Origin of the sequence: Streptomyces venezuelae (assembly GCF_008642375.1) — a bacterium.
Classification (GTDB): Bacteria; Actinomycetota; Actinomycetes; order Streptomycetales; family Streptomycetaceae; genus Streptomyces; species Streptomyces venezuelae_G.
This window is the reverse complement of sequence record NZ_CP029194.1, coordinates 4,301,906-4,359,356: the sequence shown is the minus strand read 5'-3', so window position 1 is coordinate 4,359,356 and position 57,451 is coordinate 4,301,906. Positions and strand designations below refer to the sequence as shown.

The 57,451-nt window shown below is 69.0% G+C and carries 52 protein-coding genes, 1 tRNA gene and 1 pseudogene (2 of these 54 cut by a window edge); 25 read left to right on the top strand and 29 right to left on the bottom strand.

Annotation, left to right across the window (positions count from 1 at the left end; all coding sequences use genetic code 11):
* Window positions 1-683: the 3' end of a serine/threonine-protein kinase gene (locus tag DEJ46_RS19895; protein ID WP_150268274.1), read on the top strand. The gene continues 688 nt to the left of window position 1, outside the view; only the last 683 of its 1,371 coding nucleotides appear in the window; the start codon falls outside the window, past its left edge; the stop codon is at window positions 681-683.
* Between the two features lie 15 nt (window positions 684-698).
* Here DEJ46_RS19895 and DEJ46_RS19890 read toward each other — a convergent pair whose 3' ends face one another.
* The 11 genes from DEJ46_RS19890 to dnaA all read right to left on the bottom strand — a co-directional run bounded on the left by DEJ46_RS19890 (window position 699) and on the right by dnaA (window position 14,852).
* Window positions 699-2,021 carry a hypothetical protein gene (locus DEJ46_RS19890; RefSeq protein WP_317852185.1) on the bottom strand — a complete coding sequence of 441 codons (1,323 nt, stop codon included), beginning with the start codon at window positions 2,019-2,021 and terminating at the stop codon, window positions 699-701.
* 83 nt (window positions 2,022-2,104) lie between these two features.
* Window positions 2,105-2,239: a DLW-39 family protein gene (locus tag DEJ46_RS19885; protein ID WP_003958712.1), complete on the bottom strand. Its 135-nt coding sequence runs from the start codon at window positions 2,237-2,239 to the stop codon at window positions 2,105-2,107.
* Between the two features lie 168 nt (window positions 2,240-2,407).
* Window positions 2,408-2,481 (bottom strand) — tRNA-Ile (locus DEJ46_RS19880).
* Between the two features lie 156 nt (window positions 2,482-2,637).
* Window positions 2,638-3,222 carry a DUF3566 domain-containing protein gene (locus tag DEJ46_RS19875; protein WP_150268272.1) on the bottom strand — a complete coding sequence of 195 codons (585 nt, stop codon included), beginning with the start codon at window positions 3,220-3,222 and terminating at the stop codon, window positions 2,638-2,640.
* A 106-nt stretch (window positions 3,223-3,328) separates the two neighbouring features.
* On the bottom strand, window positions 3,329-5,968 hold the full coding sequence (gyrA, locus tag DEJ46_RS19870; RefSeq protein ID WP_150268271.1) for a DNA gyrase subunit A: 2,640 nt from the start codon (window positions 5,966-5,968) through the stop codon (window positions 3,329-3,331).
* Window positions 5,969-6,009: 41 nt separating this feature from the next.
* Complete coding sequence (gene gyrB, locus DEJ46_RS19865; RefSeq protein ID WP_150268270.1) at window positions 6,010-8,040, bottom strand: DNA topoisomerase (ATP-hydrolyzing) subunit B; 2,031 nt, start codon at window positions 8,038-8,040, stop codon at window positions 6,010-6,012.
* A gap of 312 nt (window positions 8,041-8,352) precedes the next feature.
* Window positions 8,353-8,922 carry a DUF721 domain-containing protein gene (locus DEJ46_RS19860; protein ID WP_150268268.1) on the bottom strand — a complete coding sequence of 190 codons (570 nt, stop codon included), beginning with the start codon at window positions 8,920-8,922 and terminating at the stop codon, window positions 8,353-8,355.
* A complete protein-coding gene (gene recF, locus DEJ46_RS19855) occupies window positions 8,919-10,040 on the bottom strand; it encodes a DNA replication/repair protein RecF (protein ID WP_150268266.1) in 1,122 nt (373 codons plus the stop codon). Before recF ends, DEJ46_RS19860 begins: the two co-directional genes overlap by 4 nt.
* Window positions 10,041-10,099: 59 nt before the next feature.
* On the bottom strand, window positions 10,100-10,978 hold the full coding sequence (gene gnd / locus DEJ46_RS19850) for a phosphogluconate dehydrogenase (NAD(+)-dependent, decarboxylating) (protein WP_150268264.1): 879 nt from the start codon (window positions 10,976-10,978) through the stop codon (window positions 10,100-10,102).
* A 110-nt stretch (window positions 10,979-11,088) separates the two neighbouring features.
* On the bottom strand, window positions 11,089-12,219 hold the full coding sequence (gene dnaN, locus DEJ46_RS19845; RefSeq protein WP_015034855.1) for a DNA polymerase III subunit beta: 1,131 nt from the start codon (window positions 12,217-12,219) through the stop codon (window positions 11,089-11,091).
* Between the two features lie 875 nt (window positions 12,220-13,094).
* Complete coding sequence (dnaA, locus tag DEJ46_RS19835) at window positions 13,095-14,852, bottom strand: chromosomal replication initiator protein DnaA (RefSeq protein WP_150268262.1); 1,758 nt, start codon at window positions 14,850-14,852, stop codon at window positions 13,095-13,097.
* A 340-nt stretch (window positions 14,853-15,192) separates the two neighbouring features.
* On the opposite strand from dnaA, the gene rpmH reads away from it, so the two are divergent.
* From rpmH to DEJ46_RS19790, 9 genes are all read left to right on the top strand, one after another.
* Entirely contained in the window at window positions 15,193-15,330 is a 138-nt protein-coding gene (gene rpmH / locus DEJ46_RS19830; protein WP_006381191.1) for a 50S ribosomal protein L34, read from the top strand.
* Window positions 15,331-15,351: 21 nt separating this feature from the next.
* Window positions 15,352-15,723: a ribonuclease P protein component gene (gene rnpA, locus DEJ46_RS19825; protein ID WP_150268260.1), complete on the top strand. Its 372-nt coding sequence runs from the start codon at window positions 15,352-15,354 to the stop codon at window positions 15,721-15,723.
* The gene (yidD, locus tag DEJ46_RS19820) at window positions 15,720-16,046 is read left to right on the top strand and encodes a membrane protein insertion efficiency factor YidD (RefSeq protein WP_150268258.1); all 327 of its coding nucleotides are present in this window, start codon (window positions 15,720-15,722) and stop codon (window positions 16,044-16,046) included. Before rnpA ends, yidD begins: the two co-directional genes overlap by 4 nt.
* Window positions 16,047-16,049: 3 nt before the next feature.
* Window positions 16,050-17,378: a membrane protein insertase YidC gene (gene yidC / locus DEJ46_RS19815; protein ID WP_150268256.1), complete on the top strand. Its 1,329-nt coding sequence runs from the start codon at window positions 16,050-16,052 to the stop codon at window positions 17,376-17,378.
* A gap of 14 nt (window positions 17,379-17,392) precedes the next feature.
* Window positions 17,393-17,905, top strand: a complete 513-nt coding sequence (locus DEJ46_RS19810; protein WP_150268254.1) for a protein jag — start codon at window positions 17,393-17,395, stop codon at window positions 17,903-17,905.
* Between the two features lie 118 nt (window positions 17,906-18,023).
* Complete coding sequence (gene rsmG / locus DEJ46_RS19805) at window positions 18,024-18,740, top strand: 16S rRNA (guanine(527)-N(7))-methyltransferase RsmG (RefSeq protein WP_150268252.1); 717 nt, start codon at window positions 18,024-18,026, stop codon at window positions 18,738-18,740.
* Between the two features lie 237 nt (window positions 18,741-18,977).
* The gene (locus DEJ46_RS19800; RefSeq protein WP_150274577.1) at window positions 18,978-20,054 is read left to right on the top strand and encodes a ParA family protein; all 1,077 of its coding nucleotides are present in this window, start codon (window positions 18,978-18,980) and stop codon (window positions 20,052-20,054) included.
* A complete protein-coding gene (locus DEJ46_RS19795) occupies window positions 20,051-21,142 on the top strand; it encodes a ParB/RepB/Spo0J family partition protein (RefSeq protein WP_150268251.1) in 1,092 nt (363 codons plus the stop codon). Before DEJ46_RS19800 ends, DEJ46_RS19795 begins: the two co-directional genes overlap by 4 nt.
* A 161-nt stretch (window positions 21,143-21,303) precedes the next feature.
* Window positions 21,304-21,921, top strand: a complete 618-nt coding sequence (locus DEJ46_RS19790; protein ID WP_150268249.1) for a GNAT family N-acetyltransferase — start codon at window positions 21,304-21,306, stop codon at window positions 21,919-21,921.
* A 79-nt stretch (window positions 21,922-22,000) separates the two neighbouring features.
* On the opposite strand, the gene trxA is transcribed toward DEJ46_RS19790, so the two are convergent.
* From trxA to DEJ46_RS19755, 7 genes are all read right to left on the bottom strand, one after another.
* A complete protein-coding gene (trxA, locus tag DEJ46_RS19785) occupies window positions 22,001-22,333 on the bottom strand; it encodes a thioredoxin (protein WP_150268247.1) in 333 nt (110 codons plus the stop codon).
* Window positions 22,334-22,380: 47 nt separating this feature from the next.
* On the bottom strand, window positions 22,381-23,346 hold the full coding sequence (trxB, locus tag DEJ46_RS19780) for a thioredoxin-disulfide reductase (RefSeq protein ID WP_150268245.1): 966 nt from the start codon (window positions 23,344-23,346) through the stop codon (window positions 22,381-22,383).
* Between the two features lie 139 nt (window positions 23,347-23,485).
* Complete coding sequence (locus DEJ46_RS19775) at window positions 23,486-24,424, bottom strand: hypothetical protein (protein WP_150268243.1); 939 nt, start codon at window positions 24,422-24,424, stop codon at window positions 23,486-23,488.
* Window positions 24,421-25,125, bottom strand: coding sequence for an RNA polymerase sigma factor SigM (gene sigM / locus DEJ46_RS19770; RefSeq protein WP_190622760.1), 705 nt, complete (start codon window positions 25,123-25,125; stop codon window positions 24,421-24,423). The genes DEJ46_RS19775 and sigM overlap by 4 nt, the downstream gene beginning before the upstream one ends.
* 25 nt (window positions 25,126-25,150) lie before the next feature.
* The gene (locus DEJ46_RS19765) at window positions 25,151-26,842 is read right to left on the bottom strand and encodes a protein kinase family protein (protein WP_150268241.1); all 1,692 of its coding nucleotides are present in this window, start codon (window positions 26,840-26,842) and stop codon (window positions 25,151-25,153) included.
* 116 nt (window positions 26,843-26,958) lie between these two features.
* On the bottom strand, window positions 26,959-29,190 hold the full coding sequence (murJ, locus tag DEJ46_RS19760) for a murein biosynthesis integral membrane protein MurJ (protein WP_150268239.1): 2,232 nt from the start codon (window positions 29,188-29,190) through the stop codon (window positions 26,959-26,961).
* A gap of 45 nt (window positions 29,191-29,235) precedes the next feature.
* Complete coding sequence (locus tag DEJ46_RS19755) at window positions 29,236-31,620, bottom strand: DUF6049 family protein (RefSeq protein ID WP_150268237.1); 2,385 nt, start codon at window positions 31,618-31,620, stop codon at window positions 29,236-29,238.
* A 190-nt stretch (window positions 31,621-31,810) separates the two neighbouring features.
* Between DEJ46_RS19755 and DEJ46_RS19750 the strand changes: the two genes are divergently transcribed.
* Complete coding sequence (locus tag DEJ46_RS19750; protein ID WP_190622758.1) at window positions 31,811-33,253, top strand: CCA tRNA nucleotidyltransferase; 1,443 nt, start codon at window positions 31,811-31,813, stop codon at window positions 33,251-33,253.
* Window positions 33,254-33,370: 117 nt separating this feature from the next.
* Here the strand turns inward: DEJ46_RS19750 and DEJ46_RS19745 are convergent, their stop codons facing one another.
* The 3 genes from DEJ46_RS19745 to DEJ46_RS19735 form a co-directional block, all read right to left on the bottom strand.
* Window positions 33,371-34,630, bottom strand: a complete 1,260-nt coding sequence (locus tag DEJ46_RS19745) for an MFS transporter (RefSeq protein WP_150268233.1) — start codon at window positions 34,628-34,630, stop codon at window positions 33,371-33,373.
* A gap of 73 nt (window positions 34,631-34,703) precedes the next feature.
* A complete protein-coding gene (locus tag DEJ46_RS19740; protein WP_150268231.1) occupies window positions 34,704-35,786 on the bottom strand; it encodes an inositol-3-phosphate synthase in 1,083 nt (360 codons plus the stop codon).
* Window positions 35,787-35,836: 50 nt separating this feature from the next.
* On the bottom strand, window positions 35,837-36,517 hold the full coding sequence (locus tag DEJ46_RS19735; protein WP_024760413.1) for a PadR family transcriptional regulator: 681 nt from the start codon (window positions 36,515-36,517) through the stop codon (window positions 35,837-35,839).
* Between the two features lie 370 nt (window positions 36,518-36,887).
* On the opposite strand from DEJ46_RS19735, the gene DEJ46_RS19730 reads away from it, so the two are divergent.
* Entirely contained in the window at window positions 36,888-39,704 is a 2,817-nt protein-coding gene (locus tag DEJ46_RS19730; RefSeq protein ID WP_223834829.1) for a transglycosylase domain-containing protein, read from the top strand.
* A gap of 121 nt (window positions 39,705-39,825) precedes the next feature.
* Window positions 39,826-41,352: a glycosyltransferase family 87 protein gene (locus DEJ46_RS19725; RefSeq protein WP_150268227.1), complete on the top strand. Its 1,527-nt coding sequence runs from the start codon at window positions 39,826-39,828 to the stop codon at window positions 41,350-41,352.
* Between the two features lie 15 nt (window positions 41,353-41,367).
* Here DEJ46_RS19725 and DEJ46_RS19720 read toward each other — a convergent pair whose 3' ends face one another.
* The 3 genes from DEJ46_RS19720 to DEJ46_RS19710 all read right to left on the bottom strand — a co-directional run bounded on the left by DEJ46_RS19720 (window position 41,368) and on the right by DEJ46_RS19710 (window position 44,034).
* A complete protein-coding gene (locus DEJ46_RS19720; RefSeq protein ID WP_150268225.1) occupies window positions 41,368-42,399 on the bottom strand; it encodes an alanine racemase in 1,032 nt (343 codons plus the stop codon).
* Window positions 42,400-42,481: 82 nt separating this feature from the next.
* Complete coding sequence (locus DEJ46_RS19715) at window positions 42,482-43,600, bottom strand: lipid II:glycine glycyltransferase FemX (protein ID WP_055642437.1); 1,119 nt, start codon at window positions 43,598-43,600, stop codon at window positions 42,482-42,484.
* Between the two features lie 119 nt (window positions 43,601-43,719).
* Window positions 43,720-44,034: a hypothetical protein gene (locus DEJ46_RS19710; protein WP_150268224.1), complete on the bottom strand. Its 315-nt coding sequence runs from the start codon at window positions 44,032-44,034 to the stop codon at window positions 43,720-43,722.
* 282 nt (window positions 44,035-44,316) lie between these two features.
* Here DEJ46_RS19710 and rpsF point away from each other — a divergent pair, with 282 nt between their 5' ends.
* The 4 genes from rpsF (at window position 44,317) to rplI (ending at window position 46,031) form a co-directional block, all read left to right on the top strand.
* The gene (rpsF, locus tag DEJ46_RS19705) at window positions 44,317-44,607 is read left to right on the top strand and encodes a 30S ribosomal protein S6 (protein ID WP_005482942.1); all 291 of its coding nucleotides are present in this window, start codon (window positions 44,317-44,319) and stop codon (window positions 44,605-44,607) included.
* Between the two features lie 73 nt (window positions 44,608-44,680).
* Entirely contained in the window at window positions 44,681-45,271 is a 591-nt protein-coding gene (locus tag DEJ46_RS19700) for a single-stranded DNA-binding protein (RefSeq protein ID WP_150268223.1), read from the top strand.
* A 58-nt stretch (window positions 45,272-45,329) separates the two neighbouring features.
* Entirely contained in the window at window positions 45,330-45,566 is a 237-nt protein-coding gene (gene rpsR, locus DEJ46_RS19695; protein WP_005315025.1) for a 30S ribosomal protein S18, read from the top strand.
* 18 nt (window positions 45,567-45,584) lie between these two features.
* Window positions 45,585-46,031: a 50S ribosomal protein L9 gene (gene rplI / locus DEJ46_RS19690; protein WP_056653714.1), complete on the top strand. Its 447-nt coding sequence runs from the start codon at window positions 45,585-45,587 to the stop codon at window positions 46,029-46,031.
* A gap of 85 nt (window positions 46,032-46,116) precedes the next feature.
* On the opposite strand, the gene DEJ46_RS19685 is transcribed toward rplI, so the two are convergent.
* Window positions 46,117-47,454, bottom strand: a complete 1,338-nt coding sequence (locus DEJ46_RS19685; RefSeq protein ID WP_150268221.1) for an MATE family efflux transporter — start codon at window positions 47,452-47,454, stop codon at window positions 46,117-46,119.
* 424 nt (window positions 47,455-47,878) lie between these two features.
* Here DEJ46_RS19685 and dnaB point away from each other — a divergent pair, with 424 nt between their 5' ends.
* The 5 genes and pseudogenes from dnaB to DEJ46_RS39980 all read left to right on the top strand — a co-directional run bounded on the left by dnaB (window position 47,879) and on the right by DEJ46_RS39980 (window position 52,399).
* Window positions 47,879-49,360, top strand: a complete 1,482-nt coding sequence (gene dnaB / locus DEJ46_RS19675; protein WP_079039525.1) for a replicative DNA helicase — start codon at window positions 47,879-47,881, stop codon at window positions 49,358-49,360.
* A gap of 50 nt (window positions 49,361-49,410) precedes the next feature.
* Window positions 49,411-49,923, top strand: a complete 513-nt coding sequence (locus DEJ46_RS19670; protein ID WP_150268220.1) for a TnsA-like heteromeric transposase endonuclease subunit — start codon at window positions 49,411-49,413, stop codon at window positions 49,921-49,923.
* A gap of 71 nt (window positions 49,924-49,994) precedes the next feature.
* A complete protein-coding gene (locus tag DEJ46_RS39990) occupies window positions 49,995-50,186 on the top strand; it encodes a hypothetical protein (protein WP_223834827.1) in 192 nt (63 codons plus the stop codon).
* Between the two features lie 204 nt (window positions 50,187-50,390).
* Window positions 50,391-50,525 (top strand): annotated as a pseudogene (locus tag DEJ46_RS39985) (hypothetical protein); the annotation flags it as partial.
* Between the two features lie 602 nt (window positions 50,526-51,127).
* A complete protein-coding gene (locus DEJ46_RS39980; protein ID WP_223834825.1) occupies window positions 51,128-52,399 on the top strand; it encodes a LysR family transcriptional regulator in 1,272 nt (423 codons plus the stop codon).
* An 11-nt stretch (window positions 52,400-52,410) separates the two neighbouring features.
* Here the strand turns inward: DEJ46_RS39980 and DEJ46_RS19660 are convergent, their stop codons facing one another.
* Entirely contained in the window at window positions 52,411-52,779 is a 369-nt protein-coding gene (locus tag DEJ46_RS19660; protein WP_150268218.1) for a hypothetical protein, read from the bottom strand.
* 127 nt (window positions 52,780-52,906) lie between these two features.
* Between DEJ46_RS19660 and DEJ46_RS19655 the strand changes: the two genes are divergently transcribed.
* Together DEJ46_RS19655 and DEJ46_RS19650 are read left to right on the top strand one after the other, a co-directional pair.
* Window positions 52,907-53,515 (top strand): SMI1/KNR4 family protein, encoded by a 609-nt coding sequence (locus DEJ46_RS19655; RefSeq protein ID WP_150268216.1) that lies wholly within the window; start codon window positions 52,907-52,909, stop codon window positions 53,513-53,515.
* A gap of 216 nt (window positions 53,516-53,731) precedes the next feature.
* The gene (locus tag DEJ46_RS19650) at window positions 53,732-54,283 is read left to right on the top strand and encodes a hypothetical protein (protein WP_150268214.1); all 552 of its coding nucleotides are present in this window, start codon (window positions 53,732-53,734) and stop codon (window positions 54,281-54,283) included.
* On the opposite strand, the gene DEJ46_RS19645 is transcribed toward DEJ46_RS19650, so the two are convergent.
* Complete coding sequence (locus DEJ46_RS19645; RefSeq protein ID WP_150268212.1) at window positions 54,240-55,175, bottom strand: NAD-dependent epimerase/dehydratase family protein; 936 nt, start codon at window positions 55,173-55,175, stop codon at window positions 54,240-54,242. The two genes, DEJ46_RS19650 and DEJ46_RS19645, sit on opposite strands and share 44 nt — an antisense overlap.
* A gap of 86 nt (window positions 55,176-55,261) precedes the next feature.
* On the opposite strand from DEJ46_RS19645, the gene DEJ46_RS19640 reads away from it, so the two are divergent.
* Window positions 55,262-56,644: a serine hydrolase domain-containing protein gene (locus DEJ46_RS19640; RefSeq protein ID WP_150268210.1), complete on the top strand. Its 1,383-nt coding sequence runs from the start codon at window positions 55,262-55,264 to the stop codon at window positions 56,642-56,644.
* A 99-nt stretch (window positions 56,645-56,743) separates the two neighbouring features.
* Here DEJ46_RS19640 and DEJ46_RS19635 read toward each other — a convergent pair whose 3' ends face one another.
* Both DEJ46_RS19635 and DEJ46_RS19630 read right to left on the bottom strand, forming a co-directional pair.
* Window positions 56,744-57,196, bottom strand: a complete 453-nt coding sequence (locus DEJ46_RS19635) for a GNAT family N-acetyltransferase (RefSeq protein ID WP_150268208.1) — start codon at window positions 57,194-57,196, stop codon at window positions 56,744-56,746.
* Window positions 57,197-57,244: 48 nt separating this feature from the next.
* Window positions 57,245-57,451: the 3' portion of a MarR family winged helix-turn-helix transcriptional regulator gene (locus DEJ46_RS19630; protein WP_150268206.1), read on the bottom strand. Its footprint extends 252 nt past the window's final position; only the last 207 of its 459 coding nucleotides appear in the window; its start codon lies beyond the right edge, outside the window; it ends in the stop codon at window positions 57,245-57,247.

Sequence of the window (57,451 nt, the reverse complement as noted above, 5' to 3'; positions counted from 1 at the left end):
CGCTGTGGCAGGTGCTCGCCGGACTGCTCCAGCCCGATCCGCAGGCCCGCTTCCGGTCGGCCACGGGCGCGCGCAAGGCACTGGACGCCGCCGTCGAGATGCTGCCCGAGCCGCGTCCCGACGAGCCTCCGGTCGAGATCTTCGACCAGATCGGCCCCCTGCCCGCCGGTTTCGGCCCCACGGGCCCCACGGGCCCCGCTGGCACGCCCGCCCCCGGCGCGTACGGCGCCGTCCCGGGCCAGCTCGGCGCCGCCACCGTCACCGACGGCGTACCGACGCCGCCCAGCACGCCCGTACCACCCCAGCAGCACCCGGCACAGGCCCCGTACCAGCCCCAGCACCAGCCACCCGTGCCGGCGGCCGCCCCGGCCCACGCGCCGGTGCCGAACCCGTCCGAGACGGGCAGCTTCCACCTGACCCCGCCGGTCACGCATCCGACGCCCACCCCCTCCTTCGACCAGGCCCCCACGGCCGGGGCGCCGTACGGACAGGCCCCTACTCATCCATACACCGCCCGCCCCGTTCAGGTTCCCGATCAGCACACGGCACCGGCGCACATGGCGGGGACCGCGCCCCTGGCCCCCGTACGCCGACCGGGACCGCCCCCGAAGGTGACGGTCCCGGTCCTGCTGCTCGCCCTGGTGTGCCTCGCGGTCGGCTTCTGGGCCCTCGCCCAGACCTGACCCGCCGGACAGGCCCTAAGCCGCCCGCCGCCGTGCCATGAGCGTCCACGCTCCGAGGCCGAGCAGCAGCGCTGTGCCGGTGCCGATCCCGGCCACCGCGACGAGCTGCATGGCGCCGTCGCCCTCCGCCGCCTGCGAGCCGCTCGCGCCGTTCGCCGCCGCCTCCTTGTCGTCGGCGGTCACCGCGAACGGCCCCGGGTCCCCGTCGTACCCGGGCCCTGGCTTCGCGTTCCCCGTGACGTTCACCCGCAGCGTCAGCGGCACGGGCTTGTCCCCGTACTCCTTGGCGACCTCGGGGCTGAGCGTGGCCGACAGGTAGTACCAGCCGGCGAACCGCATGCCGTTCGCGGCGTCGTTGTACGAGGTGCGGTTCTCGTGCGCCACCGGCCGCTGCGGGTCGAGCGCGAGCGTCGCGGGCTTCCCGTCGTACGTCCCGGTGTTCTCGTCGACGTGACCGAGCGCCGGGTTGTCCAGGGAGAGCACCAGCGCGTAGCTGACGTACTCGTCCGAGGCGGAGCTGCTGCCCAGCTCCGCGGTGGCGAAGAGCTGCTGCCCCCAGTCGACGGGCACCCGGTAGAAGAGCGTCTGCCCGGGCCGGATGTCGGACCGCCACTCGCCCTGCGTCAGCGAGACGGCGTCATGGAAGCCGGCGCCGCCCTGCCGCTTCTGCGGGCCGCCCGTCGGCGGCGGGGGCGTGGCGGAGGACCAGGCCTCGGGGAGCTCGGTCGGGCCGGCCTTCTTCAGTCCCGGCTCGGACAGGTGCCGGATCTCCAGCTCCCAGTCGTCCGGGGCCGAGGTCGCCTTCGAGGTGCGCTCGACGAGCACGTAGAAGGCGCCCGCCTTCTGACAGCTGGAGCTGTCCGCGTCGATCATGCGGCGGGCGTACCCGGCGAGCGGGCGGGCGTACTCGGCGGAGGAGAACGACACCTGCTGGTGGCCGCAGTCGGTGCCGGAGCCGTCCTGCATGCTGACCTTGAAGCCGTCGCCGTACTCGACCTTGCCCCCGGGCTTGGGCACGGCGACGACGGAGACGTAGCTGTTGATCTTGTCGTCGAGGTCGACGCGGTAGTAGACCTTGCCGTCCTTCTTCAGCGTGTCCCGGTACGTCTGCCCGGGCTTCAGCTGCACGGCGTCCGAGCTCGAAGCGGCGCCCTTGACGCGCGTGGCCGCGCCGTCGAAGGCGTACGGCGGGAGCGCGCCTGCGTCGTCCGCCCGCGCCTGGCCCGGCAGCGCTGTCACCGCGCCCACTGCGGCGACCGCCGCGATCAGGGCCCCGGCCCCCCGCCCCATGCGTCCGATGCCGGCCTGCGTCTTCACGCCCTTCTCCCCTTCACTCAAGCAAGCACTTTATTCGCTCAGGCAAAGCAAAGCCCCGGCCCGCTCACGCGCGGCCGGGGCTTCACCCACAGACGGTTCTCGTCTCAGACACCCGAACCTGCGGGCACGGAGTCGGTCGCCTCCGTCCACAGATCCTGCTCGGCGCGATCCGCCTGGATCTGGCGGTACACGAGGAGCCCGCCGATGGCGGCCAGTGCGACCAGGAGAAGCTTCTTCACCGCGCGACCTCGTCTTTCGTTGACGTAGGAGACTTCTGACGCCCACTCTACACATCGACCGATACCGATCGGTGACCTGTACGAGTTTCAAACCCCCGAAGCGTCCTTGTCCTGCCCGGACAAACAAATCGACCCGGACGGAGGAACCGTCCGGGTCGATCGATACTGTGGGGCTAACAGGATTTGAACCTGTGGCCTCATCCTTATCAGGGATGCGCTCTAACCAACTGAGCTATAGCCCCGCCGCGCTTTGCGGTGTGTGTCCCGCGCGCTGACTCCTGAAGATTAGCGCACGTGGGGGCCAGTCCCAAAATCGGTTCCGGCCCGGCCCCCTCGCAGGTCACCCGGCGGCCTCCCGAAGATCGACCGGAAGGTCGACCGGAAGGCGGATCAGCAGGTCACTCGTCCTCGGCGAGCGTGAGCTCCACGCCACCGACGAAGCCGGCCGACAGGTTGTAGATGAACGCGCCCAGCGTCGCCAGAGCGGTCATCAGGACCACGTCGATCACGGCGATCACCGAGGTGAACATCAACACCCGCGGCAGTGACAGGAACGACTGCAGGTCAAAGCCGTTGGACTCGTTCGAGCCCGTGGCCTCGCTGATCGTGCCGCCGACCGTCGAGAAGACGCCCATGGCGTCCATGACCATCCACAGCACCGCCGCGGCGACGACCGTGCAGATGCCCAGCGCGATGGAGAGCAGGAAGCTCACCTTCATCACCGACCACGGATCGGCCTTCGCCACCCGCAGCCGCGCCTTGCGCGTACGAGGCGTGGTGCTCGCCCCCGTACGCGGCCTGCGCACCGCTCCGGCGCCCGTCTGGCCGCCCAGCGTGCCACCCGCCTGGCCGCCCGGCGCCGGAGCGCCGTACGCCTGCGGCGGGTGGTACGGGCCGCCCGGCTGCTGCGCACCCGCGCGCTCGCCGGGCAGCGGCCCGCTGTAGGTCTCGTACGAGGGCTGCTGCCCTCGGCTGTCCGTCACCGCAACCCCCTGGGAGTCCGTGGCGGAGCCACGGGCGCCGTTCGCTCCAGCACCAGCAGAAGCTCCGGCGGCCGCCGATCCGGCGCCCGTGGCTCCACTCACGCTCTTACTCCTCGTGCTCCCCTGCCGAGGGCTCCGTGCCCTCGACTGCCTCGGCCTCGACCACTGCGGTCTCGACCACCGCGGCCTCGGTCGCCTCGATGGCGCCCTCGGCATCGTCCACGCCGTCCACGCCGTCCACATCGTCGACGTCGCTGCCGGCCTCGGCGTTCCGTGCGATGCCGACGACGGCATCGCGCTTGCCCAGGTTGATCAGCTGGACGCCCATGGTGTCACGGCCGGTCTCCCTGACTTCGTTGACTCGCGTACGAATCACACCGCCGGACAGCGTGATGGCGAGGATCTCGTCGGTCTCCTCGACCACCAGCGCGCCCACGAGCGAGCCGCGGTCCTCCACGATCTTGGCGGCCTTGATTCCGAGGCCGCCACGGCCCTGGACGCGGTACTCGTCGACGGGGGTGCGCTTCGCGTACCCGCCGTCGGTCGCGGTGAAGACGAACGTACCGGGCCGGACGACATTCATCGAGAGCAGTTCGTCGTCAGCTCGGAAACTCATGCCCTTGACGCCCGAGGTGGCACGTCCCATCGGGCGGAGAGCGTCGTCCGTGGCCGTGAAGCGGATCGACTGCGCCTTCTTGCTCACCAGAAGCAGATCGTCCTCGGCGGAGACCAGCTCGGCCCCGATCAGCTCGTCGTCGCTGCCGTCCTCGCGCTCACGGAGGTTGATGGCGATGACACCGCCCGAGCGGGGCGAGTCATAGTCCTTCAGCGCGGTCTTCTTGACCAGGCCGGCCTTGGTGGCGAGCACCAGGTAGGGCGCGGCGTCGTAGTCGCGGATCGCCAGGATCTGCGCGATCTGCTCGTCCGGCTGGAAGGCCAGCAGGTTGGCCACGTGCTGCCCGCGGGCGTCCCGGCCGGCGTCCGGCAGCTCGTACGCCTTGGCCCGGTAGACCCGGCCCTTGTTGGTGAAGAAGAGCAGCCAGTGGTGGGTGGTGGAGACGAAGAAGTGGTCGACGATGTCGTCCTGCTTCAGCTTCGTCCCGCGGACACCCTTGCCGCCGCGCTTCTGCGAGCGGTAGTCCTCGGTCTTCGTCCGCTTCACATAGCCGCCGCGGGAGATCGTGACGACGATGTCCTCCTCGGCGATCAGGTCCTCGATGGACATGTCACCGTCGAAGGGCACGAGCTTGGACCGGCGGTCGTCGCCGAACCGCTCGACGAGCGCCGCGAGCTCCTCGCTGACGATGCCGCGCTGACGCTCCGGCGAGGCCAGGATCGCGTTGTACTCGTTGATCTTGGCCTGGAGCTCGTCGTGCTCGGCGACGATCTTCTGGCGCTCCAGGGCGGCGAGCCGGCGGAGCTGCATCTCCAGGATCGCGTTGGCCTGGATCTCGTCGATCTGGAGGAGGTCCATCAGACCCGCGCGCGCGACCTCGACCGTGTCGCTGCGGCGGATGAGCGCGATGACCTCGTCGATCGCGTCGAGCGCCTTGAGGAGGCCGCGCAGGATGTGGGCGCGCTCCTCGGCCTTGCGCAGCCGGAACTTCGTCCGGCGGACGATGACCTCGATCTGGTGCGTCACCCAGTGGCGGATGAACGCGTCGAGCGAGAGGGTGCGGGGCACGCCGTCGACGAGCGCCAGCATGTTCGCGCCGAAGTTCGTCTGCAGGTCGGTGTGCTTGTAGAGGTTGTTCAGCACGACCTTGGCGACGGCGTCGCGCTTGAGCACGATGACGAGGCGCTGGCCGGTCCGGGACGAGGTCTCGTCGCGGACGTCGGCGATGCCGCCGACCTTGCCGTCCTTCACCAGGTCGGCGATCTTCTGCGCGAGGTTGTCGGGGTTGGTCTGGTACGGCAGCTCCGTGACCACCAGGCACTGGCGGTTCTGGATCTCCTCGACCTCGACGACAGCGCGCATCGTGATCGAGCCACGGCCCGTGCGGTACGCCTCCTCGATGCCCTTGCGGCCGACGACGAGCGCGCCGGTCGGGAAGTCCGGGCCCTTGATCCGCTCGATCAGCGCGTCGAGGAGCTCCTCGTGCGTGGCCTCGGGGTGCTCCAGCGCCCACTGGGCACCGGCCGCGACCTCGCGGAGGTTGTGCGGCGGGATGTTGGTGGCCATACCGACGGCGATGCCGGCCGAGCCGTTGACCAGCAGGTTCGGGAAACGGGCCGGCAGGACCGTCGGCTCCTGGTTGCGGCCGTCGTAGTTGTCCTGGAAGTCGACGGTCTCCTCGTCGATGTCCCGGAGCATCTCCATGGCCAGCGGCATCATCTTGCACTCGGTGTACCGCATGGCGGCGGCCGGGTCGTTGCCCGGGGAACCGAAGTTGCCGTTGGAGTCGACGAGCGGCATCCGCATCGACCAGGGCTGCGCGAGGCGGACGAGCGCGTCGTAGATCGAGGAGTCGCCGTGCGGGTGGTACGTACCCATGACGTCGCCGACGACGCGGGCGCACTTGTAGAAGCCCTTCTCGGGCCGGTAGCCGCCGTCGTACATCGCGTACAGCACGCGCCGGTGGACGGGCTTGAGGCCGTCCCGTACGTCGGGCAGCGCGCGGGACACGATGACGGACATCGCGTAGTCGAGGTACGAGCGCTGCATCTCGGTCTCGAGCCCGACGGGCTCGATCCGCAGCACGGGTTCCTGCTCTTCGGTGGTGCCGGGAGTGTTTTCGTCGGCCATTGCTGGTCGTCAGTCCTTTCGTACGGTCAGCTGAGACCGACTCAGATGTCGAGGAAGCGAACGTCCTTGGCGTTGCGCTGGATGAACGAGCGCCGTGCCTCGACGTCCTCGCCCATCAGCACCGAGAACAGGTCGTCGGCCTGCGCCGCGTCGTCCAGGGTGACCTGGCCGAGGACGCGGTGCTCGACGTCCATGGTGGTGACGCGCAGCTCCTCGGCGTTCATCTCGCCGAGACCCTTGAAGCGCTGGATCGAGTCTTCCTTGATCCGCTTGCCGTTCTGCTTGCCGAGCGCGACGAGCGCGTCCCGCTCGCGGTCCGAGTACGCGTACTCGAAGTCGTCCCGGCCCCACTTGATCTTGTAGAGCGGCGGGCGCGAGAGGTAGACGTGACCGGCCTCGACCAGCGGGCGCATGAAGCGGAAGAGGAAGGTCAGGAGCAGGGTGTTGATGTGCTGACCGTCGACGTCGGCGTCCGCCATCAGAATGATCTTGTGATAGCGGAGCTTCTCGATGTCGAAGTCCTCGTGGACTCCGGTGCCGAAGGCCGAGATCAGCGCCTGGACCTCGGTGTTCTGCAGGATCTTGTCGATCCGGGCCTTCTCGACGTTCAGGATCTTGCCGCGGATCGGCAGGATGGCCTGGTACATCGGGTTACGGCCGGACTTGGCCGAGCCGCCGGCGGAGTCACCCTCGACGATGAAGATCTCGCACTTGGCCGGGTCGTTCGACTGGCAGTCGGAGAGCTTGCCCGGCAGCGAGGCCGACTCCAGGAGGCCCTTGCGGCGGGTCAGGTCGCGCGCCTTGCGGGCGGCCACGCGCGCGGTGGCGGCCTGGATCGACTTGCGGATGATGTCCGCGGCCTCGACCGGGTTGCGGTCGAGCCAGTCGTTGAGGTGCTCGTAGACCGCCTTCTGGACGAAGGTCTTCGCCTCCGTGTTGCCCAGCTTGGTCTTGGTCTGGCCCTCGAACTGCGGCTCGCTCAGCTTGACCGAGATGATCGCGGTCAGACCCTCGCGGATGTCGTCGCCCGTGAGGTTGTCGTCCTTCTCGCGGAGCAGCTTCTTGTCGCGCGCGTACTTGTTGATCAGCGAGGTCAGCGCCGCACGGAAGCCCTCCTCGTGCGTGCCGCCCTCGTGGGTGTGGATGATGTTGGCGAAGGAGTACACGCCCTCGCTGTAGCCGCTGTTCCACTGCATCGCGACCTCGAGGGACAGGGCCTTGTCCTTGTCCTCCGCCTCGAGGTCGATGACGGTCGGGTGGATCAGCTCGCCCTTGCGCGAGTTGAGGTACTTCACGAAGTCGACGATGCCGCCCTCGTAGTGGTACTTCACCGTGCGCGCGGCCGGCTCGGCGGCCGCCTCGGCGTCCGGGTCGTCGGCGCCGACCGTGGCCTTGGCGGACTCGCGCTCGTCGGTGAGCGTGATCGTCAGGCCCTTGTTGAGGAAGGCCATCTCCTGGAAGCGGCGCGAGAGCGTCTCGAAGGAGTACTCGGTCGTCTCGAAGATGTCCGGGTCGGCCCAGAAGGTGACCGACGTGCCGGTCTCGTCGGTCTTCTCGTGCTGGGCGAGGGGCTCCGTCGGAGCACCCATCTTGTAGTCCTGCGTCCAGCGGTGACCGTCGGTCTTGATCTCCACCGAGACCTTGGTGGAGAGGGCGTTGACGACGGAGACGCCGACGCCGTGCAGACCGCCGGAGACCGCGTAGCCGCCGCCGCCGAACTTGCCGCCCGCGTGGAGCACCGTCAGCACGACCTCGACAGCCGGCTTGCCCTCGGACGCGACGATGCCGACGGGGATGCCTCGCCCGTTGTCGACGACGCGCACGCCGCCGTCGGGCAGGATCGTCACGTCGATGGTGTCCGCGTGGCCTGCCAGGGCTTCGTCGACCGAGTTGTCGACGACCTCCTGCACCATGTGGTGCAGACCGCGCTCACCGGTCGAGCCGATGTACATACCGGGGCGCTTACGCACCGCATCCAGACCCTCAAGGACCTGGATGTTGCTGGCGGTGTACTGGTTGTTCTCGTTGGGGTCGCCGGAATCGGCCACGAAGCGCCCTTTCTGGCACAGCACAGGCCGTTCTCCGGGCATGCGGGAGCGGCTGCGTCGTTCGACATGTTCCGCAGGGTGGCGGGATTGTCTCCCAGTCTACCGGTAGCGCTGACAGTCATGGGGGTTTGCCGGTCCCTGAGTCCGCATGTGCCGCCCTGAGCGGACCCAAGACGACTCCCCATATCCAGACAGGGTCTCCAGAGGCCCCTGACGGCCACCTAGCGCTTCGAGAGGTGACGGCCCGTGGGCAGGTGCTCCGCCTCCCGTTCGCGGGCATGCGTTCCGCCTCGCCGCCTGCTCGGACCCGCGCCACGAGGGCCGCCCGTCCACGAGCTACCCGTACGTATCTCCGGGCCCCACAGACCCCGGCGCCCGCAACGGCCCGTACCCCCGCCGCGGCGCCCCCGGTCCCAGCACCTTGATGACCCGCACGGTCCCGTGCCCCAGGTCCTCGTTCAACCGAGCCACCAACCGCGGCGCCAGCAGCCGCAGCTGCGTCGCCCACGCCGTCGAGTCGCACTGCACGGTCAGCACCCGCGCGTCCGGCTCGTCGTCGAACTTCAGCGGTACGCAGTGCTTCGCCAGGTCCTCGCCGACGATCTGCGGCCAGCGCCCCATGACCCCGCCGACCGCCGCGGGGGTCTCCCACCCGCGCTCGGTGATCAGCCGGTTGATCGCCGCACCGAGCGCCATCGGGTCGCGTCCGTCGGCGCGCGCACCGGAGCGCAGACCGCCTCCACGCCGGGCCTGCTTCTTCTGCTGGGCGGCGGCGCCCCGTGCCTTCGCCTGCTCCTTGGCAGCGCGCAGCGCGACCCGCGCCAGGTCGACACCCGAGGCCTCGGGAATCCTGGGTCCCTCCGGCTGCTCCGGCGCCCCGGCACCGAGTGACGGCTGCTCGCTCATACCCGCTCCACCGTCCCGCCGGCCACCTCGTACCGCGTCCCCGCGAGGACCCCCGGCACGTCGTCGTCCACCGCCGCCGTCACCAGCACCTGCTCGCCGCCCGCCACCAGCTCCGCGAGCCGCTCGCGTCGGCGCGCGTCCAGCTCGGCGAAGACGTCGTCGAGGACGAGGACCGGCTCGTTGCCCTCGGAGCGCAGCAGGTCGTACGAGGCGAGCCGCAGCGCCAGCGCGTACGACCAGGACTCGCCGTGGCTCGCGTACCCCTTGGCCGGCAGGTCCCCGAGCTTCAGGAGCAGCTCGTCCCGGTGCGGTCCGACGAGCGTGACGCCCCGCTCGATCTCCTGCTTGCGGACCTCGGCGAGCGCGGCGATCAGCTGCTCGTACAGCTCCTCGCGGGTGTGCCCGGCGCCCGGCGCGGAAGGGCGGTACTCCAGAAGAATCGGTCCCCCGCCCGGCGCGAGCTGCTCGTACGCCTTGTCGGCGAGCGGCTGCAGGGTGTGGATGAGGTCGAGGCGCTGCGCGAGCAGCTCCGCTCCGGCGCGCGCGAGGTGCTGGTCCCAGACGTCGAGCGTGGACAGGTCCATGCCCCGGCCGCCGTGGCGCCGCGCCATGGCGGCGGACTTGAGGAGGGTGTTGCGCTGCTTGAGCACGCGCTCGTAGTCGGAGCGCACGCCCGCCATGCGCGGTGTGCGTGCCGTGATCAGCTCGTCGAGGAAGCGGCGGCGCTCGCCTGGATCGCCCTTGACCAGGGCGAGGTCCTCCGGCGCGAACAGCACCGTCCGTACGATCCCCAGCACGTCACGCGGTCTGACCTGCGAGGACCTGTTGATCCGGGCGCGGTTGGCCCGGCCGGGGTTGAGCTCCAGCTCGATCAGCTGGGAGCGCTCGCCCTGGGTGACGGCGGCCCGGATGACCGCCCGCTCCGCGCCCATCCGCACCAGCGGGGCGTCCGAGGCGACGCGATGGCTGCCGAGGGTCGCGAGATAGCCGACCGCCTCGACGAGATTGGTCTTGCCCTGGCCGTTCGCCCCCACGAACGCGGTGACGCCCGGGTCGAGCGGAACCTCGACCCGGGCGTACGAGCGGAAGTCGGCCAGCGACAGATGCGTGACGTGCATGGTGGGCGCCGACCTTCTTCCCCCGGCGGCTGTGCACCGCGGGGTGCACAGCCTGTGGATTACTTCTTCGTCTCGACCGCGTGGCCACCGAACTGGTTGCGCAGCGCGGCGATCATCTTCATCTGCGGGGAGTCGTCCTGACGCGAGGCGAACCGCGCGAACAGCGACGCGGTGATCGCCGGCAGCGGTACGGCGTTGTCGATGGCGGCCTCGACGGTCCACCGGCCCTCGCCGGAATCCGACGCGTAGCCGCGCAGCTTGTCCAGGTGCTCGTCCTCGTCCAGCGCGTTCACCGCGAGGTCCAGCAGCCAGGAACGGATGACCGTGCCCTCCTGCCAGGAGCGGAAGACCTCGCGCACGTCGGTGACGGAGTCGACCTTCTCCAGGAGCTCCCAGCCCTCGGCGTAGGCCTGCATCATCGCGTACTCGATGCCGTTGTGGACCATCTTCGCGAAGTGACCGGCGCCGACCTTGCCCGCGTGGACTGAGCCGAACTCACCCTCGGGCTTGAGCGCGTCGAAGATCGGCTGGACCTTCGCCACGTCCTCGGCGGAGCCGCCGTACATCAGCGCGTAGCCGTTCTCCAGGCCCCAGACGCCGCCGGAGACGCCGCAGTCGACGAACCCGATGCCCTTGGCGGCGAGCTCCTCGGCGTGCTTCTCGTCATCGGTCCAGCGGGAGTTCCCGCCGTCCACGACGATGTCGCCGGGGGAGAGCAGGTCGGCCAGCTCGTCGATCGTGGACTGGGTCGCGGCACCGGCCGGAACCATGACCCACACGACGCGCGGACCCTTGAGCTTGCCCACAAGCTCCTCGAGGCTGTGGACATCGGCGAGGTCCGGGTTGCGGTCGTATCCGATGACGGTGTGGCCTGCGCGGCGGATGCGCTCGCGCATGTTGCCGCCCATCTTGCCGAGACCGACGAGACCGAGCTCCATCAGAGATTCCTTAAGCGTCGTGTGCGGTTTACCCGGGTCCGAGCCTACGCCCGGACCCCGGTGCACACCTGTGGGGTCAGCCGCTCAGGCGATGCCCCAGAAGAACGGGATCAACCGGACAGTCGGACCGGCATGATCAGGTACTTGTAGGCCTCGTCCGCCTCGGCGTCCAGGGCCGGCTTGCCGCTGAGCAGCGCCGGCTTGGTGGAGGTCGTGAAGGAGAGCTGGGCGACCGGGGAGTCGATCGCGCTCAGGCCGTCCAGGAGGAAGGTCGGGTTGAAGGCGATCGAGATGTCGTCGCCCTCCAGCTGCGCGTCCACACGCTCCACAGCCTGTGCATCGTCGCTGGAGCCGGCCTCCAGGATCAGCACGCCCTGCTCGAAGCTCAGGCGGACCGGGGTGTTGCGCTCGGCGACCAGGGCCACGCGCTTGACGGCCTCGACGAAGGGCGCCGTCTCGATCACCGCGACCGAGTTGAACTCGGTGGGGAAGAGCGTGCGGTACTTCGGCAGGTCGCCTTCGAGCAGCCGGGTGGTGGTGCGGCGGCCCGCGCCCTCGAAGCCGATCAGGCCCTCGCCCTTGCCGGAGCCCGAGAGCGCCAGGGTGACCGTGTCGCCGCTCGTGAGCGCCTTGGCGGTGTCCAGGAGGGTCTTGGCGGGCACCAGGGCGACCGCGGAGGCGTCCGGGGACTCCGGCTTCCACAGGAACTCGCGGACCGCGAAGCGGTAGCGGTCGGTGGAGGCCAGGGTGACCGTGTCGCCCTCGATCTCGATGCGCACACCGGTGAGGACGGGCAGCGTGTCGTCACGGCCGGCGGCGATCGCCACCTGCGCGGCGGCGGAGGCGAAGACCTCACCGGGGACCGTGCCGGTCGCGGTGGGCATCTCCGGCAGCGCCGGGTACTCCTCCACAGGCAGGGTGTGGAGGGTGAAGCGGGAGGAGCCGCAGACCACGGTCGCCCGTACACCGTCTGTGGAGATCTCCACCGGACGGTTGGGGAGGGCGCGGCAGATGTCGGCGAGCAGCCGGCCGGAGACGAGGACGGTGCCGTCCTCCTCGACCTCCGCCTCGACGGAGACGCGGGCCGAGACCTCGTAGTCGAAGCTCGAGAAGCTCAGCGCGCCGTCCTCGGCCTTCAGGAGAAGGCCCGCGAGCACGGGAGCCGGCGGACGGGCCGGGAGGCTGCGGGCCACCCAGGCCACCGCCTCGGCAAGTACGTCGCGCTCCACCCGGATCTTCACCGGAACCGCCTCCTGCTTGTTGCTGGCTCTTCGTCGACTGCGGGAACCAGTCTGACGTACGCCGCCGACACTCGGTGCTGCTCGGGGTCAAGTCGCGACGAGAGCGCGTCGGAGCTCCGGCGGCGAGTTGTGCACAGGTCCCACTTCGAAGCGAATTCCGGGCTAACTCTATGTGGGAGTAGTAGTAGGGCCTGTGGAAACGGTGGATAACGTCGTTTTCCCAGGTCAGGCCCGCTTTTTTGTCCACCGACCCTGTGGGTGGAACCCGTGGACAACCAGGGTTCTCTGTGGACACCCAAAAGTTCTGCACACCCGGTACACAGGCCATGGGGAGTTCTCCCCAGCGCTGTCCCCAGCTTTCCCCAGGTTCCCCACAGCCCAAACGTCTCCCTTGGTGTGACCGCTTTCACTCGGCCCGGTGAGCGGGGGTGATTCGTTGCCGAACAGTGGACAGGGGTGTGGAGAAGCTGTGGGCAACGACCGACCCCCTGTGGGCAGCCAGTGGACAACTTCCGGGGCCCCCTGTGGACGAAGATTTCATCCACAGGCTGTGGAGAGTGGTTGCCAACAAATCCACAAGGGCTTGACCTGGGGTGATGACCTGTCAATAGCTCGGCCTGTGGACACGATCCGGATAACTCGACAGTCCCCACCCTGTGGACGGGAGATCATCCCCCAATCTGTGGAGAACCCGCCACCGGAACGGCGTAATCGAACACCCCGCGCTCGTACACAGCTGTGCACAGCGAACAGGGGCGCCCCCGGAGCGGGTTCGAGAACGCTGAAGAGCGCCCCGGAAACGGCTTCGGGAACGCCGAAGGGCGCCCCAGGAGGTGTCCAGGGGCGCCCTTCGGCACTGCTGTCGCGGCGGTCCGTCAGCCGTTCTTGATACGGTTCGTGAGCTCGGTGACCTGGTTGTAGATGGAGCGTCGCTCCGCCATCAGGGCACGGATCTTCCGGTCCGCGTGCATCACCGTCGTATGGTCGCGGCCGCCGAACTGAGCGCCGATCTTCGGCAGAGACAGGTCCGTCAGCTCACGGCACAGGTACATGGCGATCTGCCGAGCCGTCACCAGGACGCGGCTGCGCGACGATCCGCAGAGGTCCTCCACCGTCAGCCCGAAGTAGTCGGCCGTGGCCGCCATGATCGCCGGCGCGGTGATCTCCGGCGAACTGTCCTCGCCGCCGGGGATCAGGTCCTTGAGGACGATCTCGGTGAGGCCCAGGTCCACCGGCTGCCGGTTGAGGCTCGCGAAGGCCGTCACCCGGATCAGCGCCCCCTCCAGCTCGCGGATGTTCCGCGAGATCCGGGAGGCGATGAACTCCAGCACCTCCGGCGGGGCGTTGAGCTGCTCCTGCACCGCCTTCTTGCGGAGGATCGCGATCCTCGTCTCCAGCTCGGGCGGCTGCACGTCGGTGGTGAGACCCCACTCGAAGCGGTTGCGGAGCCGGTCCTCCAGGGTCACCAGCTGCTTGGGCGGCCGGTCCGAGGAGAGCACGATCTGCTTGTTGGCGTTGTGCAGCGTATTGAAGGTGTGGAAGAACTCCTCCTGCGTCGACTCCTTGCTCGCGAGGAACTGGATGTCGTCGACGAGCAGGATGTCCACATCGCGGTAGCGCTTGCGGAAGGCGTCGCCCTTGCCGTCGCGGATCGAGTTGATGAACTCGTTGGTGAACTCCTCGGAGCTCACGTACCGCACGCGCGTGCCCGGGTAGAGGCTCCGCGCGTAGTGGCCGATGGCGTGCAGCAGGTGGGTCTTGCCGAGCCCCGACTCCCCGTAGATGAAGAGCGGGTTGTACGCCTTCGCCGGCGCCTCGGCCACCGCGACGGCGGCGGCGTGCGCGAAGCGGTTCGAGGAACCGATGACGAAGGTGTCGAAGAGGTACTTGGGGTTCAGCCGCGCGTGCTGCTCCCCCGGCGCGCCGGCGCCCTGCCCCGAGGAGGAGGAACCGGGACCGCCGTGGACCGGACCGCCGCCCGGCCGGGGGCCGGGGCGCGCACCGGGGCCCTGCGGGTCGGGCAGCTCGGCGCGCTCGGGCCGCTGCGGCTGCTCGTAGCCCCGGGGAGGCTCGTCGTAGTGCGTCTGCCGGGACTGCTCCGGACCGGTGTACGGCGCGCGCTCCTGATAGCCGCCGAGCCGCGGCTGCTGCCAGGACAGGTCCTCCTGGGTGCGCGGCCAGGCGCCGGGGTCGGGCCGCTGCGGCTGCTGGTAGTCCGGGTAGGCCGGGCGCGCGGTGGGCAGCCCGTCGTCGGGCATCGGACGGTGACCGTAGCCTTCGTACTTCTCGTACGGCTCGGGCTGCGGGCGCTCGTCGTAGCGGGGCTGCTGCACGGGAGGCGCGGGCGGGGTCGGCTCGCCGACGGAGTCGTCGACGGTGATCGCGATCCGGATCGGGCGGCCGCACTCACGGCTCAGGGTCTCGCTGATCAGCGGGGCGAGCCGGCCTTCGAGGACGCGCTTGCCCCACTCGTTGGGCACGGCGAGAAGAGCGGTGTCCGCGACCAGGGCGAGCGGCTGGCAGCGCTCGATCCACTGCTTGTCCTTGGCCTCGATCCCCTGCTGGCCCTCGCCCAGGAGCTGCTCGAGGACGCGTGGCCACACTGCGGCAAGATCGGCAGGTACGTCAGCCACGGGGCACGCTTTCTACGGGTCCGTGAGGACAGGGCAGGACAGAACGGAAAAGACTGTGGAGTCTCACCACGGTAGTCGGGGCGGCTGACGTGGTTCAAGTTGTTGTCCACAGCCTGTGCATAATGGACCATGGCGACAGGTCGGTTTGACCGGATGGCGTAGCCGCGCGTACCGTGACCAGGTCGAGTTGTCGATGGCTGCTGCCGCCTGCCTCCGATGGGCAAAGATCACGTTCCGTGGTCGCGAAGCGGTGCTATCGGGCGTTACGAGCTACTCGTGGGCGCACGGTGACAGCCAGGCGATGTCCCGCCACCACCCGAATCATTTCTGGAGCCCCCGAGTGAGCAAGCGCACCTTCCAGCCGAACAACCGTCGTCGCGCGAAGACCCACGGCTTCCGCCTGCGCATGCGTACCCGTGCCGGCCGCGCCATCCTGGCGAACCGCCGTGGCAAGGGTCGCGCGAGCCTGTCCGCCTGATCCACTTAAACAGGTCATGACGTGCTGCCTACCGAGAATCGGCTGAGGCGGCGCGAGGACTTCGCAACCGCGGTACGCCGAGGTCGCCGGGCCGGTCGCCCGCTCCTCGTCGTCCACCTACGCAGCGGTGCAACGGACCCGCACGCGCCTGGGGAGAGCGCTCCCCCGACGCGTGCGGGTTTCGTCGTGAGCAAGGCCGTAGGCGGTGCGGTCGTACGCAACCAGGTGAAGCGTCGCCTGCGCCATCTTCTCCGAGACCGCCTCATCCAGCTGCCCCCCGGTAGCCTGGTGGTCGTACGGGCGTTGCCCGGAGCCGGTGACGCCGACCACGCACAGCTGGCCCGAGACCTGGACGCCGCTTTTCAGCGGTTGCTGGGAGGGGGCGCGCGATGAAGTACCCGCTGCTGGCTCTCATCAAGCTGTACCAGTGGACGATCAGCCCTCTTCTGGGGCCTGTCTGCCGGTACTACCCGTCGTGTTCCCACTACGGATTCACGGCCATCGACCGGCATGGCGCGATCAAGGGCACGGCCCTGACCGCCTGGCGCATCCTGCGGTGCAACCCGTGGTCGCCCGGCGGTGTGGACCATGTCCCCCTGCGGAAGCGTCCTCGCTGGCACGAAATGCTCAGGAACGCGCTGCGCGGCGACAAGGGCGGGTCCACCGCCGAGCCGAGCCCGGCCGCCGAGACCTCGCCCAATGCTCAAGGAGCCTGATTAGTGGACACGATTGCCAGTCTGTTCAGCTTCATCACCACACCTGTCTCATGGGTGATCGTCCAGTTCCACAAGGTGTACGGGGCGATCTTCGGCCCTGACACGGGCTGGGCCTGGGGCCTGTCCATCGTGTCCCTGGTGGTGCTGATCCGTATCTGCCTGATCCCGCTGTTCGTCAAGCAGATCAAGTCGACCCGGAACATGCAGGCGCTCCAGCCGAAGATGAAGGCGATCCAGGAGCGCTACAAGAGCGACAAGCAGCGTCAGTCCGAAGAGATGATGAAGCTGTACAAGGAGACGGGTACCAACCCGCTCTCCTCGTGCCTTCCCATCCTGGCGCAGTCGCCGTTCTTCTTCGCTCTGTACCACGTGCTGTCCAACATCGCGTCGGGCAAGGAAATCGGCGCGATGAACCAGGCGCTGGTGGACAGCGCCCGGACGGCCCACATCTTCGGTGCCCCGATCGCGGCGAAGTTCACGGACAGCCCGGAGAAGGTCGAGGCGCTCAACGCCACCCTGCTCGACGTCCGTATCGTCACCGCGGTCATGATCGTCCTGATGTCGGCCTCGCAGTTCTTCACCCAGCGCCAGCTGATGATGAAGAACGTCGACCTCTCGGTGAAGACCCCGTACATGCAGCAGCAGAAGATGCTCATGTACATCTTCCCGGTGATCTTCGCCGTCATGGGTGTCAACTTCCCCGTCGGTGTCCTCGTCTACTGGCTGACCACCAACGTGTGGACCATGGGCCAGCAGATGTACGTGATCAACCAGAACCCGACCCCGGGCAGCAAGGCGCAGGACTCCTACCTCCAGCGACTGCTGAAGAGCGTCACGCATCACGGCGAGGTCCGCGGTCGCCGCCGGAAGGCCGTCGTCAAGGTCATCGTCGAAAAGGGCAGCGACCGCAACGAGAACGAGCGCCGCTTCTTCGTGGGTCTGACCAAGGCCGGCTTCGCGGCCCAGGCCGACGGCACCGTGATCAAGAGCGACACGATCGTGGCCGAGGCCGAGGGTGGTGCCGCCGCCAAGCGGCAGCAGCCCAAGCGCCAGACCAAGGCCCAGCGCCAGGCCGCTGCGGCGCAGCAGGCCGCGGCGAAGGACGCCGAGGAAGGCTCCGAGCCGGCCGCCGAGCAGGCGACCACCTCGCTGGAGAAGAAGCCGCAGGGTTCGGCGAAGGCCGCTGCGGCCGAGACGAAGGACGAGGCGAAGGACCAGGCGCAGGGTGACAAGCCCGCGCGCCCCCGTGCCAACTCCGGAGGCTCCCGCCAGGGCAAGTCCGGTCAGCGCAAGGGCCAGCAGCGGCCCAAGCACCCGTCGTCCAAGAAGTAAGAAGGAGACCATCCGTGACGGAAGGCATCACCTCCGCCGCCGCCGAGGGTGGCGACACCCTGACCCGCCTGGAGCAGGAGGGTGAGATCGCGGCCGACTACCTCGAGGGTCTGCTCGACATCGCCGACCTCGACGGCGACATCGACATGGACGTCGAGGCGGACCGCGCCGCGGTCTCGATCGTCAGCGAATCCAGCAGCCGTGACCTGCAGAAGCTCGTGGGCCGCGACGGCGAGGTCCTGGAGGCCCTCCAGGAGCTGACCCGCCTGGCCGTGCACCGTGAGACCGGTGACCGTAGCCGGCTCATGCTCGACATCGCGGGTTTCCGCGCCCAGAAGCGCACCGAGCTCGCCGAGCTGGGCGCCAAGGCCGCGGACGAGGTGAAGTCCAGCGGGCAGCCGGTCAAGCTGGACCCGATGACCCCGTTCGAGCGCAAGGTCGTGCACGACGCGATCGCCGCCGCCGGTCTGCGCAGTGAGTCCGAGGGCGAGGAGCCGCAGCGCTTCGTCGTCGTACTTCCGGCCTGATCCCTCTCGTAGTGTCGGCCCCGTCTGTTCGCAGGCGGGGCCGATCTTTGTCAGCCTGATAGTCAGCCACCACAGTGCGCTCGCAGGGATTGCGTGCGGTACGGAAGGACGGTTCCCCGTGACGGAGGCAGCGGAGCTCCCGGAGGCGCCGGAGCAGGCGCGCACGGTTTTCGGTGAGTACTTCCCGGAGGCCGTGCGGTACGCGGAGCTCCTCGCGGACGCGGGTGTGAAGCGCGGCCTGATCGGCCCGCGTGAGGTCCCGCGGCTGTGGGAGCGGCACCTGCTGAACTGTGCCGTCCTCTCGGAGGTCGTCCCCGAGGGCGTCACGGTCTGCGACGTGGGCTCGGGCGCCGGTCTTCCCGGCATCCCGCTTGCGCTGGTCCGGCCCGACCTCAAGATCACTCTCCTGGAGCCGCTGCTGCGCCGGACGAACTTCCTCCAGGAAGTCGTCGAGCTGCTGGGCCTCGACCATGTGACGGTGGTCCGTGGCCGCGCGGAGGAGATGCTCGGCAAGATCACACCCGTCCACGTGGTGACCGCCCGCGCCGTGGCCCCGCTGGACAGGCTGGCCGGCTGGGGCGTTCCCCTGCTCCGCCCGTACGGCGAGATGCTGGCGCTCAAGGGCGACACGGCGGAGGAGGAGCTCAACGGTGCCCGCGCCGCGCTCTCCAGGCTCGGTGTGGTGGAGACCTCAGTGCTGCACGTGGGCGAGGGGATTGTCGATCCGCTGTCCACGGTCGTCCGGGTAGAGGTCGGTGAGAGCCCGGGCGGTGTGCGGTTCGCGGCCAAGCGCGCCAAGGCCGCCCGGACGAGCAAGACCCGCCGACGCCGCTGAGCGTCGCATACGTACCATTTTCGGAGTGTCGAACGGCTCCGACCGTGCAGCAGGGGCATGGTGTTTCACGTGAAACGTCGCTCCCTGCTGCAGGGGATCATCAGCCGCGGTCGCGCGGCTGCCACGCCCCGGGACCGTAAGCCCCGCGTGAAGCCACTCGCGAGGGTTACGGAGTTGTCCACAGAGGTGGATTCACCCACAGAACCACCGACCTCGCTGGTTCACGACCCCGAAAGCATGGCAGGCTCTGCTCATCGCGAGCCTGAAGCCGAGGAGAGTGAATCCTTGCGGTCCGACGCCAACATCGCGGGACCGATGACCGATCCGGTCCCCGGTCCCCGAACCGAATCGGTGGGGGAGGATGTTTCACGTGAAACATTGCCCCCGATGGACGACACCCCCATTGGTCGTGCTGCCCAACTGGCAGTAGAAGCCCTGGGCCGTGCCGGTGAGGGACTTCCCCGACCGGCCCAGACGCGCGTGATGGTGGTCGCCAATCAGAAGGGCGGCGTGGGCAAGACGACCACGACCGTCAACCTTGCCGCCTCCCTGGCATTGCACGGTGCCCGGGTCCTGGTCATCGACCTGGACCCGCAGGGCAACGCTTCCACGGCGCTCGGCATCGATCACCACGCCGAGGTCCCCTCGATCTACGACGTGCTGGTGGACAGCCGGCCGCTCTCCGAGGTGGTGCAGCCGGTCCTGGACGTCGAGGGCCTCTTCTGTGCCCCGGCCACCATCGATCTCGCCGGTGCGGAGATCGAGCTGGTGTCGCTGGTGGCTCGTGAGAGCCGTCTGCAGCGGGCGATCCAGGCCTACGAGCAGCCGCTCGACTACATCCTGATCGACTGCCCGCCCTCACTCGGCCTGCTCACGGTGAACGCCATGGTGGCGGGCGCCGAAGTGCTGATCCCGATCCAGTGCGAGTACTACGCGCTGGAAGGGCTCGGCCAGCTCCTGCGGAACGTCGAGCTGGTCCGGGGGCACCTGAACCCCGGGCTCCACGTCTCGACCATCCTGCTCACCATGTACGACGGCCGGACGAGGCTCGCCTCCCAGGTCGCCGACGAGGTGCGCACGCACTTCGCCGAAGAGGTGCTGCGGACCAGCATTCCGAGGTCCGTCCGCATCTCGGAGGCGCCGAGTTACGGCCAGACGGTTCTCACGTACGACCCGGGCTCCAGTGGTGCCCTGTCGTATCTGGAGGCCGCTCGTGAGATCGCTCTGCGGGGTGCTGCCCTGCACTACGACCCGCAGCACGCCCACGCAGGGCACCAGAACAACCAGCGCAGCATGTCGGAGGGGATCCAGTGAGCAAGCGACCTAGGGGGTTGGGACGTGGGCTCGGTGCGCTGATCCCCGCCGCCCCGCAGGAACAGAAGGTTCCGGCGGTCGGCCTCGGGGTCGGCACGACCTCCTCCGGTGCGGTCCCCGTGCTGCCCTCGGAGCGGGGCGTGGCTGCTGCCAAGCTGGCGACGCTTCCGCACAGCAGCCCGTCACCCGACTCGGATGCGTCGTGGGGCGAGGAGGAGGCCGTCCCGGAGGTTCAGGGCGGGGCCTACTTCACCGAGCTTCCGATCGACGCGATCGTTCCCAACCGGCACCAGCCGCGTGAGGTCTTCGACGAGGACGCCCTGGCGGAGCTCGTCATCTCCATCAAGGAGGTCGGCCTCCTCCAGCCCGTGGTCGTACGCAAGATCGGTGACGAGCGCTACGAGCTGGTCATGGGCGAGCGTCGCCTGCGGGCATCGACGACCGCCGGTCTTGAGCGGATCCCGGCGATCGTCCGGGACACCGACGACGAGAAGATGCTCCTGGACGCCCTCCTGGAGAACCTCCACCGGGCCCAGCTGAACGCGATCGAAGAGGCCCACGCCTACGAGCAGCTGCTCAAGGACTTCGGCTGCACGCATGACCAGCTCGCGGAGCGGATCGGGCGTTCCCGCCCGCAGATCTCCAACACGCTGCGTCTGCTGCGGCTCTCTCCGCCGGTGCAGCGGAGGGTCGCCGCCGGCGTGCTCTCCGCCGGCCACGCGAGGGCCCTGCTCGGCGTGGAGGACGCGGAGGCTCAGGACCAGCTGGCCTACCGGATCGTCGCCGAGGGTCTCTCCGTGCGTACCGTCGAGGAGATCGTGAGCCTCATGGGCTCCGAGGAGCCTGCCGCGGTCAAGCCGAAGGGCCCGCGGGCCGGGGGACGGGTCTCGCCCGCGCTGACCGATCTCGCGTCCCGGCTCTCGGACCGATTCGAGACGCGGGTGAAGGTCGACCTGGGGCAGAAGAAGGGCAAGATCGTCGTCGAGTTCGCTTCGATGGATGATCTGGACCGGATCCTCTCGACCCTCGCCCCTGGCGAGGGGAAGGTCATGGACCAGAAGAACGCCCAGCAGAACGAGCAGGGCTGACGTTCTCGCTGCGTCGATTTACGGCCAGGGCGGGTCGGACTCCGGTCTTCACCGGAGCCCGACCCGCCCTTTGCCTTGGAGCGGTGTCCCCTTGATCGCCCGGTCGATACGATTCTGAGAGGCGTATCCGTGCTCGAGGGCGAGGGAAGCGAGGGGCAGCCGTGGGGCGTCGGCTCGTACCGCTCACTCTGGACAACCTTTCGGATCTTCCGCGGCGATGCCGCTCCTGTGTCTTCTGGGAGCTCGACCCGGTAAGTGGAGAGGCCGCCGTGAAGGCGGGTCGTCCGGAGGCGGAGAAGGAGGCCTGGATCTCCGCCGTCCTCCTGGAATGGGGTTCCTGCGGGCGGGTGGTCTACGTGGACGAGGTGCCCGTCGGCTACGTCCTCTACGCTCCCCCGGCGTACGTGCCGCGGTCGACGGCCTTCCCGACCAGTCCGGTGGCGGCTGACTCCGTCCAGCTGATGACGGCCTGGATCATGCCGGGATACCAGGGCCAGGGGCTGGGCCGGATGGTCGTGCAGACCGTGGCCAAGGATGTGATGCGGCGGGGCTTCAAGGCGATCGAGGCGTTCGGCGACGCCCGGTGGAAGGAGCCGGCCTGCGTGCTCCCGGCCGACCACCTTCTTGCCGTGGGCTTCAAGACCGTCCGGCCGCACCACGCGTTCCCCCGGCTGCGGCTGGAACTGCGGACGACGCTCTCCTGGAAGGAGGACGTCGAGATGGCGCTGGACCGGCTGCTCGGCGCCGTGCAGAAGGAGCCCGCGCTGCGACCGCTCTGACCTTGGGACACGAGAAAGGCCCGCCCCTCCAGGGGGGCGGGCCTTTCGTGTTTCACGTTTCACGTGAAACAGAGACGTGTCAGCCGTTCGCGGGCTCGACGAAGTCCGCCAGGTCACGCAGGATGGCGGCCTTCGGCTTGGCGCCGACGATGGTCTTCACGACCTCGCCACCCTGGTAGACGTTCAGCGTCGGGATGGACATGACGCCGTACTTGGCGGCCGTGGCCGGGTTCTCGTCGATGTTGAGCTTCACGACCTCGATCTCGCCGTGCTCGGCGGCGATGGCCTCCAGCGACGGAGCGATCTGGCGGCACGGGCCGCACCAGGCAGCCCAGAAGTCCACCAGGACGGGCTTGTCGCTCTTGAGGACGTCCTCATCGAAGGAAGCGTCGGTCACATTCTTCAGGGCCACGGCGGCCTCCTTGTTCTCGCGGGGTGTGGGGTGAGGAAAGACGAGGGTCAGACCGCGGGGGTCTCGGCCAGCTTCTCGCTGTCGGCGAGGGCGGCCAGGAAGCGCTCGGCGTCGAGCGCGGCGGAGCAGCCGGTGCCGGCGGCCGTGATGGCCTGGCGGTAGGTGTGGTCGACGACATCGCCCGCACCGAAGACGCCCGTGAGGTTCGTGCGGGTCGACGGCGCGGCCACCTTCAGGTAACCCTCGTCGTCCAGCTCCAGCTGGCCCTTGAAGAGCTCGGTCCGCGGGTCGTGGCCCACGGCGATGAAGAGGCCGGTGACGGCCAGCTCGCGGGTCGCGCCGGTCTTGGTGTCGCGCAGGGTCAGGCCGCTGAGCTTCTGCTCGCCGTGGATCGCGGTGACCTCGCTGTCCCAGGCGAACGAGATCTTCGGGTCGGCGAAGGCGCGCTCCTGCATGGCCTTGGAGGCGCGCAGGGTGTCACGGCGGTGGACGATCGTGACGGACTTGGCGAAGCGCGAGAGGAAGGTGGCCTCCTCGATCGCGGTGTCGCCGCCGCCGACGACGGCGATGTCCTGGTCCTTGAAGAAGAACCCGTCGCAGGTGGCGCACCAGGAGACACCGCGACCCGAGAGCGCGTCCTCGTTGGGGAGGCCGAGCTTGCGGTGCTGGGAGCCCGTGGTGACGATGACGGCCTTGGCGCGGTGCACGGTGCCGGCGGTGTCGGTGACGGTCTTGATGTCACCGGTCAGGTCCACGGCGATGATGTCGTCGGGGATGAGCTCGGCGCCGAAGCGCTCGGCCTGGGCCCGCATGTTGTCCATGAGGTCCGGGCCCATGATGCCGTCACGGAAGCCGGGGAAGTTCTCGACCTCGGTCGTGTTCATCAGGGCGCCACCAGCGGTGACGGCCCCCTCGAAGACCAGAGGGTTCAGCGACGCTCGGGCCGTGTAGAGCGCAGCGGTGTAACCCGCGGGCCCGGAGCCGATGATGATCACGTTACGGACGTCGCTCACGGGTTACTTCCTCGTCTCTGCAGACTGCCACTGCCTACGGGGGCGGTTGTCTCGGTCACTCTCACCCCACCCAACGGATCCTACGGGGGATGCATTCCCGAGATTGCCCCGCGGCACGTGGCCGAGACGCCGAGCGAGATCAGGAACGCGGGTATGTCTCGCTGAGCAGAACATCGGCAGCTGGGTTTCCGGTGCTCGTCGGCCGGTCGGCGCAGGTGGCGTCGAGGACGAATGCCTGGACTCGGGTGCTGTCGGCAGGGTCCGCGAGGACGAGCAGGTATGCGGGTGTGCCCTGGTACTCGCCGCGCTCATGGGCGAGCACGGTGTCGCTGCGGCCCGTGCCGGCCAGGACACAGCCGGGGACAGCACTGTCCCTGTTCCGCTGGGGGGTGCTCGCGGTGGTGCTCTCGGCGGACAGCGATTCGGGGCCGACGCCCTGAGGCGAACTGGCCACGCCGGCGCCCTCGCCCAGGAGCGCGTGGACGCGTTCCTCGACCGGTGTCCCGGAGAAGGGGCTCATGGCCACCGCGTTGGCGTCCGCCTTCTTGGCTCCGTTCGCAATTTCGGCGGTCGGACCACCGCCCTGGCTGAGGAGGAGGCTCGTCCCGAGGAGGGCGGCGGCGAAGGCAGCACCCATCGAGGAGACCAGGGCGATCCGGCGGCGACGGGGCTTTCCGGGGCGGCCGGGGCCGGTGGCCGCGTTCGGCCGGCCCGCAGGGCGCACTGCTGCGCGGGAAGGCGTGCCGGAGGGGAGAGGTTCGGTGCGGGGGCGCGATGTTTCACGTGAAACAGGGCCGTCGCTCTCCGGCGCGGTGGCCTGGAGCAGGGCTTCGGCGGCGAGTGCGGCGTCGATCCGGCCGGCGATCTCGGCGGGCATGCGCGGCGGTCCGGGCAGCGTGCCCAGGAGGCCCCGGATCTCCTCCAGGGAAGTCCTGACATCCGTACACAGGGCACAGTCGTCCAGGTGGCGGCGTACGGCCGCGGAGCGGCTCGGTGACAGAAGCCCCTCGGTCAGATCGGAGATCTCCGAGACGTCCGGGTGCTGTGTCGTGTCGGCCTTGCCGGTCGTGGAAGTCACGCGCGCCCACCTCCGCCCTTCACAGCAGCTGGATCTGTCGGTCCGGTATTCGTCGGCCCCGGCACCGGTGGGACGGATGTCCCCGGCGTCCGGTTCCTTCCCCCTTCGGCGGCCTCGTTACCCACTGTGTCGGCGCGCAGATGAGTGACCATCGGCAGCAGGCGGGAGCGCCCCCGCGCGCAGCGGCTCTTCACGGTTCCGGTGGGAACGCCGAGGATACGTGCCGCCTCCGCGACCGGGTATCCCTGCATGTCGACCAGGACGAGTGCGGCGCGCTGGTCCTCGGGGATGAGGGCGAGTGCCGCGAGGACCTGCCGGTGGAGGTCCTCGCGCTCCGCGGGGGCCTCGGCCGACTCGTGGGGGTCGAGGAGCTGCTCGAACCGGTCGGTGTCGTCGACGGGCGAGGTTCTGCGGGAGGCGGCCTTTCGGGCACGGTCGAGACAGGCGTTCACCGTGATGCGGTGCAGCCAGGTCGTGACGGCCGACTGGCCCCGGAAGGTATGGGCGGCCCGGAAGGCGGACAGCAGGGCGTCCTGGAGGGCGTCGGCGGCCTCCTCGCGGTCCCCCAGGGTGCGCAGGGCCACCGCCCACAGACGGTCGCGATGACGCCGCACAAGCTCACTGAAGGCGTCCGGGTCCCCGGCGACATGGCGCGCCAAGAGTTCCTGGTCGCCTGTGGACTCGTCTATCGGAGCGTCCAATGGTGAGCCCCTCCCCGTGCGGTGGTCAGCCCAAGATCTTGATCTCGGACAGCTTGCCCCGGAAGCCTCCGTCGTTGGCAGGGAGTTCCGTCAGCCAGACCAGAACGTAGCGGGTCGTGACCGGCTTGGTGGGCTTCAGTGTCACGTTGCTGCCCGAGCCTTCCGCCTGCGTCGTGAACCCGTCGGCCATGGACGGCGTCGACGAAGCGTCGGAGGGTGCGGTGCGGAGCTCCACCGAGGTCTGGCCCACGAACGACAGCTCGACCGAGCTGATCTCCTTCGCCGTGCCCAGGTCGAGGACCAGGCCGACCCCGGTTTTCAGGTTGGCGAAGTCGGAACCGTAGTAGTTCACGGTGTGCCAGTAGGTGTTGGGGTCGCCGTCGTAGGCGAGCTGTATGGCCTGGGGGTTCTCCGTGCCGTTGCCCTGCGGGGCCGGGTCGAAGTCCTGGGCGGACACGATGGAGATCGGCTTGGGCGGCTCGGGCTTCTCGTCGACCGTGGGGGATGTGACCGGCGTCTTGGTGGTCGGCTCGTTGGCGAGGAGCCGGTCGGCGATCTGCCAGCTGCCCAGGCCCAGAGCGGCGATCAGGAGGGCCGAGACGGCCCACTTCAGTGCCGTGCCGGTACGGCTCTGGAGCGGGGCCGGAGGCGCGATGACCGGCTGGGTGGCGGCGACGGGACGTGCCTGCGGGCGGCCGTACGTGCCCTGCTGGTACGTCGTGCGCTGGTAGTCGGTCGGGGTGGGGAACACCGGCTCCGGCGGCTTCACGCGGGGCATCGCCGCGACGGCCTTGGCGAGCTCGTCCGGGGTGGTGCAGGGCCGGTCCTGACGGGAGGCCGTGGCGCCGTCGTTGGCGAGGGCGCGCATGGCGATCTCGGCGAGGCCGCGGTGGACCCCGGCCCTTACCTGGTCGGGTGAGAGGAGCCCCACGCCCTTGGGAAGGCCGGAGAGCCCGTAGGCGTCGCTGTCGTAGGGCCAGCGCTGGGTGAGGGCGGCGTACAGCAGGGCGCCGATGGCCTCGGTGTCGGTGAGCTGGGGGCGCTCGGCGGTGATGCCGCGCAGGGCGGCGTTCACGGCGAGGCCGCGGATCCGGTACTGGCCGGTGGAGCTGCGCAGGACGGCGCTCGGGGTGAGCCGGAGGTGCGCGAGACCTTCGCGGTGGGCGGCGGCCATGGCCTGCGAGACCTGGCTGACGAGCTGGTAGGCGTCGTGCGCCTCCATCGGGCCGGTCGCGAGCAGCGCGGTCAGCTCGGTCGAGTCGGGCAGCCACTCGTGCACGACGTACACGAGGTCGTTCTCCTCGACGGCGTCGAGGACTTGGACGAACCGGGGGTCGCCGAGCAGCGCCGCGGAACGGGCCGCCGCCAGGACGGAGCGGGCCCGGGGGTGGTCCGCCGGCAGCAGGTGGACCCCGACGGCACGGCGCAGCTTCTCGTCGACGGCACGCCAACTGCTGAAGCCGTCCAGACGAGTGACGCACTCCTCCAGTCGGTACCGTCTGGCCAGCTTGTGGCCACTGTGCAGTTCCGGTGCCGTGATGGAAGGCTGTTCGCCGCTCTGTCGTTCGACCGCCTTGCTTTCCGTGGCCTCGGCGGTCTTCTCCGCCATCTTCTGCGTTGTCGCCACCCCGTCGGTCGCGGCCTTGTCCGCCTTGGCGGTCAGCGGGTCGTCACCGCTGTCGGCCACGTCGACGGCGGCCGTGCTACGTTCCGCCACCGTCGTCCTGCCTCCCCATCCGTTGCGCCACTTCCAACAGCCAAGCCAATTGTGCCCACAGTCCGACGCTATGCACGACACGCGGTCCCCGCCGATGGTTGTGCGGGGACGTCGATTCAGCGTCCCAGGCGTCCCCGCACCATGCCGACCAGGGTGTTCAGCTCCGTGATCCGCATGCGCTTGGCCGCGACGAAGAAGACACCCAGGAGGACGGCTCCGCCGACGAGCAGGGCGACGAGGGAGCCCAGGGCACCTTCGCCCAGGAGCTTCAGCAGCCCGAAGCCGACGGCACCGGCCACGATCGCCGCGGGCACGGAGGCCATGCAGAGTCGAGCGTAGGTCCGCATCACCTGGGTGCCGTCCAGGTCGCCGCCGAGGCGCTTGCTCAGGCGGCGCCACGCGATGCCGACACCGACGGAGTAGGCGAGCCCGTAGGCGCCGGCCATGCCCACGACGGCCCACTGCGCGGGCAGGAGGACGTAACAGAGGGCGGAGGCGGCCGCGTTCACGGCGGCGACGATGACCGTGTTGTAGAAGGGCGTCCGGGTGTCCTCGTAGGCGTAGAAGCCGCGGAGCACGACGTACTGGACGGAGTAGGGGATCAGGCCGAGTCCGAAGGCCATCAGGATGAAGCCCATGCCCTGGGCGGCCTCGACGCCGCTGGAGGCGTAGAGCAGGGTGCACATCGGGACGCCGAGGGCCAGGAAGGCGAAGGAGACCGGGACGATCGCGACGGCCGAGTTGCGCAGGCCCTGCGAGATGTCGTCGCGGACGGCGCCCGGGTCGTTGTCGTGGGCGGCGCGGGAGATCCGCGGCAGCAGCGCGGCCATGACGGAGACGGTGATGATGGCCTGCGGCATGCCCCAGATCAGCTGGGCGTTGGAGTAGGCGAGGAAGCCGGCGCCGTTCTTCCCCGACTCCTGACCGGCGGCGGTGGCGAGCTGGGTGACGACCAGGACGCCCGCCTGGTTGGCGAGGACGAACAGGACCGTCCACTTGGCGAGCTTGACCGTCTTGCCGAGCCCGTGGCCCTTCCAGTCGAAGCGGGGCCGGAAGCGGAAGCCCGTCTCGCGGAGGTACGGGATCATCGCCAGGGCCTGCACGACGAGCCCGAGGAGGGTGCCGATGCCCAGCAGGCGGATGCCCTCGTCGGGAATGGTCTGGACGCCCATGTGGGACTCGGCGGAAGTGCCGTAGACCCAGATGAACAGGCCGAACGTGACGATCATGACGATGTTGTTGAGGACCGGCGTCCACATCATCGCGCCGAACTTGCCACGGGCGTTGAGGATCTGACCCATCACCACGTGCACACCCATGAAGAAGATCGTGGGCAGGCAGTAGCGGGCGAAGGTGACGGCCACGCTGTTGGCCGCGGCGTCGTCGGCGATCGTGTTAGACATCAGCCGGACCAGCAGCGGTGCGGCGAGGACCGCCGCCACCACGATCAGGCCGAGTGCCACCATCACGAGCGTGAGCAGGCGGTTGGCATAGGCTTCGCCGCCGTCCTCGTCGTTCTTCATGGAGCGGACGAGCTGGGGCACGAAGACCGAGTTGAGGCCGCCGCCGACGGTGAGGATGTAGATCATCGTCGGCAGGGTGTACGCGATGGTGAAGGTGTCACCGAGCAGTGCCGCGCCGAGCGCACCGGTGATCACCAGGCTGCGGACGAAGCCGGTGAGCCGGGAGACCAGGGTGCCGGCGGCCATCACGGCGCTCGACTTGAGCAGCCCGGAGGCGCGGCCGGACTTCTTCGGTGCGGGGGCGGGAACGGGCATGGGGTCCGGCTCCGAGGCGGGCGGGGGCACCTGGCCGGGCGTCTGCTGGTCCCGGTAGAGGTGCGCGAACGCGTCCGGCTCGGGCTGCTCCTCGCCGGCGCGGGTGACCAGGTCGTCGACTCCGGTGAACTGCACCGTGCGGGCGTCGTCGCCGTACGGCAGGTGACGCGAGGGGCCGTCGGGCTCGGGCGCCGGGGTCTGCGCCCACACGCGGGGGTCCGGGGCGTGGTGGGGCGCGGCGGGCTGCTGGTAGAGCGGCTGGGGCTCCTGGTAGGTGCCGGGCGGGGGCGGCGGGTGCGCGGCGCGGTCGTAGAGCGCCTCGGTCACCGGGTCCTGCGCGGAGAGATCCTGGGCACGGTACGGGTCGTGGGTGAAGGCGTCCTGGACGTAGGGGTCCTGGGCGTACGGATTCTGCGCGTAGGGATCCTGCCCGTGCGGGTCGGGGACGCCCTGCTGAGCCGAGGGAGGCACCGGTGGGTACCCGGAACCGGGGGGTGCCGCGGGCGTCCCACCGGACGGCGCGGTGCCGCCCGCGCCCTGGCCGCGGTCACCGTCGTACGGCGCGTTCATGGTTACCCCACCTCATCGTCCCCGGCCGACCGGCCACGACATCGCTCAACGGTCCACTTTCTCACCCGGGCCCGACGGGTCACCGCTTTCGGACACGGTGTCCGGTGTCGGGTCACTCGGCTGCTCGGGTTCGCCGTCCGCGGCGTCCCCGGTGTCCTCGGGATCCGTCTCCGTGCCCGCCTCGGATCCTCCGGCCTCGGATTCCTCAGCCTCGGATGATTCCTCGGCTTCGGTCTCCTCGGCTTCGGTCTCCGCCTTCCTGGCCGCGACCCGCTTGCGCTGGCTGTACATCCGGACGCCTGCGAGGACGAGGAGCAACACACCGCCGGCGATCACGAGCATCACCGTGGCGGTGATCTCGGAGACCTTGACGTTGAAGGTCATCGGCTGCCCGTACGGGGTGCCGTCCGCGGTGTAGAGCTGGGCCGTCATCGGGACCTGGCCGTTGACGTTGGCCGACGCCTCGAACTTCACCGACTGGCTGTGCCCGGCGTTGATCTTCACGGGGAGCTCGGCGTATCGCCCGCCGTTCAGCTCCAGCCGGTTTCCGTTGCCCGAGGTGAGGCGCAGGACCAGGTCGTCCACGCCTTGCAGCAGCTTGTTCTGGACGGTCACGGGAATCGTCGCGCTGCGCCCGGACAGGGTGAGGTCCGACTTGTCGACCAGCTGGATGCCCTCGGTGAGGTCCTGCAGGTACTGCAGGACGTCGTTCCGGTAGACGGCGGCCGCCCTGGCTTGACCGCGCCAGGAGGTGGACATCTCGCGGTTGATCGCGTTGCCGAACGGGGTCACGACACGGTCCGGGAGCGTCAGGACGATCTTGAAGTCGTCCAGCTCGTCGCGGGTGGTCTTCATGTCGCGGAAGGTCTGGACGGGCAGTTCCCGGTCGCGCAGCTGCTTCGGGTACCGGGAGCCGCTGGGCACCGCGGTGGAGGCGTTCGGGTCGGGCTTGGCCGCGGCAGCCGCCTGGAGGTCGATCGGATGGCTCCAGCGCTGGGCGGAGAGGCCCCGCAGGGCGGCCGCCATCGTCTGCGCCTGGGAGACGCTCGGTACCCGCTGCGGGGCGACCACGACGCTGCGCTGCTGCTCCGGCTGTTCCAGGGTGATCGCGAGCGACTGCGCGAGGAACTCCTGGACCGCGAGGGTGGAGGTCTCCGTGCGGACCATGTCGCCCTCGAAGGCGGTGGACAGCAGCTGGTCGGTCACGACGGCCGTCGTGCTGCCGTTGCCGAGGGGACGGGCCGCCGTCGGCGTGTACGAGAGGTCGTCGCGGACGCTGTCGCTGCGGGCGATCACCTTGTTGGCGCCGGCCGAGGTGGCGACGGCCACGATCGAGGGGTCGACCGCTCCTTCCACGGGCCAGGAGAAGTCGGTGGACGGCTGGACGTGGAGGACGGTCTCGACGGTCGTCGCCGCGAGCGAGGTCGCCGACTGGAGGTGGCCCAGGGAGCCCGGGACGTCCTTGCCGCGGTGAGCGAGGGAAGCGAGGTCGGGGTCGGCGAACGGCAGGGCGACGATCTTGCGGCCCTGCACCGCCTTCTCCAGCGCGTTCAGCCACTGCTCGGCCACGGCCGCGTTCTTGCCCGGCACGTGGGCGATGCCGTCCTTCACTCGGTAGCCATTGGCCATGGCGTCGACGGTGGCCAGCAGGTCCGGGTCGATCACCCAGGTCACCGGCAGGTCCTTGCCCAGCGAGACCATCTGCTCGAGACGGCCACCCGGACGCAGCTCGGCGGCCAGGGCATCGTCCTCGAAGACCGGGGTCTGCTGATCGTCCGTGGCCGTCTCCGCCGAGACGTGGGCCGAGGAGATCAGCGGCCAGAGGTAGGTGAGCTGGGTCTTCTTCTCGGTGGCTTCCGGCTGGTACGGCAGGAAGGTCCGCTCGATGCCGAGGACCCGGTCGTAGCGCCGGTCCGAGGTCTGGCCCGTGAGCGAGACGCCCAGCTGGTAGACGCCCGACTCGTCGAGACCGAGTTCGGAGACCGGGACCGAGAGGGAGAAGTCCGCGCTGAGCCCGGCGCCGAGGCGGGGGATCTTGACGGTGGGGGCTTCGTCGAGCGGGGCGGGGTCGCTGTCGTCGCGGTAGCCGGTGCGGTCCGACGCCTGGTCGATCTCGCTGCGGCTCGTCATCATCGGGCCGACCCGGAGGTCCACGGTCGCGTCGGTGATGGTCTTCTTGCCCCGGTTGGTGACCGTCCCCGAGACGGTGACCGTGTCACCCTCCACGGGCGCGGTCGGGGACAGCGTGTCGAGGGACACATCGACGGTCTTGGAGACGGCGGCTTCCTCGGCGGCGTCCGCGGGTGTCGCGGTCGGGGCCTGGAGGAGTCCGGCGAGCAGCGGCGCGCCGACGGCGACCGTGATGGTGCGCCGCAGCCATCGGCGGGCAGGTGAGGGACCGGTTCCCTGAATGTCTGCCGCCTCGCCCACGCGTTCGCCCATCCTCGTCGTTGTCTGTGGTGCCAGTGGTTTCGATGGTTCCCGGTTGCTGTGTCCAGGCATGGTAACGAGGCACGCCGGGGGCAAGTGCCGGGGACTGCTCCAGCCGATGGGCCCGTGTGTCCGGCCCGAGGGAAAACGGGGACGCCGCGGTGGACCGGGGCACGTACCCTTTTCTGTTGTGCCGAACGCCAACGAAGACACCCCGACTGCACTGAGCCAGGTGCAACACCGCGCGGTCAGCGAACTGCTGCGTGTGTCCCCTGTCGCCGACGACCTTGCCCGCCGTTTCCAGGAGGCCGGGTTCAGTCTCGCGCTGGTCGGCGGCTCGGTGAGGGATGCCCTGCTCGGCCGGCTCGGCAACGACCTGGACTTCACCACGGACGCCCGCCCCGAGGACGTCCTGAAGATCGTCCGCCCCTGGGCCGACTCCGTCTGGGAGGTCGGGATCGCCTTCGGGACGGTCGGCTCGCAGAAGGACGGCTACCAGATCGAGGTCACGACGTACCGCTCCGAGGCGTACGACCGGACCTCCCGGAAGCCCGAGGTCTCGTACGGCGACTCCATCGGCCAGGACCTCGTCCGGCGTGACTTCACCGTCAACGCCATGGCCGTGGCACTCCCCGAGAAGGAGTTCATCGATCCGTACGGCGGCCTGGAGGACCTGGCCGCCCGGGTCCTGCGCACGCCGGGAACGCCCGAGGAGTCCTTCTCCGACGACCCCCTGCGCATGATGCGTGCCGCGCGGTTCGCCGCCCAGCTGGACTTCGAGGTGGCACCCGAGGTCGTCACGGCGATGCGGGAGATGTCTGGCCGGATCGAGATCGTCTCCGCCGAGCGGGTCAGGGAAGAGCTCAACAAGCTGCTGATCTCGGCCCACCCCCGGAAGGGCCTCGGCCTGCTCGTGGACACCGGTCTCGCCGACCATGTCATCCCCGAGCTGCCCGCGCTGCGCCTGGAGAGCGACGAGCATCACCGGCACAAGGATGTCTACGAGCACTCGCTGACGGTGCTCGACCAGGCGATCGACCTGGAGGAGGACGGCCCCGACCTGGTGCTGCGCCTCGCGGCCCTGCTCCACGACATCGGCAAGCCGCGCACCCGTCGCTTCGAGAAGGACGGACGGGTCTCCTTCCACCACCACGAGGTGGTGGGCGCGAAGATGACCAAGAAGCGCATGACCGCGCTGAAGTACTCCAACGAGATGATCAAGGACGTCTCGCGGCTGGTCGAGCTGCATCTCCGCTTCCACGGATACGGGGACGGCGAGTGGACCGACTCGGCGGTGCGCCGCTATGTCCGCGACGCCGGACCCCTGCTATCGCGGCTGCACAAGCTGACCCGTTCGGACTGCACCACGCGCAACAAGCGCAAGGCGACGGCTCTCTCCCGCACCTATGACGGCCTGGAGGAGCGCATCGCCCAGCTCCAGGAGCAGGAGGAGCTGGACGCGATCCGTCCTGACCTGGACGGCAACCAGATCCAGGAGATCCTCGGCATCGGGCCCGGTCCGGCCATCGGGCAGGCGTACAAGTTCCTGCTGGAGCTCCGGCTGGAGAACGGGCCGATGGAGCACGACGAGGCGATCGCGGCACTCAAGGAGTGGTGGGCCGCGCGCGGCTGAGTCGAGCCGGGAAATCAGAGCGATGTTTCACGTGAAACCCCACGTTTCACGTGAAACACCCGCCTGATCGACGCCCGAGGCAGCGTGTCGTAGAGGGGTGATGTTTCACGTGAAACATCACCCCTCGGCGCGTTCCTTGTGCAACACCAGCGCGATCGCCGCATAGATCGCAGCCACCAGGATGACCAACAGCGGTGATCGGCCGTCCGCCGGCAGCATCAGCGCGGCGATTCCCGCCGCAGCCACGAACGCGACGTTGAACAGCACGTCGTAGAGGGCGAACACCCGGCCTCGGTAGGCGTCGTCCACGGCCGTCTGCACGACGGTGTCCGTCGCGATCTTGGCCCCCTGGGTGATGAGCCCGAGGACGAAGGCGGCGACGAGGAAGGGGACGGGGTCGAAGAAGAGGCCGAGCGTCGGCTCCAGGACGGCGGCGATCCCCGCACACAGGGTCATCCAGCCGAACGGCCCCAGCCGTCCCACTGCCCAGGGGGAGAGGACGGCCGCCGCGAAGAAGCCCGCCCCCGAGGCGGCGACGGCGATCCCGAGGAGACCGAGCCCCTCGGACTCCGTGGTGCTCCAGGCATAGCGGCTGAGCATCAGCACGGTGACGAGCAGGGCGCCGTAGCAGAAGCGCATCAGGGCCACCGCGGTCAGAGCCCTGGCGGCGGGCCGTCGCTCGGCCAGGTGCCGCAGTCCCGCGACCAGCCCTCTGGCCGTGGAGGACAGAGCCGAGGTGAGTCGCTGGGGAGCGAGCTCCTGATCGGGTCCGAGGAGTGCCCTTGGGATGCGCAGGGAGGCCAGGGCGGACAGGAGGTAGAGGGCGGCGCCGAAGGCCACCACCGCCGCGTCGGACTCGTCGGTGAGCAGCCGGACGCCGAAGGCCAGACCGCCCCCGAGGGTCGCGGCCAGGGTGCCGACCGTGGGGGAGAGCGAGTTCGCCACGACCAGCCGCTCCTCGTCGACGACGCGGGGAAGCGCGGCCGAGAGCCCTGCTAGCACGAAGCGGTTGACCGCCGTGACGGAGAGCGCAGAGGCGTAGAAGAGCCAGTCGGGGACGGAGGCGACGATGAGTACGGCGGTCCCGCAGGCGAGCAGGGCCCGCAGGAGGTTCCCGTACAGGAAGACCTGTCGGCGCTGCCAGCGGTCGAGGAAGACGCCGGCGAAGGGCCCGACGAGCGAGTACGGGAGCAGGAGCACGGCCATGGCTGAGGCGATGGCGGCGGGTGAGGTCTGCTTCTCGGGGGAGAAGACGACGTACGTGGCCAGGGCCACCTGGTAGACGCCGTCGGCGCCCTGGGAGAGCAGCCGGACGGCGAGCAGGCGGCGGAAGTTCGTCAGGCGCAGGAGTACGCGCAGATCACGTACGACGGACATGGCAGCAAGACTCACATACGAAGAGGGCCCCCGGGCAGCACCTCGGGGACCCTCTTCGACAAGCGTGTGGCGCTTAGCGCTCGACCTCGCCCTTGATGAACTTCTCGACGTTGGCCAGGGCCTCGTCGTCGAAGTACTGGACCGGCGGGCTCTTCATGAAGTAGCTCGACGCGGAGAGGATGGGGCCGCCGATGCCGCGGTCCTTGGCGATCTTCGCGGCGCGCAGGGCGTCGATGATGACACCCGCGGAGTTCGGGGAGTCCCACACCTCGAGCTTGTACTCGAGGTTCAGCGGAACGTCACCGAAGGCGCGGCCCTCGAGGCGCACGTACGCCCACTTGCGGTCGTCCAGCCAGGCCACGTAGTCCGACGGGCCGATGTGGACGTTCTTCTCGCCCAGCTCACGGTCCGGGATCTGCGAGGTGACGGCCTGCGTCTTGGAGATCTTCTTGGACTCGAGGCGGTCGCGCTCGAGCATGTTCTTGAAGTCCATGTTGCCGCCGACGTTGAGCTGCATGGTGCGCTCAAGACGGACACCGCGGTCCTCGAACAGCTTCGCCATCACGCGGTGCGTGATGGTCGCGCCGACCTGCGACTTGATGTCGTCGCCGACGATCGGGACGCCCGCCTCGGTGAACTTGTCCGCCCACTCCTTGGTGCCGGCGATGAAGACCGGGAGGGCGTTGACGAACGCGACCTTGGCGTCGATGGCGCACTGCGCGTAGAACTTCGCAGCGTCCTCGGAGCCCACGGGCAGGTAGCAGACGAGAACGTCGACCTGGCGGTCCTTGAGGATCTGGACGACGTCGACCGGCTCCTCGGCGGACTCCTCGATGGTCATGCGGTAGTACTTACCGAGACCGTCGTAGGTGTGACCACGCTGGACCGTGACGCCCGCGTTCGGGACGTCGCAGATCTTGATGGTGTTGTTCTCGCTGGCGCCGATGGCGTCCGAGAGGTCGAGGCCGACCTTCTTCGCGTCGACGTCGAAAGCGGCGACGAACTCGACGTCACCGACGTGGTAGTCGCCGAACTGGACGTGCATCAGGCCGGGCACCTTGGTCGCCGGGTCGGCGTCCTTGTAGTACTCGACGCCCTGGACCAGCGAGGCGGCGCAGTTGCCCACGCCGACGATGGCTACGCGAACCGAACCCATTTCCGGTTGCTCCCTGTTGTGATCGTGGAAGCCCTGCTGTGCGCAGGGTTTCACTTGGCGGTGTCGTCGGACGGATCCGGCCGGGTACTGCCCCCGTGCCGGGGCAGGCCGCCCGTTTCTCCAGAATCGTTGTCGTGCAGAGCGGGGGCGTCGGGGCCGGATCGCTGATCCCGTCCCGCCCGCTCGCTCTCGATGAGCTCGTTCAGCCAGCGCACCTCGCGCTCCACGGACTCCATACCGTGGCGCTGCAGCTCAAGTGTGTAGTCGTCGAGTCGCTCGCGGGTCCTGGCCAGGGAGGCGCGCATCTTCTCCAGGCGCTCCTCCAGCCGGCTGCGGCGCCCTTCGAGCACCCGCATCCGTACTTCGCGCTCGGTCTGGCCGAAGAAGGCGAAGCGGGCGGCGAAGTGCTCGTCCTCCCAGGCGTCGGGGCCCGTGTGGGTGAGGAGCTCCTCGAAGTGCTCCTTACCTTCCGGTGTCAACCGGTAGACGATCTTGGCCCGGCGTCCTGCGAGTGAAGCGGCGAGTGCTTCCTCGGGGGCGCTGCCCGGCTCCTCGATCAACCAGCCGTTGGCGACCAGCGTCTTGAGGCAGGGATACAGCGTCCCGTAGCTGAAGGCCCGGAAGACCCCCAGCGAGGTGTTGAGGCGCTTCCGCAGCTCGTACCCGTGCATCGGGGCCTCGCGGAGCAGGCCGAGAACGGCGAACTCGAGGATGCCTGAGCGCCTGCTCATCCGTCGCCTCCTCCGCTTCTCGGGACCCTTATGCCGTGCTGATGTATCGACTCGATACATCAGCACGATAGAACGGGCTCACTGTCTCGACAAGTGGGACCGCCGTGACCGGCGTCACATCGTCAATTCACAGCGATCGACTTGCCTGATTTGGGGTGAACTCCGGCCCTACGTGGGTTTTGGCCGTGCGTAGTCTGTGCGGCATGCAGACCACCGGGAACCAAGCGATGCCGTGGGGCGTCAGTGCTGCGGGTGACCGGCTGCGTTACGGAGGGGCCTCCGATGGGGCTCAGCCCGTGCGCATTTCGGGGGGACCGGAACTCAACTGCCGCTTCCAGGCGTACGCGCCTGCCCGAGGAGTAGTCGTTCGATGAGCGAGCATCGTCGCAAAATGTCGCCGCAGGAGCCGCCGGCAGGTGGCCGCGCGGCGGCACGGCGCGCTGCCCAGCAGCCGGTGGGCCGCAGGTCGGCCCCGGCCCAGGATGTCGGCACGGGGGCCCCTGCGGCCTCGTACGGACCGCCTTCTTCCCATTCTTCCCATGGGGAGGAGTCGCGTCCCTACGGCGGTCGCGCGGAGGCCCGTCGGGCCGCGCAGCGCGGCGGCCGTCGGAGGGGTGCCGAAGCCGGCCCCGGGGGCCCTGGCGGTCCCGCGGGCCCCGGTGGAGGACGGCGCGGCGGCGGTGGTGCCGGTGGCGGTCGTGGCAGCGGCCCGGGTCGAGGCTCCGGCGGTCGTCCGCCGGGCAAGAAGCGGATCATCGACTATCCGCGCCACGACAAGTACGGCTGGCGTCGCTGGATGCCCTCGTGGAGGCTCGTGACGGGCACGTTCCTGGTGTTCGCCGGTGTGCTGATGGGCGGCGCGGTCTTCGCGTACTCCCAGGTCACGATCCCCGAGACGGACGAGTCCGCGACCTCGCAGAACAACATCTACTACTGGGCCGACGGAACGCGCATGGTCGCGACCGGCAGTGGTACGAACCGTCAGATCGTCGGCATCGAGCAGATCCCGAAGGTCATGCAGGAGGCCGTGGTCTCGGCCGAGAACAAGACCTTCTGGACGGACTCGGGTGTCGACCCGATGGGCATGGGTCGCGCCGTGTGGAACATGGCCAAGGGCGGCGACACCCAGGGTGGTTCGACCATCACCCAGCAGTACGTGAAGAACAACCGGCTCAACGACCAGTCGCAGACCCTCACCCGGAAGGTGAAGGAACTCTTCATCTCCATGAAGGTCGGTAACGAGCTGGAAAAGCGCGACATCATGGCCGGCTACCTGAACACCTCGTACTACGGGCGCGGTGCCTACGGCATCCAGGCGGCCTCTCGCGCGTACTTCGGCAAGGACTCCAGGCATCTCAACGCCAGTGAGTCGGCGCTGCTCACCGCTGTGTTGAAGGGCGCGACGTACTACGACCCGGCCGGCTACCCGGAGATCGACCCCGAGGCCACGCCCCAGAAGAACCTCGACCGCGCCACCAAGCGGTGGAGCTGGATCCTCGACGAGATGGTCAAGGACGGCAAGATCACGGCCGAGGAGCGTGCCAAGTACACGACGTTCCCCAAGGTCCAGAAGCGCAAGCAGGACGTGCAGCTGGGCGGCCAGATCGGCTACCTCGTCAGCACGGCCAAGGCGAACTACATCAACAGCAACACCGACGGCATCGGCGCCAAGGAGCTGGAGCGCGGCGGCTACGAGATCCACACCACCTTCGAGAAGAAGAAGGTGAAGGACCTCGAGGACGCGGTCAAAAAGGTCTACGACGAGCACATCGACCCGAAGAAGCGGCCGAAGACGGACACCCACGTCCAGTTCGGCGGCGCCTCCGTGAACGCGCAGACGGGCGCGTTGGTCGCGATCTACGGTGGTACCGACGCCACCAAGCACTTCACCAACAACGCCGACACGACCGGTGCCCAGGTCGGATCGACCTTCAAGCCCTTCGTGCTGGCCGCCGCGATGCAGGACGGCGTCCGGGACAAGGAACTCGGTCCCGTCCAGGACGCGTCCTCCCGCACGATCGTGGACCCGGACAAGAGCCGCTACTCCGGCAAGAACAAGCTGAAGATCCGGAAGTACAACGGCGAGATCTGGGAGGACGAGAAGGGCAAGGAGTGGTTCCAGACCAATGACGGCAACGCGAGCTACGGTTCGATGACCCTTCGCCGGGCCATGATCAAGTCGGCCAACTCCCCGTACGTGCAGCTCGGCATGGACATCGGCATCGACAAGGTCCGTGAGGCCGCGGTCAAGGCCGGTCTGCGCGAGGACTCGCTCGTCAAGGGCGAGGTGCCCTCCTTCTCCCTCGGTATCTCCAGCCCGAGCGCGATCCGGATGGCCGGCGCCTATGCGACCTTCGCCGACAACGGCCAGCAGAAGGACCCGTTCTCGGTGACCAAGGTGGTCAAGGGCGGAAAGACCATCTACAAGCATGAGGTCAAGACCGAGCAGGCCTTCACGACGGCCATCGCCAGCAACGTCACCGACGTCCTCCGGGACGTCGTGGAGGACCCGGAGGGCACCGGCAACAACGCCGCGATCCCGGGCCGCGCCGTGGCCGGCAAGACCGGTACGACCGACGGCAACAAGTCGGCCTGGTTCGTGGGCTACACCCCGCAGCTGTCGACCGCCATCGACATGTACCGCTTCGACGACGACGAGACGAAGAAGAACCGCGAGTTCGAGGAGATGTACGGCACGGGTGACAGGGACACCATCCACGGTTCGTCGTTCCCCTCGCAGATCTGGAACGACTACATGACGGATGCCGTCGAGGGCATGCCGGACGTGAAGTTCCCCGAGCCCGAGGACCTGGAGAACGCCGAGCCGGTGTTCGGCGGTGGCGCCACCAGCCCGACCCCGTCGCCGACGGCCACCCCGACGCCCACCGAGACCACGGCGACGCCGACGACCGAGGCGCCGACGACGACTCCCCCGGCCACCCCGACGACGACTCCCCCGACGAGGCCGACGAAGTCGCCGAAGCCGGGCAAGACGACCTGCAGCGTCTGGGACCTGGACTGCGACACGGGCGGCGACCCGGGCGGCAACACGGGTGAACCGACGACCACGCCGCCGACCACGACGGAGGCGCCGACGCCGACCGGTACGGCGACGACGGACGATCCGGGCAACGGGACCGGCCGGCCCGGCGGCGGCAGTGAAGAGGACGGGGCCTGGACTCCCTGATCCCGGCCGCGCCCTTCCCAGGGCACGCAGCGAGGGCCGTCGCGTCCGTCCGTACCTTCCGTACGGACCGGACGCGGCGGCCCTCGCCGTTTCGCCGGGGACGTACGGCAGGATGTCCCCCATGCCGAGCCTCCAGAAGACGCGCGAGCCGCAGGACCGGCCGCAGGGCCCGCGGACGGTCATCCCCACCCACCGGGACGAGGTGGCCGCCGCGGGCAGCGAGCTGATCGGCGGTCCCTTCGGCCGCCGTGCCCTGACCGGCCGCGGTCAGTTCACACCGGTGCGAGTGATCGCTCTCGTGGCCATCGGGATGTTCGCCCTCGGCATGGTGCAGAAACTGCCCTGCTACAACTGGGCCTGGTTCCGGGGGACCACCTCCCAGTACACCCACGCCTGTTACTCGGACATCCCGCACCTCTTCTCCGGACGAGGGTTCGCCGACGGCCTGGTGCCCTACTTCGACCGGCTGAGCGGCGACATACCGTTTCTGGAGTACCCGGTCCTGACGGGCCTCTTCATGGAGGTCGCGGCCTGGCTGACGCCCGGCAGCGGCACCATGGACCACCGCGAGCAGACGTTCTGGATGGTCAACGCCGGCATGCTGATGGTCTGCGCGGCCGTCCTCGCGGTCTGTGTCGCGCGGACGCACCGGAGCCGCCCCTGGGACGGCCTCCTGGTCGCCCTGGCGCCCTCCGTCGCGCTCACCGCCACGATCAACTGGGACATACTGGCCGTCGCGCTGACCTCCGCCGCCGTCCTCCTGTGGTCGCGCGGCCGGCCGCTCGGCTTCGGCATCCTGCTCGGCCTCGCCACGGCGGCGAAGTTCTACCCGATACTGCTCCTCGTCCCGCTGCTGCTGCTCTGCTGGCGCGCGGGGAAGTGGCGGGAGTACGGGACGGCCGTGCTCGGTGCGGCCGGCGCGTGGCTGGTCGTGAACCTGCCCGTGATGCTGATGGCGCCCGAGGGGTGGAAGCAGTTCTACCTCTTCAGCCGTGACCGGAACGTCGACTTCGGTTCGGTCTGGTTGCTGATCAGCCAGCGGACGGGCACGTCGATCACGCCGGACAAGGCCAACATGTACGCCCTGATGCTCATGGTCGTCGCGGTGGTCGCGCTCGGCTTCCTGGCGTTCAGTGCTCCCCGCAGGCCCCGCTTCGCCCAGCTGGCCTTCCTGGTCGTCGCCGCGTTCGTCCTCACCAACAAGGTCTACTCGCCGCAGTACGTGCTGTGGCTCATCCCGCTCGCGGCCCTCGCCCGGCCGCGCTGGCGCGACTTCCTGATCTGGCAGGCGTGCGAGGTCATGTACTTCCTGGGCATCTGGATGTACCTGGCCTTCATGAACAGCGGCAGCAAGCAGGGACTGCCGGTCGACGGCTACCAGTTCGCGATCGTCCTGCACCTGCTCGGCACGCTGTACCTGTGCGTCGTGGTCGTACGCGACATCCTCATGCCCGAGAAGGACCCGGTCCGCCAGGACGGCTCGGACGACCCCTCGGGGGGCGTCCTGGACGGCGCGAAGGACGTCTTCGTCACGGGCAGGGCGGCACATCCGGCCCGGCACGCCGCGCCGGCGGTCGAGGGTCCGCGGGTGGAATGGGGCACCCCCGGGGATCCCGAACCGGAGACGGTTGGGGATTCCCGGGGGTGACCGTGGTCGACCGGCTCAGCGCTCCACGAGCCGGTCGAACTGCGTCGTGGTGTGGCGCAGATGCGCCACCAGCTCGTCGCCGACGCGGGGCTCCTGGGCGTCCGCGGGCACGAACAGGATCGACACCTGCATGTGCGGCGGCTCGGCGAACCAGCGCTGCTTGCCCGCCCAGACGAAGGGCGACAGGTTCCGGTTGACCGTGGCCAGACCGGCTCGTGCGACGCCCTTGGCGCGCGGCATGACGCCGTGCATCGCCTTGGGAGCCTCCAGACCCACGCCGTGCGAGGTGCCGCCGGCGACGACGACCAGCCAGCCGTCCGACGCGGCCTTCTGCTGGCGGTAGCCGAAACGGTCCCCCTTGGCGACCCGGGTCACGTCGAGGACGGCGCCCCGGTACTCGGTGGCCTCGTGGTCGCCCAGCCACAGCCGGGTGCCGATCCGCGCGCGGAAGCGGGTCTGCGGGAACTGCTGCTGGAGCCGGGCCTGTTCCTCGGCCCGCAGGTGGCTCACGAACATGGTGTGCAGCGGCAGACGGGCGGTCCGCAGCCGGTCCATCCAGGCGATGACCTCCTCGACGGCGTCGGTGCCGTCCGGGCGGTCCAGCGGGAGGTGGAGGGCGAAGCCCTCGAGCCGTACGTCCTCGATGGCGGAGTGGAGCTGCTGGAGCTCGCTCTCGTGGACGCCGTGCCGCTTCATCGAGCTCATGCACTCGATGACGACCCGGGCGCCCACCAGGGCGTGGACGCCGTCCACGGAGGACACGGAGCGGATGACCCGGTCGGGCAGCGGAACCGGTTCTTCGCCCCGGCGGAAGGGGGTGAGGACCAGCAGGTCGCCGCTGAACCAGTCCTTGATCCGCGCGGCTTCGTAGGTGGTGCCGACCGCGAGCATGTCGGCGCCGAACCGGGCGGCCTCGTCGGCCAGGCGCTCGTGCCCGAAGCCGTAGCCGTTGCCCTTGCAGACCGGGATCAGACCGGGGAACTGGTCGATGACGGTCTTCTGGTGCGCGCGCCAGCGAGCGGTGTCGACGTAGAGGGAGAGCGCCATGGCCGGCCCGGAACCTTTCTGGTGGCAGCGGTGTATCAAAGATATGTACGAGACTACGGAACCGTCGCCGAAGCGACGCGGCTCAGCGGCGGGACATGTAGATGTCGAGCGCCTTGTGCAGCAGCTTGTTCAGCGGGAAGTCCCACTCGCCGACGTACTCGACGGCCTCGCCGCCCGTGCCCACCTTGAACTGGATGAGCCCGAAGAGGTGGTCGGTCTCGTCGAGCGAGTCGGAGATGCCCCGCAGGTCGTAGACGGTCGCGCCCATCGCGTAGGCGTCGCGCAGCATCCGCCACTGCATCGCGTTCGAGGGCCTGACCTCGCGGCCGATGTTGTCGGAGGCGCCGTAGGAGTACCAGACGTGGCCGCCGACGACGAGCATGGTCGCGGCCGACAGGTTCACGCCGTTGTGGCGCGCGAAGTAGAGCCGCATGCGGTTGGGGTCCTCGTTGTTGAGGACGGTCCACATGCGCTGGAAGTACGAGAGCGGGCGCGGCCGGAAGTGGTCGCGGACGGCCGTGATCTCGTAGAGCCGCTGCCACTCGGCCAGGTCCTCGTAGCCGCCCTGGACGACCTCGACACCGGCCTTCTCGGCCTTCTTGATGTTCCGGCGCCACAGCTGGTTGAAGCCCTTGAGGACGTCGTCGAGCGAGCGGTTCGCGAGGGGGACCTGGAAGACGTAGCGGGGCTGGACGTCACCGAAGCCGGCGCCGCCGTCCTCGGCCTGCTGCCAGCCCATCTTCCGCAGCCGGTCCGCGACCTCGAAGGCGCGCGGCTCGATGTGGGTGGCCTCGACGTCCTTGAGGCGCTTCACGTCCGGGTCCTGGATGCCGGACTTGATGGCGGCGGCGTCCCAGCGGCGGATGACGACCGGCGGGCCCATCTTCACCGAGAAGGCGCCCTGCTGCTTGAGGTGCGCCAGCATCGGCTGCAGCCAGTCGTCGAGGTTCGGCGCGTGCCAATTGATGACCGGACCCTCGGGCAGATAGGCCAGGTAGCGCTTGATCTTCGGGAGCTGGCGGTAGAGCACCAGGCCGACGCCGACGAGCTCGCCGTTCTTGTCGAACCAGCCGAGGTTCTCCGAGCGCCACTCGGTCTTCACATCAGCCCACGCCGGGACCTGGCAGTGGCTCGCAGCGGGCTGGCTCTGGATGAATCCCAGATGCTGCTCACGGCTGATGGTCCTCAGGGTCAGGCTCATGCGGGGCGCTCCTCGGCAGGTGTGTCCCCATCGGTCAGGGGCTCCGGCTCTCGCGCCGAAGCCTACTGTGACCGGGGAGCGCCCCGGATGGGCGTGTACGCCCTGACGTGCCGCCGGGCTCAGCTGATGACGCCGCCGAAGAGGCCGCCGTGCGCCATCCCGAGATAGAAGCCGAACGCCGAGGCGCCGAGTCCGAGGATCAGCAGGAAGCGTTCGCGGGTCGTCACGGAGATGAACTGTCCGTAGGCACCGGTCAGGATGCCGATCAGGCCCGACCAGGAGCTCAGCAGGTGCAGGTTGTCGAACTGCGCGGTGACGAAGGCGAGGACACCCAGGACCAGTGTCACGCCGACCAGGGTGTCCTGGAGGGGGTGGGGCTTGCCGTCGGTCGCGAAGAGGGAGTGGCCGGGGTCGGGTCGCATTGCCTGTGCCATGGGGCACCTCCTGGCGTTGCTGCGCGAGGGCGGCGCATTGCGGCGCCGCCGACATCCGTTGTGTACAGATTGCGTCCCCTCACCGGGGAATTTCAACCGCAGCCGATGTGCGGGTACTCTGTACAGCTGCGCCGGTGTCTGCCCAGTTCCCTCTGGGATCCCCGACGGCCCCCTCGTTCACCGAGGGGATTGTCAGTGGTGGCGGATACCGTTGCTTACGCATCACGACCCTCCTGCCACGGAACGACCGTGGCCGCTGAGTCCAAAGGAGGTGGGTTCCACATGCGTCACTACGAGGTGATGGTCATCCTCGACCCCGATCTGGAGGAGCGCGCTGTCGCCCCCCTGATCGAGAACTTCCTCTCCGTCGTCCGTGAGGGCAACGGAAAGGTCGAGAAGGTCGACACCTGGGGCCGTCGTCGTCTCTCGTACGAGATCAAGAAGAAGCCCGAGGGCATCTACTCGGTCATCGACCTGCAGGCCGAGCCTGCGGTCGTCAAGGAGCTCGACCGCCAGATGAACCTGAACGAGTCGGTCCTCCGGACCAAGGTCCTCCGCCCCGAGACCCACTGAGCTTCTAGCTCAGAGGTCATCGGGTCCGAGTAGCTACAAGCAGCCAGAAGCAATCCCGCCGAGAGGTTCCCCCATGGCAGGCGAGACCGTCATCACGGTCGTCGGCAATCTTGTCGACGACCCCGAGCTGCGCTTCACCCCGTCCGGTGCGGCGGTCGCGAAGTTCCGTATCGCGTCCACCCCCCGCACCTTCGACCGTCAGACCAACGAGTGGAAGGACGGCGAGAGCCTCTTCCTCACGTGCTCGGTCTGGCGTCAGGCGGCGGAGAACGTCGCCGAGTCGCTTCAGCGAGGCATGCGCGTCGTCGTGCAGGGCCGGCTGAAGCAGCGGTCCTACGAGGACCGTGAGGGCGTCAAGCGCACGGTCTACGAGCTGGACGTCGAGGAAGTCGGCCCCAGCCTCAAGAACGCCACGGCCAAGGTCACCAAGACCACTGGTCGCGGTGGTCAGGGCGGCTACGGCGGCGGTGGCCAGCAGCAGGGTGGCGGCAGCTGGGGTGGGAACTCCGGCGGCGGTGCCCCGCAGGGTGGTGGCGGTGCTCCCGCCGACGACCCGTGGGCGACCGGTGCTCCTTCCGGCGGTTCCGGCGGCCAGCAGGGCGGCGGAGGCGGCGGCTGGGGTGGGAACTCCGGCGGCGGCTACTCGGACGAGCCCCCCTTCTAGGGCACGTGCCCTCGAAGCAGCTCGTATCCCCACTTCTTGATCACACAGGAGAAACACCATGGCGAAGCCGCCTGTGCGCAAGCCTAAGAAGAAGGTCTGCGCGTTCTGCAAGGACAAGACCGCGTACGTGGACTACAAGGACACGAACATGCTGCGGAAGTTCATTTCCGACCGCGGCAAGATCCGTGCCCGCCGCGTCACCGGCAACTGCACGCAGCACCAGCGTGACGTCGCCACGGCCGTCAAGAACAGCCGTGAGATGGCGCTGCTGCCCTACACGTCCACCGCGCGATAAGGAAAGGGTGACCGAAAAATGAAGATCATCCTGACCCACGAGGTCTCTGGCCTCGGCGCCGCCGGCGATGTCGTCGACGTCAAGGACGGCTACGCTCGCAACTACCTGGTCCCGCGTGGTTTCGCGATCCGCTGGACCAAGGGTGGCGAGAAGGACGTGGCGCAGATCCGCCGCGCCCGCAAGATCCACGAGATCGCGACCATCGAGCAGGCCAACGAGATCAAGGCCCAGCTCGAGGGCACGAAGGTGCGCCTGGCCGTTCGCTCCGGCGACGCCGGCCGTCTCTTCGGCTCCGTGACCCCGGCCGACATCGCCTCGGCGATCAAGACCGCGGGTGGCCCCGACGTCGACAAGCGTCGCGTCGAGCTCGGTTCGCCGATCAAGACCCTGGGCTCGCACCAGGTCTTCGTGCGTCTGCACCCCGAGGTTGCCGCGAAGCTCGGCGTCGAGGTCGTCGCCGCGTAACGCTGCCCTTGGCAGTCTGCGCTCAGCAGTGAGGAAGGGCCGCACCCCTCGGGGTGCGGCCCTTCCGCCGTTTCACGTGAAACGTTCAGCGCGTGGCGCCCGTGACGATCCAGCGGCCGGAGCGCGAGCGCAGCCAGAGCGTCACCATCCGGACCGTCATCATCAGAGTCATCGCCCACCAGAGGGCGGTCAGCCCGCCACCGAGCACCGGGACGAGCAGGGCGACCGGGGCGAAGACCGCGAGGGTCAGCAACATGGCCCAGGCCAGATAGGGCCCGTCGCCCGCGCCCATGAGGACACCGTCGAGGACGAAGACGACACCGGAGATCGGCTGGGACAGCGCGACCACGAGGAGGGCCGGGAGCAGGGTGTCCTGGACGGTGGCGTCGCTGGTGAAGAGCGGGATGAACAGGGGACGGGCGACGATGAGGAGTGCACCGAGCACCACTCCCGAGGCCACGCCCCACTGGACCATGCGGCGGCAGACCTGGCGTGCGCCCTCGGCGTCGTTCGCGCCGAGATAGCGGCCAATGATGGCCTGGCCCGCGATGGCGATCGCATCGAGCGCGAAGGCCATCAGGCTCCAGAGGGACAGGATGATCTGGTGGGCGGCGACCTCGGCGTCACCCATCCGGGCCGCGACGGCGGTGGCGATCATCAGGATGGCGCGGAGCGAGAGTGTACGGACCAGGAGTGGGACGCCGGCCTGGGCCGAGGCGCGGATGCCGGCGGCGTCGGGGCGGAGGGAAGCGCCGTGGCGCCGGGCGCCCCGTACGACCACGACGAGGTAGGCGACGGCCATGCCGCACTGGGCGATGACCGTGCCCCAGGCCGAGCCTGCGATCCCCAGCCCCGCGCCGTAGACCAGCCCGAGGTTCAGCGCCCCGTTCACGGCGAAGCCCCCGATGGCCACGTAGAGCGGTGTACGGGTGTCCTGGAGGCCGCGGAGGACGCCGGTGGCGGCCAGGACCACCAGCATGGCGGGGATGCCGAGGCTGGAGATCCGGAGATAGGTCACGGCGTAGGGGGCGGCCGTGTCGGAGGCGCCGAAGACATCGACGAGCCGGGGCGCCGCGGGCAGGGTCACGGCGACGACGGCGGCGCCGAGAAGGAGGGCGAGCCAGATGCCGTCCATGCCCTGCCGGATGGCGGCCTGGAGGTCCCCCGCGCCGACGCGTCGGGCGACGGCCGCCGTGGTCGCATAGGCGAGGAAGACGAAGACGCTGACTGCGGTGGACAGCAGGGCGGCGGCGATCGCGAGCCCCGCGAGTTGGGGGGTGCCGAGGTGGCCGACGATGGCGCTGTCGACGATGAGGAAGAGCGGCTCGGCGACGAGAGCAGCGAAGGCCGGCAGGGCGAGGGAGACGATCTCGCGGTCGTGCTGTCGGCGGACGGCCTTGGAGGTCGCGGGGGCCTGGATCATGCGGTCAATCTAATCTTCCACAGGTAAGAGATGCAAGGCCCAAGAGACCATTACTCCAGGATGGTGCGGGGCTTCGGGTGTGGGCCGTTTGTTCTGATCTTGGCCCGGGTGGAGAAGTTTTTCTCCCCCACAGGCCGTGGATGGAAAAACTGCAGGTCACATGGGTGGGCGTGGGGGTGTTATGAGTTTGTCCACATGGCTGTCCCCCGCTCCGTGCACAGGATCCGGGGAGTTCTCCACAGCATCTGGCCGTTCACCCACAGGCCCTGTGGATAACCAGATTGGCTGACGCTCCTCGCGGGCCTACCGTGGTCCGGCGCCCGACGCGCCAGCAGCGGTCGCGAAGCCACTCTTTGATCAAGGCCGTGGCGTAAGAAAGAGTGGCACGGCGAGGTCCGCGGAGCGGACGGGAGGAGGTGGCTTGGTGAGCGTTACCGAGCCCATGGACGACCCTTGGGCCGACAGCGGACCGAGCGACCGGCTGCCCACCCGTACCCGAGGAGAAGGGCGCGGCCGGGGCCGCGGGCGCGACGACCAGCACGAGCGCGGCAACGACGGCCCGTGGGACGGCGGCCTCTCCGGTTTCGAGCGAGTCCCCCCGCAGGATCTCGACGCCGAGCAGTCCGTCCTCGGCGGCATGCTGCTCTCCAAGGACGCCATCGCGGACGTCGTGGAGATCATCAAGGGCAACGACTTCTACAAGCCCGCCCACGAGACCGTCTATGCCGCGATCCTCGACCTCTACGCCAAGGGCGAGCCGGCCGACCCCATCACCGTCGGCGCCGAACTCACCAAGCGCGGTGAGATCACCCGCGTCGGCGGCGCCTCCTACCTCCACACGCTGGTCCAGTCGGTCCCGACCGCGGCCAACGCCTCGTACTACGCCGAGATCGTCCACGAGCGCGCCGTCCTGCGCCGCCTCGTGGAGGCCGGCACCAAGATCACGCAGATGGGCTACGCGGCCGACGGAGACGTCGACGAGATCGTGAACTCGGCGCAGGCCGAGATCTACGCGGTCACCGAGCAGCGCACCACCGAGGACTACCTGCCGCTCGGCGACATCATGGAGGGGGCCCTCGACGAGATCGAGGCGATCGGCTCCCGCAGCGGTGAGATGACGGGCGTGCCGACCGGCTTCACCGACCTCGACTCGCTCACCAACGGACTGCACCCCGGCCAGATGATCATCATCGCGGCCCGTCCCGCCATGGGTAAGTCGACCCTCGCTCTGGACTTCGCCCGGGCGGCCTCCATCAAGCACAACCTGCCCAGCGTCATCTTCTCCCTCGAAATGGGCCGCAACGAGATCGCGATGCGCCTGCTCTCGGCGGAGGCCAGGGTCGCGCTCCACCACATGCGCTCCGGCACCATGACCGACGAGGACTGGACGCGGCTCGCCCGTCGCATGCCCGACGTCTCCCAGGCGCCCCTGTACATCGACGACTCCCCGAACCTGTCGATGATGGAGATCCGGGCCAAGTGCCGTCGGCTCAAGCAGCGCAACGGTCTCAAGCTCGTGATCATCGACTACCTGCAGCTGATGCAGTCGGGTGGCTCCAAGCGGCAGGAGAGCCGTCAGCAGGAAGTCTCCGACATGTCGCGAAACCTCAAGCTTCTCGCCAAGGAGCTGGAGCTGCCCGTGATCGCGCTCTCCCAGCTGAACCGTGGTCCCGAGCAGCGCACCGACAAGAAGCCGATGGTCTCCGACCTGCGTGAGTCCGGCTCGATCGAGCAGGACGCCGACATGGTGATCCTGCTGCACCGTGAGGACGCCTACGAGAAGGAGTCCCCGCGGGCCGGCGAGGCGGACATCATCGTGGGCAAGCACCGAAACGGCCCGACGGCCACGATCACCGTCGCCTTCCAGGGCCACTACTCGCGCTTCGTGGACATGGCCCAGACCTGACCGGAGGGCTGTAGGTTCGCAAATCCCGTGTCTACGAGTCGCGCCTCGAACTGGCGCGGCTCCTCTTCGCTGATTTCGATCCGTCCGTACGTTCCATCGTGGCCCAGCCCTTTCTGCTCAAGGCCGAGGTGGACGGGGCTGTGCGCAAGCACATCCCGGACTATCTCCTGGTCACCGACGAGGGACCCGTGGTCGTGGATGTGAAGTCACTGCACCGGTTGTCCAAGCCGGAGGTGGCCTTCACTTTCGGCTGGACCCGTGAGGCGGTGGAGGTCCACGGGTGGAAGTACGAGGTCTGGAGCGAGCCACCCGCGGTTGAGCTGGAGAACGTCCGCTTCTTGGCGGGCTACCGCAGAGACTGGCTGTTCGACCGTGGGCTCGTAGACGAGCTTCGTGGCGCTGAGCTCGACGGAGTCTCTATGCGTCGAGCGGTGGCCAGCTTGCCCGGTCACCCGGAGGAGCGAGTCCGGTCTGCGATCTATCACTTGCTGTGGACACAAGAGTTCACGGTTGATCTCGACCGGCCATTCAGCTCGGCGCACGTGCTGGGGAGAACGGCGTGAGCAGGGCTGGGGCGCGGGTTGGCGTCGGTACACACTTCCGCTATGACGGGGAGACCGTCGAGGTGGTCGAGATGGCTGCCACCACGGCTGGCAACGAGGTCGTCCTCAAGGACCGCCACGGCAGGCTCCTGCGGCTGTCTTTGCGGGAACTGCTCTTCTCCGACCGGGCCACCCTCATCCCCGAGGGGCCTGGACCGTCCTCGGACGACGCCGAGGAGATCTCCGAGGACGCTCCCGATCTGGCTGGACCCGCTTCCCGGTGAGGCCCTCGACTCGTGGCTGGACGTCCTGGCAGAGCGTCTGAATACCTCGTTCGGGGAGGCGATGGCCCACTCGGGCTTTCCGGTGAGAGGCCGCTCCGGGAACCAGCTGCGGGACATCCCTCCGGACTGGACGATCGCGCTGCGAGAGCAGGAGACCGCTGCCGTCGCCCATGCGAGCGGGCTGCCCCGGCCGTGATCACGGCCATGACGCTGGCCCACTATGACCAGCGGGCCCTTCGCGTCGACCCCGAGCGCCGGCACGTCAACCGCCGGGTGCTCTGGGGCAGGGCCCGCGGGTCGCGGTTCTGCCCGGACTGCCTGGCCGACTCCGGAGGCCGCTGGCAGCTGGCCTGGCGCCTGGGCTGGTCGTTCGCCTGCCCCACCCACCGACGCCTGCTGACCGACTGCTGCCCGCACTGCGAGCGAGTTCAGCGCGAGCGTCCCCGCTCTGGTCGGGCCATCCCCCAGCTGGGAATCTGCGGCAATCCCCCCTCGCGCCCGAGCGCTGAGCCGTCGGGTGGCTGCGGCTTCGACCTGACCAAGACCCGAACTTTCCAGCTGCCCTCAAGCCATGCGGCATTGACGGCCCAAGACCGGCTGCTGGAGATCATCGAGTCCGGGACAGCCGCCTTCGGCATCTACACAGCGAGCCCGCAGCCGGCACAGAACGCCCTCGCGGACATCCGGGCGATCGGCGGACGCGTTCTGGCGGACCTTCCGGCCGGCACCCTCGCGAGCCTCGTGCCATCTGACATCGCCGAAGAGCACCTCGCGCCCGCCCCGGGCTCTCGACTCGCTTCCCGGGCTGTCGATCGGCCCGGCTTCTCGCGCCCGTCCTGGCCAGCTCACTCCTGCTCATCGGCAGCCGGACCAGCCTCGCCGCAGCTGTCCGGCGCCTCGGCGAGGTCACCGACGGCATCGACATCTCTCGCATCGTGCAGATGCTGGACGACCGGCCACACTGGCCGGACGCGACGGACGCTCTGGTCCGACTGGCCGGCTACCTCGATGCCCACGATGTTCCCATCGACTACCAGCGGCGCCGACTCCTCGACTACACCGACCTGCTGCCGCACGAGCGCTGGTCGGAGATCTGTCAGCGCACCGGCTCACCGCCTGGCCACGGCCGACGCGAGCAGATCGTCCGATGCTGGTTGTTCCAGCGCATCAGCGGACTTCCCTCCGAAGTCGCCCAAGGATTCGGCAGCGGTGGCGAAGCAGCCTTCAGGGCTGAGGCCGCCCGCGTTGCCGTCCTCCAGACCCCCGAGCTGGCTGGCGAGCTTGACCGAGCGGCGCGCGACTTCCTGGCCTGCCACGGCATCCGCGACGAGCCGGTGACCTGGCAGCCCCCAACCGCCCTGCTCGACGAGCTGGACCTACCGGGTCCCGACCCCGCTCGGATCGACGGCCCCCACCTGCACCGCCTCGTCCGCCAGCGCAAGAACGCAGTTCAGTACGCGGCTGAGGCCCTCGGCACCACCGTCGAGGCAATCCGGCACGTCCTGGACGAACATCCCACCCCCGCGCCACCGCCGACGAAGTCCGCCGCCAGGGCGACGGGCCAGGTCCGTCTCGAGGCCCGTCAGGACGTGCCGAAGGAGACCTTCGTCCGTCTCTACCTAGACGAGCACCAATCCCTGAACCAGATGGCCGCCTTCACAGGTTTCTCCCGCAGCGTGCTGACCGCTCTCGCGCATGAGTATGAAGTCGCGCTCCGTGAAGGCCCGCAGGACTACAGGCGCCGCGGGACGGTCGAACGGGACTGGCTGATCGAGCAGTACGTCCACTGCCGTCGGACCCTCGCAGACCTCGCACGCGAGAAAGGCATGAGTACCGCGAACATGGCGCGCTGGGCCAAGACCCATAACGTCCCGTTGCGATCACGCGGAGGCGCCAGCCACAGCCAGGCACTTCGGGCCATCGACCAAGCCGGCCAAGCGCCACGCATCCTCCAGCCGGCACTCGGCGGCCAGGGTGCCAGCGAACGCCTGAACCGATTCGCGGCTGCATCCGCCTATCCAAGCCTTGGTGACGCAGCGAGCGGTCTCGGCCTCAACAATTTCACCCTTGTCGCGCAGATCAACCGGATCGAGCGAGAGCTCGGCGGACCGCTGCTGGTGAGAGCCGAACGGGGACGGCCGATGACGCTGACCTCTTTGGGGAGGAAGGTGCTCAGGGCGATCCGGACGTTTCAATGCGATGCGCAGTCATGAAGCATCGGAGCTCACGCAGAGTCGTCCAGGCGGTGGAAGGCCCCCTCGAACTCTCCCGAAGCAAGCAGCTCGGCGATCACGATCACCATCTCCCGGATGCCGGGATCTCGAACGATCAGCCCGTCCGAGTACCAGAAGCACCGACCACCTGCCGCTTCTCCTGTCTCCTCCCACCTCTTCATCAACCGGCTGACCTCGGCGACTGTGAAGATCGTCGCACTCCAGCGTGAGCCATCGGGGAGGCGAACCTCGGCATCGACGTTGCAGACCTCGTCGAGTACGTCATCAGGGTTCGGGAGGAAGAAAGCCTCGAAGCCATCGGTTCGAACGCGATAGTAGGGGCCGTCCCATCCTGCCTCGGATCGCAGTTCCGTGCTCATGCTGGTCACCTGGGGAGGATCCCAGTGCATGATGCCGGGCACAACTGGCTTACGGGCAGCCGATCACACTGGTGACACCCCTGCCGGTGAGCAGGTAGTTTGCGGGAGGACAGAGAGAAGAGTTCGAATGGACTCCCGGATCGCCCGCATCCGACGCAAGCTCGCCAAGGTGCCCTATGCCGCGCCGCGAAGCTACTCCTTCGGTGAAGAGAAGCATGGGTTCCGCCTCGACCCCCCGTTGCCGGACGCGAAGGTCGCCGAGTTCGAAGCCGACCACCACATCGAACTGCCCGATCCCTATCGCAGCTTCCTGACCACACTGGGCGGGGGCGGCGCATCGCCGTTCTACGGCCTCCTGCCGTTGCAGTCATGTCGGCTGTTCACGATGGACCCCCGAGGCGAGCCCGGTCGCCCTCGGGGGTTCACGTTCGCCAGCGGCCCGCCTCACCGAAGTGACCTTTTCCTGCATATCATCGAGGCAGGGTGCACCGACCTGGTGCTTCTCGGCATCACAGGTCCCCTGGCCGGCCGCGTCGTCACCGGAAACGCCGACGGTTTCTGGGGCCCCAACGTCTCGTCGGCCACCGACTTCCTGGCCTGGTACGAACGCTGGCTCGACCACATGCTCGAAGGCCGCGACAACCGCGACCTGGAACTGACCTCCCCCGCCCTGCGAGCGCCGGTCGACCGCATCCTGAGGCAGCACCGCGATCGCGAGGATCTGTCACGGCCCTGAGAATCCGGAGCTATGTCATCCGTTTGAGAACAGCTCCAAGCAGCTGGTCACGTGGTCACTCGCATGACATTGGAATTGAGAACCTACAGGGCCCCAACGGCCATCCGGGGCGTCCGCCGCTGTCGTGCCCCAGGGCGCCGCTCCTCCCCCGTGCGGGGGAGCGGTTCGGTCCATGGGGAGGATCCCTCGCCACGTCCGCTTCACGAGGGTGGAGCCATGACACCGAGCATCCTTCACCGGCCCCCGCTCGTCAGCGACACCGAGCGGCCGGTGCCGCGCTGGGCCATGCGCATGGCCCACGCGCTTCCGCTGCTTCTGCTGCCGTCGTGCCTGTGGCGGCTCCCCTTCGCCCTGCACTTCGAGATGGGGCAGATCCAGGGGCCCGGCCTTCCGCCCTACTGGGTGAGCATCCCGTACGTGCTCGGGCTGAGCATCCTCACGGAAGTGACCGCGATCCTGGCCATCGGACTGGTCCGTGGGTGGGGAGAGGTGGTGCCCGCCTGGATCCCGGTCATCGGCGGCAGACGCGTCCGGCCCATGGCTGCCGTCGTCCCCGCCGTTCTCGGCGGCCTGGTTCTTACCGTGCTGTTCACCGGTGTCCCCATCGGTGACGGACGCAGGCTCAGTCTGTACGGCGTCATCGACACCGTCGCCTACACCAGCGACGCCTGGCATACGCTCGCGACGATCTGCCTCTCCCCGACCGCCGTGTGGGGGCCGATCATCATCGTGCTCGCGATCGCCTACTACCGCCGTCGGCGGAGGTGAGGGCCCGTACTCCCGCCAGGCTGTCGTCGTGGGTGGGCGACCAGCCGAGTTCGCGTTCGGCCTTGCTCGCGTCGAGGCGCAGCTGCGAGGTCATGGCCGTGTGGGCCAGGGGAGCCGGCTTGAGCAGCCAGAGGGGAACTCGCAGGGGCTGGGGAGCGCCGAAGGCCGCGGCGACCTCCTGAAGGTGTCGGCCGAAGGGGAGCGGGGTGCGGTCGGCGATGTTGTAGGCCTGGCCCGGGGTGCCGCCCTCCGTGGCGAGGACGACGGCCCGCGCCGCGTCGTCGACGTCGACCCAGGAGAAGGCGCGTCCGTGGTCGGCGACCACGGGCAGGGAGCGCTTGCGCAGGAGGGGGAGCACGTCGTTGTCGGTGACCTCGGCGCCGTAGAAGAAGCCGAAGCGCAGGCTGATCGCTTCGAGGCCTTCCGCGGTGAAGGCCATCCGCTCCTTGGCGCGCATGGCGCCGACGTGACGCTCCAGCCAGGCGTTGGTGCCGCGCGGGCCGAAGGGCGTGTTGTCCTCGGTGATGAGGCCGGCGCCGTGGTCGCCGTACCCGTAGCCGAACATCATCGACTCGACCACGAACCGGCGGGCGCCGGTCGCGCGGGCGGCGGAGAGCAGGTTCTCGGTGCCCCGGGTCCGCAGGGCGTTGGTCGGCACCATGCTCTGGTGGCGTGCCATCGACTCGCCCTTGAGCGCGGTCGCCGCGTGGACGACGACGTCGAAGGCGAGCCCGTCCACGGCCCTGAGGACCGCGTCGGCGTCCAGGAGGTCGGCGCGCAACGTGTTCGTGGCGCCCCGACCGAGCCCCGCGACCTCGTGTCCGGCAGCGGTCAGCTGCCGGGTGACGCTCCGGCCGAGTGCGCCGCTCGCTCCTGCCAGCAGAACCTTCATGTCCGTGCTCCCTTCCGGGTCCATCGGGTGATGTTCAGGGGACGGATCGGGAAGGTTCGGATGTGACATCACGTTGGATGGGATCTATGACGACATCCTTCGAAGTCTTGTTGCCCGGTACCGAGCGCGCCCTGCTGCACCGTGTGGCGGTCGCCCAGTCCGAAGGGCGTGCGCCCTCGTTCGTCGGGGCGGTGGTCCGTGACGGAGCGATGGTGTGGAGCGGTTCGCGCAGCTGTGTGGACGGACATGCGCCGGACGCCGATACGCAGTTCAGGATCGGCTCCCTCACCAAGGTGTTCACCGCCGTGCTGGTGATGCGTCTGCGGGACGAAGGGCTGCTCGGCCTCGACGATCCGCTGGAGCGCCACCTCAAGGGAACGAGCGTCGGCGAGGTGACGATCGCTCAGCTCCTCGGTCACGGCGGGGGCCTCGCGGCCGAGACTCCCGGCCAGTGGTGGGAGCGGTCCTCCGCCGCACTGCGGCCGGAGCTCTCCGACGTGCTGGGGGAGCGGCCCTTCCTCCGGACCCCGGGGCGCGGTTTCCACTACTCCAACCCCGGCTACACGCTGCTCGGTTCACTCGTCGAGGAGGTGCGGGGAGTTCCTTGGGCGGAGGCGCTGCGGAGCGAGATCCTGGAGCCGTTGGGGATGAGCCGTACAACGCTCGACCCGGTCGCCCCGCACGCGGGCGGCTGGGCGGTGCACCCCTGGGCCGATGTGATGCTTCCCGAGCCGTCGGTGGATCTGGGGCTGATGGCGCCGGCCGGCCAGCTGTGGTCGACTGCCGCGGATCTGGCCCGATTCGCCGTGTTCCTCGCGGCGGGTGACGAGCGGGTCCTCGCGACCGCCTCGGTGGAGGAGATGCGGGCTCCCGCGTCCCCTGCCGGTGAGGGCGACTGGGAGGGGAGCTACGGGCTCGGTCTCCAGCTGCTGCGCAAGGACGGCCGGACCCTGGTCGGGCACACCGGCTCCCTGCCGGGCTTCGTCGCCTGCCTCTGGGTGAGCGTCGAGGACGGCCTGGCGGCGATCGCCCTCGCCAATGCCACGTCCGGGCCGCTGACGGCGGCAGTGGCGGCCGATCTCGTACGGATCGTGGCGGAGGCCGAGCCGAGGTTCCCGGAGCCCTGGCGCCCCCTTCCGGAGGCGGAGGTCGACGAGGAGCTGCTCTCCCTGACGGGGCCTTGGTACTGGGGCACGTACGCGTACGGGCTCCGGCTCGGGCCCGAGCGTTCCGTGGTGCTGGAGCCGCTGCGTGGAGCCGGGCGGCGGGCGAGTTTCCGTGCGCTGCCCGAGGGCGGCTGGGTCGGGCTCAACGGCTACTACGCGGGCGAGACGCTCCGGGTGGTGCGGCGCCCCGACGGCAGCGTGAGCCATCTCGACCTGGCGTCCTTCGTCTTCACCCGGGAGCCGTACGAGCCGGGGGACGCGGTACCGGGCGGGGTGGACGAGGCGGGCTGGCGCGGCCTCTGAGCCGCCCGTCCGGTCACTGCCTCCGAGCTCACCACCTCCTGTTTCACGTGAAACAGCGCGCCGGGTCGTCGCCCGGCGCGCTGTTCGTCCGAGGGGGCTTCAGAGGATCTTCTTGAACCCCACGTGAGAAGCCTCGAAGCCGATCCGCTCGTAGAAGCGGTGGGCGTCGGTGCGTGTGACGTCGGAGGTCAGCTGGACCATTCCGCAGTTCTGGCGACCGGACTCCTCGACGGCCCACTCGATGAGCTGGGTACCGAGTCCGCTGCCACGCTCGTCGGCGTGGATGCGGACGCCTTCGATGATCGAGCGGGTGGTGCCCTTGCGGGAGAGCCCGGGGATCACCGTCAGCTGGAGCGTCCCGACGACCTTCTCTCCACGGGCCGCCACGACGACGTGCTGGTGGGGATCGTTCGCGAGGCGCTCGAAGGCGACGAGGTACGGGGAGAGGTCGTCGGGGGACTCGCGCTGTGCACCCAGCATGTCGTCGGCGAGCATCGCCACGATGGCCGGGAGGTCGGCGGCGACGGCGGGGCGTATCTCAAGATCGCTCATGCCCGCAGCGTACGCACGGTCCTCTCCTGCCGCCGCCCTCCTCCCGGCTCAGACGGTGACGCCCACGCCCTCGACGACCTGGACAAGCGGGGCCAGCTCGGGGTTCTTCGCGGCGTCGTCGAGGGCCTCGCGGAGCGCGCTGTCGTTGGTGGGGCGGGCCTCTTCGAGGAGCTTCTGGCCGGCCTCGGTCACATCGGTGTAGATGCCCCGCCGGTCGGTGGCGCAGAGGTACCGGGTGAGCAGGCCGCGGTCCTC

Coding starts and splice junctions, on each gene's coding strand:
- gyrA (WP_150268271.1), bottom strand. CDS start 5,968: ATGGCCGACGAAAACACTCCCGGCACCACCGAAGAGCAGGAACCCGTG.
- DEJ46_RS19860 (WP_150268268.1), bottom strand. CDS start 8,922: ATGAGCGAGCAGCCGTCACTCGGTGCCGGGGCGCCGGAGCAGCCGGAG.
- recF (WP_150268266.1), bottom strand. CDS start 10,040: ATGCACGTCACGCATCTGTCGCTGGCCGACTTCCGCTCGTACGCCCGG.
- gnd (WP_150268264.1), bottom strand. CDS start 10,978: ATGGAGCTCGGTCTCGTCGGTCTCGGCAAGATGGGCGGCAACATGCGC.
- yidD (WP_150268258.1), top strand. CDS start 15,720: ATGAAGTACCCGCTGCTGGCTCTCATCAAGCTGTACCAGTGGACGATC.
- DEJ46_RS19800 (WP_150274577.1), top strand. CDS start 18,978: ATGGCAGGCTCTGCTCATCGCGAGCCTGAAGCCGAGGAGAGTGAATCC.
- murJ (WP_150268239.1), bottom strand. CDS start 29,190: ATGAACGCGCCGTACGACGGTGACCGCGGCCAGGGCGCGGGCGGCACC.
- DEJ46_RS19745 (WP_150268233.1), bottom strand. CDS start 34,630: ATGTCCGTCGTACGTGATCTGCGCGTACTCCTGCGCCTGACGAACTTC.
- DEJ46_RS19740 (WP_150268231.1), bottom strand. CDS start 35,786: ATGGGTTCGGTTCGCGTAGCCATCGTCGGCGTGGGCAACTGCGCCGCC.
- DEJ46_RS19735 (WP_024760413.1), bottom strand. CDS start 36,517: ATGAGCAGGCGCTCAGGCATCCTCGAGTTCGCCGTTCTCGGCCTGCTC.
- DEJ46_RS19730 (WP_223834829.1), top strand. CDS start 36,888: ATGAGCGAGCATCGTCGCAAAATGTCGCCGCAGGAGCCGCCGGCAGGT.
- DEJ46_RS19725 (WP_150268227.1), top strand. CDS start 39,826: ATGCCGAGCCTCCAGAAGACGCGCGAGCCGCAGGACCGGCCGCAGGGC.
- DEJ46_RS19720 (WP_150268225.1), bottom strand. CDS start 42,399: ATGGCGCTCTCCCTCTACGTCGACACCGCTCGCTGGCGCGCGCACCAG.
- DEJ46_RS19715 (WP_055642437.1), bottom strand. CDS start 43,600: ATGAGCCTGACCCTGAGGACCATCAGCCGTGAGCAGCATCTGGGATTC.
- DEJ46_RS19710 (WP_150268224.1), bottom strand. CDS start 44,034: ATGGCACAGGCAATGCGACCCGACCCCGGCCACTCCCTCTTCGCGACC.
- rpsF (WP_005482942.1), top strand. CDS start 44,317: ATGCGTCACTACGAGGTGATGGTCATCCTCGACCCCGATCTGGAGGAG.
- DEJ46_RS19700 (WP_150268223.1), top strand. CDS start 44,681: ATGGCAGGCGAGACCGTCATCACGGTCGTCGGCAATCTTGTCGACGAC.
- rpsR (WP_005315025.1), top strand. CDS start 45,330: ATGGCGAAGCCGCCTGTGCGCAAGCCTAAGAAGAAGGTCTGCGCGTTC.
- rplI (WP_056653714.1), top strand. CDS start 45,585: ATGAAGATCATCCTGACCCACGAGGTCTCTGGCCTCGGCGCCGCCGGC.
- DEJ46_RS19685 (WP_150268221.1), bottom strand. CDS start 47,454: ATGATCCAGGCCCCCGCGACCTCCAAGGCCGTCCGCCGACAGCACGAC.
- DEJ46_RS39990 (WP_223834827.1), top strand. CDS start 49,995: ATGGCTGCCACCACGGCTGGCAACGAGGTCGTCCTCAAGGACCGCCAC.
- DEJ46_RS39980 (WP_223834825.1), top strand. CDS start 51,128: ATGCTGGACGACCGGCCACACTGGCCGGACGCGACGGACGCTCTGGTC.
- DEJ46_RS19660 (WP_150268218.1), bottom strand. CDS start 52,779: ATGAGCACGGAACTGCGATCCGAGGCAGGATGGGACGGCCCCTACTAT.
- DEJ46_RS19655 (WP_150268216.1), top strand. CDS start 52,907: ATGGACTCCCGGATCGCCCGCATCCGACGCAAGCTCGCCAAGGTGCCC.
- DEJ46_RS19650 (WP_150268214.1), top strand. CDS start 53,732: ATGACACCGAGCATCCTTCACCGGCCCCCGCTCGTCAGCGACACCGAG.
- DEJ46_RS19645 (WP_150268212.1), bottom strand. CDS start 55,175: ATGAAGGTTCTGCTGGCAGGAGCGAGCGGCGCACTCGGCCGGAGCGTC.
- DEJ46_RS19640 (WP_150268210.1), top strand. CDS start 55,262: ATGACGACATCCTTCGAAGTCTTGTTGCCCGGTACCGAGCGCGCCCTG.
- DEJ46_RS19635 (WP_150268208.1), bottom strand. CDS start 57,196: ATGAGCGATCTTGAGATACGCCCCGCCGTCGCCGCCGACCTCCCGGCC.